Raw genomic sequence first — 57,671 nt, 5'->3', positions numbered from 1 at the left:
AACGGGCTTGAGTGATACGTCGGCCGTGCTCATGAGCACGCTGGTTTTTGCCGGCGCTTCACAATTTGCCGCGTTGGATCTGTGGGGCGAACAGGTGCCCGTGGTGCCACTGATCATTACCGTGTTCGCCATCAACGCCCGCCATCTGTTGATGGGCGCGACGCTCTACCCGTGGCTGCGGGAGTTGCCCGTGGCCAAGCGCTACGGCGTGATGCTGGTGGTCTCGGATGCCAACTGGGCCATGGCGATGCAAGCGTTCAACGCTGGCAAGCCGGGGTTCGGGTTGTTGTTCGGGGGCGGTATTGCGCTATGGGCCGCCTGGATCCTGGGCAGTTGGCTGGGCCTGCATTTTGGCAGCGCCATCCAGAATCCCGTCAGTTTCGGGCTCGACATGGTGATGGGGTGTTTCCTGTTGGCGATGGTGGTCGGCGGCAAGAAGAACCCGCGCATGTTCATCATCTGGACCGTCGCGGCCTGCTCTTCGTTGATGGCTTACTGGTACTTACCGGCCAACAGTCATGTCGTCGTGGGGGCTTTGGCGGGAGGGCTGTTGGGCGCGTTGTGGATGGAGGAAAAACAATGAATATCGCAACGGTGGGGCATGGCACGCTGGTCATCATTCTGCTCATGGCGCTCGTGACATTGGTGACTCGCTGGGGCGGGGTTTTCGTGATGTCGTTCGTACCGATCAACTATCGGGTGCAGCAGTTCATCACCGCCATGTCGGGCTCGGTATTGGTGGCGGTGCTAGCACCGATGGCGGTCAAGGGTGATGACGGCGCACGCCTGGCGTTGCTCACCACGGCAGTTGTCATGCTGGTCCTGAAGAAACCGTTGCCGGCGATTGCGGCGGGCATACTGGCAGCGGCGTTGATGAGGCAGTTCTGATATGCAAATCGCCCGCTTGCGGGCGGGCGATAAATCAATGTCATTCAGGTCAGAAGCCCAGGGCTGCGACCTCACCGAATGAGTGTTCCGGTACGCCAGCCATGAAGTGCAGCGGCATCTGTGGTTTTGCCTCAATCGGCGTCATTTCAAGACTGCCGACTACCTGAACGTGAAACTCACTCAGCCGTATCGATTCTTCTTCCTTTGCCTTTGCCATTCTCGCGTGGTTCGCTGCGATTTCATTGAGAGTTGACACGGTACATCTCCGGTGGCTGACCAAGCGTGATTGAGTTGCCGCAGCGTCAGAATGTCGTCGTCCTGGCTGCTACGGCGTTTGCTGCAAACCCCAAGCCAGACGTGGCCGGGCAAGATCGGCCGCGTCCTGCAGGCGACGAATGGAGGTTCGCACGCCAGTGATGGTTCAACCGTGTTTCAACTGACGGTTATCAGCCTCAGCAGCGAGGTACGTGATGTGGAACTAATATCACCCTAGGCGTCCATATGTGCAGGGACATTCCCTTTTTAGTGAGAACCATCATGCTCAAGTCTCGCTCGTTGATAGCAGTGGTTACATGCTTCGCCTTGGTGGCGGGGCCTGAAATCGTCGTCGCGGATCCGGGGAACGGCAAGGGAAACGCTCAGTTCGACCAGGGGCCGGGTCACGGGCAAGGTAAAGGAGGACAAGGCAACAAGGGCGGTCAAGGCAACTATGGTAACCAGGGTGGCAAGGGCAATGCTCACGGCGGTGGCGGTGACTGGCACAACGGCCCGAGTATCGACCGGGGCGGTGTCATTGGTGTGATCGGCGGTTATCGCGACTATTGGAGCCCCGGCCCGGCACTGCCGCCGGGCATCCAGAAAAACCTTGCTCGGGGCAAGCCGATGCCGCCGGGTATCGCCAAGAAGCTGGACGGGCGCCTGTTGGGGCGGTTGCCGCACTACGATGGTTACGAGTGGCGGCAGGTGGGCACTGACCTGATTCTGGTGGCGATTGCCAGTGGCATCATTTACGAAGTGCTGAACGGTGCGTTCGATTGAGGCTTGGTTGAATCCGGTGTAGCAGCCTGTTCGCAGGCTGCTACACCTCAGTTTTCCAGCTGTCGCAGACGTTTGTACAAGGTATTGCGGCTGACCCCGAGCCGACGGGCCAGGTGCGAGATGTTTCCGCCGACCGCCTGCAATTGGCGGTTCAGGTCTTCGGCATCGTTCAAGTCCACCGACAGCGGCTCCGGTGAGTCCACCGGGTCCATCTCCAGGTCCACGAAGAAATCATCCGGCAGGTGTTCCGGGCGGATCGGTTGTTCCTCGGCCATCGCCAAGGCCACTTGCAGCACGCTGCTGACTTGTCGCAGGTTGCCCGGCCACGGATGACGCTCGAACAGTTCCAGCACCTCGCGGCTCAGGCCGGCCCATTGGGTCGGTTCGCGATGATGTTCCCAGAGACGTTTGAACAGCGCCTGTTTGTCGCTGCGTTCGCGCAGGGGTGGCAGTTCCAGGGTCAGGCCGCCGATGCGGTAGTACAGGTCTTCGCGGAAACGGCCCAGTTGCACTTGTTCGCGCAGCGAGCGGTTGGTGGCGGAGATGATGCGGATGTCCACCGGGAACAGCTCGGCGCTGCCCACCGGTTGCACGCAACGCTCCTGCAGTACCCGCAGCAAGCGGGCCTGGGTTGGCAGGGGCATGTCACCGATCTCGTCGAGGAACAGCGTACCGCGGTCGGCCTTGCGGATCAGGCCGATGCTGCCCTTCTGGTTGGCGCCGGTGAAGGCGCCTTTTTCGTAACCGAACAATTCCGATTCCACCAGCTCGGCCGGGATGGCCGCGCAGTTGACCGCAATGAATGGCTGCTTGCACCGGGAGCTGGCCTGGTGCAGAGCCTTGACGAACACTTCCTTGCCGACGCCGGTTTCGCCGTGGATCAACAACGGAATGTCTTTTTCCAGCAGGCGTTCGGCCTGACGCACGGCCTTTTCCACGCGGCTGTCGCCAAAGTGCAGGGTACTGAGGCTGATGACGTGGGAAGCGGGAGCAGGGGCGGGCGAGGGCGCCGGCTCGGTGAAGACGCGTGGCTTGACCGACACCTGGTTCGGGCGCTTGAGCATGCACTGGAAACGATTGCGCCCGGCTGCTTGCAAGGAGAACGGCAGGCCGTCGGGCTGGTTCAGCAGTTCCAGCAGCGAGACCTTGAACAGGCTTTCGATACTGACCCGCGACAGGCTCAGGCCCAACAGGTTGTCGGCCCGGCGGTTGGCGGAGAGTACCTGGCCGCTCTCGTCGAAAATCAGCAGCCCGGCCCATTGGCTGTCGAGGTTGTTCAATCCGGTGTTGAAGATCAGTTGGAAGTGTTCACCGCGGAACAGGTTGAGGATCAGCCGGTTCTCCACGGTCTGACTCATCATCTTGACCATGCCCAGGGTATGGGAGGGCGGCAGGTAGCTGTCGCTGGACACGTCCAGCACGGCGATGACCTTGCGCTCGGCATCGAAGATCGGCGCGGCGGAACCGGTCATGAAGCGGTTGGCCTTGAGGAAGTGTTCATCGTGTTCAATGTGCACCGCCTGCTCGCAGGCCAGTGCGGTGCCGATGGCGTTGGTGCCGGTGCAGCGCTCCATCCAGCTCGCCCCGGCGCTGAAGCCGTGGGCCAGTTTCGGCTCGATGAAACGCTGGGTGCCCCAGGAGGTCAGCACCTGCCCCTGGTTGTCGGCCAGCATGATCAGGCAATTGGAATTGCTGAGGATGTTCTCGTAGTACGGCAGGACTTCCTGGTGGGTGGTCTGCACCAGTGAATGCTGGCTTTCCAGTAATTGGGCAATGCCTTCGGCGGGCAACGGGTCGAAGGTCGGTGCGCTCTGGTGATTCAGGCCGAAGGCACGGCAGCGGGACCAGGAAGCCTGGATGATGGCGTCGTGGGACAAGGCAGGAGCTGGTGCGGCCATGGTGCACTCTCGCAGAAGCTGTTTTTTATTGTTGTGGTGAGTTTCGCACAGACTCCTTGTGCTGGGGCAAGCCCGATTGCCAGGTAGAACGCAAATCCTGTGGGAGCGAGCCTGCTCGCGATAGCGGTCTATCGGCAAAATGGGTGCGGCTGATCCGACGCTATCGCGAGCAGGCTCGCTCCCACAGGAAGACAGTCCAGCTCAAGAAAACGTTCATTCATTGTTGTTCAGAATTGTTCATTGTCAACCGATGAATTGTTCAGTTGTTCAGTCATGTCTGTTCACTTGTGTTCATCAGTGAACGCATTTTTCCTGAAAATATCCGTAAAACCCAATAAATTCAGCTAGATGAAATTTCTGGCACGGCTTTCGCTTTTAACCTTCGGTCGCTTGACTCCAAAAAATAAAAAGGCCGAGCCATGTCATTAACGCTTGAGCACATTTGTCGCACCGTCGAAGGCCAGACCTGGATCGACGATGCCAACCTGAATTTCGAACCCGGATCCTTCAACGTTCTGTTGGGCCGCACATTGTCCGGCAAGACCAGTCTCATGCGCCTGATGGCCGGCCTGGACAAGCCTGACAGCGGTCGCATCCTGATGAACGGCGTTGACGTGACGAATCGTCCGGTGCGGTTGCGTAACGTGTCGATGGTCTATCAGCAATTCATCAATTACCCGACCATGACCGTTTTCGAAAACATCGCCTCGCCCTTGCGCCAGGCCGGTGTGTCCAACGAGGTGATCCAGAGCAAGGTGTTGGAAACCGCGAAGATGCTGCGGATCGAAAAGTTCTTGAAGCGCCATCCACTGGAACTGTCCGGCGGCCAACAGCAGCGGACCGCCATGGCTCGCGCGCTGGTCAAGGATGCCGAGCTGATCCTGTTCGACGAGCCCCTGGTGAACCTGGACTACAAGCTGCGTGAAGAGCTTCGCCAGGAAATGCGCGAACTGTTCCAGGCCCGCCACACCATCGCCGTTTATGCCACCACCGAGCCCAACGAAGCGTTGGCCCTGGGCGGCACCACCACGATTCTGCATGAAGGCCGGGTAATCCAGAGCGGCAAGGCGGCCTCGGTTTATCACCAGCCGCAAACCGTGCTGGCCGCCGAGCTGTTTTCCGAACCGCCCATCAACCTCATGCCGGGGCGCATTGCCGGTAATGAAGTGAGCTTCGCCAATTTCGTGCACTTCCCGCTGAACGTCGACCTGCGCCCGGTGGGCGAGGGCGAATTCCGTTTCGGTGTGCGCCCCAGCCACATCTCGCTGGTGCCGAGCAACGACGACGACCTGGAACTGGCGGTGACCGTCGAGGTGGCCGAGATCAGTGGTTCGGAGACTTTCCTGCACGTGCGCAACGAGCATTTCCTGTTGGTGCTGCACTTGCCCGGCGTGCATGAGTACGACGTGGATGCGCCGATCCGCATCTACATCCCGACCCACAAACTGTTTGTCTTCGACGCCCAGGGCAAGTTGGTTCAGGCCCCGGGCCAGCGTATTGCGAGGGTTGCCTGATGGCTGAAATTCATTTGCAGAACCTCGCCCACAGCTACACCAGCACTCCGGCGGGCCCCGAGGATTACGCGATCCGCGAGATGAACCACGTCTGGGAGCAGGGCGGCGCCTATGCGTTGCTCGGGCCTTCGGGGTGCGGTAAATCCACCTTGCTCAATATCATTTCCGGACTGCTCAGCCCCTCCGAGGGGCAGGTGAAGTTCGACAACAAAGTCGTCAACGACCTGAGCCCGGAGCGGCGCAACATCGCCCAGGTGTTCCAGTTCCCGGTGGTCTACGACACCATGACGGTGTTCGACAACTTGGCGTTCCCGCTGCGCAACCAGGGCATGGCCGAAGCGAAAGTCCACACCAAGGTGCAGGAAATCGCCGAAGTCCTCGACCTGCAGAACCTGTTGGACAAGAAGGCCCGCAACCTCACCGCCGATGAAAAGCAGAAAGTTTCCATGGGCCGTGGGCTGGTGCGCGACGACGTGTCGGCGATCCTGTTCGACGAACCGCTGACGGTGATCGACCCGCACCTGAAATGGAAGCTGCGGCGCAAGCTCAAGCAGATCCACGAGCAGTTCAACATCACCATGGTCTACGTCACCCACGACCAGTTGGAAGCTTCCACCTTCGCCGACAAGATCGCGGTGATGTACGGCGGCCAGATCGTGCAGTTCGGCACGCCCCGGGACTTGTTCGAGCGCCCGAGTCACACCTTTGTCGGCTACTTCATCGGCAGCCCGGGGATGAACCTGATCGAGGTCACCGCGCAACCGGGTGGCGTCGGTTTCGGCTCGACCCATTTGCCGCTCTCCGAAACCCTGCAGAAGCGTGTGGCCGAGGCTGAAGGCAAATCCCTGAAAGTCGGCATTCGCCCTGAGTTCGTCCACGTCTGGGAAGGCCCCTACGACGACGCGATGCGGGCCGAAGTGACCCACGTCGAAGACCTGGGCACTTACAAGATCCTGACCCTCAACCTCGATGGCGCGCCGCTCAAGGTGCGTCTGGCCGAGGACAAACCGGTGCCGGAAGGCACGGCGTATATCAGCTTCCCGGCCCAATGGCTGATGGTGTACGCCGATGAATATCTGTTGGATTCGTCGAGTGAGGTGCAGCCATGAACAAGGTGCAGAACAACAAGGCCTGGTGGCTGGTGTTGCCGGTGTTCCTGCTGGTGGCCTTCAGTGCGGTGATCCCGATGATGACCGTGGTCAACTATTCGGTGCAGGACATCTTCGACCAGTCCAGCCGCTACTTCGTCGGTGCCGACTGGTACAAACAGGTGCTGATGGACCCACGGCTGCATGACTCGCTGCTGCGCCAGTTCATCTATTCGGCCTGCGTGCTGCTGATCGAAATCCCCCTGGGGATCGCCATCGCCCTGACCATGCCGACCAAGGGCAAATGGTCGTCCCTGGTGTTGATCATCCTGGCGATTCCGCTGCTGATCCCGTGGAACGTGGTCGGCACCATCTGGCAGATTTTCGGTCGCGCCGACATCGGCCTGCTCGGATCGACCCTCAACGCCCTGGGCATCAATTACAACTATGCGGCCAACACCATGGACGCCTGGGTGACGGTGCTGGTGATGGACGTCTGGCACTGGACCTCGCTGGTGGCGCTGCTGTGCTACTCCGGGTTGCGGGCGATCCCGGATGTGTATTACCAGGCGGCGCGGATCGACCGGGCCTCCAACTGGGCGGTGTTCCGGCACATCCAGTTGCCGAAGATGAAGAGCGTGCTGCTGATCGCGGTGATGCTGCGCTTCATGGACAGTTTCATGATCTACACCGAACCGTTCGTGCTCACCGGCGGCGGGCCGGGTAACGCCACCACGTTCCTGAGCCAGACGTTGACGCAGATGGCCATCGGTCAATTCGACCTGGGGCCGGCGGCCGCGTTTTCCCTGGTGTACTTCCTGATCATTCTGTTGGTGTCGTGGCTGTTCTATACCGCCATGACTCACTCCGACGCCAACCGTTGAGGCCTGCACGATGAGCAATAAAAAGCTGATCCCGTTGCTGCTCTACATCCTGTTCCTGCTGGTGCCCATCTACTGGCTGCTGAACATGTCGTTCAAGAGCAACACTGAAATCCTCGGCAGCCTGACCTTGTGGCCGCAGAATTTCACCTTCCACAACTACAAAGTGATCTTCACCGACCCGAGCTGGTACACCGGTTACTTGAACTCGCTGTACTACGTGAGCCTGAACACGGTGATTTCCCTGTGCGTGGCGCTGCCGGCGGCTTATGCCTTCTCGCGTTATCGGTTCCTGGGGGACAAGCACCTGTTCTTCTGGCTGCTGACCAACCGCATGGCGCCACCGGCGGTGTTCCTGTTGCCGTTCTTCCAGCTGTATTCGTCCATCGGGCTGTTCGACACCCATATCGCCGTGGCCCTGGCCCACTGCCTGTTCAACGTGCCGTTGGCGGTGTGGATCCTCGAAGGCTTCATGTCCGGGGTGCCGAAAGAAATTGACGAGACCGCCTACATTGACGGCTACAGTTTCCCCAAGTTCTTCGCCAAGATCTTCATCCCGTTGATCGGCTCCGGCATCGGCGTGACGGCGTTCTTCTGCTTCATGTTTTCCTGGGTCGAACTGTTGCTGGCCCGCACGCTCACTTCGGTGAATGCCAAGCCGATCGCGGCGGTCATGACCCGTACCGTGTCGGCCTCGGGTATCGACTGGGGCGTGCTGGCGGCGGCGGGGGTGTTGACCATCCTGCCGGGCATGCTGGTGATCTGGTTCGTTCGTAACCACGTGGCCAAGGGCTTTGCCCTGGGTCGAGTCTGAGGAGTCGATGATGGAATGGATGAACTGGACCGCCCCCACCGCAGTATTTTTTGGGGTTATCGCCTTGTTCCTGGCGGGCATGACCACTTGGGAGTTGCGTTCGCCGAGCATCCCTCGGCGTGGTTTCCTGCCGATTACCACGACCCGTGGCGATCGGTTGTTTATCGGTCTTCTCGGTAGCGCCTACCTGCATCTGCTGGTAATCGGCGCCACCGACTGGAGCATCTGGATAGCGTTCGCGTTGTCTTGGGTGTGGCTGTTGGCAGTGATGCGGTGGGGCTAGTCGCGCATATTCGACGATCAGGCTCTTAAACCCAAACAGGAGGTCTCTATGTTCAATAAAAACAATAAGCTGCGACATAGCGTTTCATTGGCAGCCGCACTGGCACTCAGCGGGTTGAGCGCTGTGGCCTGGGCTGACGCCTATGAAGACGCCGCTAAAAAATGGATCGGCAGTGAATTCAAGCCGTCAACCCTGACCGCCGAGCAGCAGCTCGAAGAGCTCAAGTGGTTCATCAAGGCCGCCGAGCCGTTTCGTGGCATGAAGATCAACGTGGTGTCGGAAACCCTCACCACCCACGAATACGAGTCCAAGGTACTGGCCAAGGCCTTCACCGAAATCACCGGGATCCAGTTGACCCACGACCTGCTGCAAGAAGGCGACGTGGTGGAGAAGATGCAGACGGTGATGCAGTCGGACAAGAATATCTATGACGGCTGGGTCAACGACTCGGACCTGATCGGTACGCACTTTCGCTACGGCAAGACCGAATCGATCACTGACCTGATGGCCAATGAAGGCAAGAACTTCACTTCGCCGACCCTGGACATCAAGGACTTCATCGGTACGTCGTTCACCACCGCGCCGGACGGCAAGCTCTATCAACTGCCCGACCAGCAATTCGCCAACCTCTACTGGTTCCGCGCCGACTGGTTCGAACGTCCGGACCTGAAGGCCAAGTTCAAGGAGAAGTACGGCTACGAGCTGGGCGTACCGGTGAACTGGTCGGCCTATGAAGACATCGCCAAGTTCTTCTCCGAAGACGTCAAGGAGATCGACGGCAAGCGCGTCTACGGCCACATGGACTATGGCAAGAAAGACCCGTCCCTGGGCTGGCGCTTCACCGATGCCTGGTTCTCCATGGCCGGTGGCGGCGACAAAGGCTTGCCTAACGGTTTGCCGGTGGACGAGTGGGGTATCCGCGTCGAGGACTGCCATCCGGTCGGTTCCAGCGTCACCCGTGGCGGCGATACCAACGGTCCGGCAGCCGTGTTCGCCACCACCAAATACGTGGATTGGCTGAAGAAGTACGCGCCACCGGAAGCGGCGGGCATGACCTTCTCCGAATCCGGCCCGGTACCGTCCCAGGGCAACATCGCCCAGCAGATTTTCTGGTACACCGCGTTCACCGCCGACATGACCAAACCGGGCCTGCCCGTGGTCAACGCGGACGGCACGCCGAAATGGCGCATGGCACCGTCGCCGCGCGGTCCGTACTGGGAAGAGGGCATGAAGCTGGGGTATCAGGACGTGGGTTCCTGGACCTTCATGAAGTCCACGCCTGAGAAGCAGAAACTCGCGGCCTGGCTGTATGCGCAGTTCGTGACGTCGAAAACCGTGTCGCTGAAGAAAACCATCGTCGGCCTGACGCCGATTCGCGAGTCGGACATCAACTCGCAGGCGATGACCGACCTGGCGCCGAAGCTGGGTGGCCTGGTGGAGTTCTATCGTAGCCCGGCCCGTGTGCAATGGACCCCGACCGGGACCAACGTACCGGACTATCCGCGTCTGGCGCAGCTGTGGTGGAGCCACATCGCCGAAGCGGCCAGCGGCGAGAAGACTCCGCAACAGGCGCTCGACGGCCTGGCGAAGGATCAGGACGCGATCATGACCCGTCTGGAACGCTCCAAGGCCCAGGCCACCTGCGCGCCGAAGATGAACCCGGAACGCGATGCGCAATACTGGTTCGACCAACCGGGCGCACCGAAGCCGAAACTGGCAAACGAGAAGCCTAAAGGCGAAACCGTGAGCTACGCCGAACTGCTGAAATCGTGGGAAGCAGCCCGCAAGTAAGCATCCTGCAATAAATGAACGGCACCGAAAGGTGCCGTTTTTTTTGATCCCTGGAAACACCACCGAACCCTGTGGGAGCGAGCCTGCTCGCGATGGCGTCGGCTCATGCGACATCGATACCAACAGATTCACCACCCTGCCACTGTCAGGGTTACAGCAATGTCATCAGCCTGCCTTGACCTTGCTGGTCTGGGGACCTCCGGCCATAGGGGTGGGGGTGGCTTTCATCAGTGTATCCAGCGCCTGCCGATAGTTCTTGCCGGCCAGGCTCATGCTGTTGTTATGCGTTCCTCCAGGCACCAGCAACAGGTGCTTCGGCTCATGGGCCGCCTTGAACAGTTGCTCGCTGAAACGCGGCGGAACGTAATTGTCCGCCGCGCCATGCACCACCAGCAGCGGCATGTTGATTTCGGGGATCTTGTCGATGGAGTCGAATTTCTGCGACAGCAACCAGCGCACAGGCAGGGGGGTATCCGCCATGGCGGTCGCCACGTCGCCCAGCGAGGTGAACGTGGATTCGATGATCAGGCCTCGGGCCGGCACTGCGCTGCCGTCTTTCGCAGCCTTCTGGCCGAGTTCGGCGGCGAGGTCCACCGCGACGGCGCCGCCCAGGGAGTGACCGTAGATCAGCCGCAGGGCCGGGTCCGGCTGCAACACTTCAAGCCGTTCCCAGGCGATCCGCGCATCCTCGTAGACGCTGGCCTCGGACGGCAGGTCGCCATGGCTCTTGCCGAAACCACGGTAATCGATCGCCAGCACCGAAAAGCCCAGGGCGCGTAATTGCTGGATGCGAAACAACTGGCCCGTCAGGTTCCAGCGCACCCCGTGCAAATACAAGATCGCCGGTGCGTTCTTGTGTTCGGCGGGCCACCACCAGCCGTGGATATTTTCCCCGGCCTTGAAGCTTTTCGGCTTGAGGTCGAATTCCTGCACGCTGCTCGGAAGGCCGCTGAACCAGCTCGCCGTTCCCGGCTCGATGCGAAACACCAGCTCCCGCTCCTTGTGCTGCAACACCGCGCAGCCCACCGGCAAACCGACCACCAGCGCGGCCATGCACAAATAGGCGAGCCAACGGCGCCGACGGCGAGGGAGTAAAGATGAAGGCATCGAGGCGACTCGCTACTCAAGACAGAAAGATGCGTTTTAACAGATCCTCTCGCAAGATGGAGGATTTTGCATGGCTGTCAGCTTCTGACGCGTGGCCGGTGTGGTCGATTTGAGTACAGGAATCAGCCACACAGGCCACTTAGCCACGCACATCCTCAAGCCCAGTCAACACCAATCGCTGTCTCGCTCCGCCATAGGGCACCTTGGGCACCCCCTCCAGGCGCTTGCGCAACACCTCGGTCAATGAACACCCGGCTTCCAGGCTGTCGTCGCCAAAGTCCCCTTCGAGGTGCATCGGATGCACGATCACTTCGAGCACGCCATGGTCCGGTGGTGCTGCGTGTTGCAGGTCGGCCGGCGTGCAGACGTAGTCGGCGGTGGCGCCGCTGAGGGTGCGCAAGCGCCGGTTGAACAAGGTCTTGAAAATGCGCTTGGGCAGGTTCAGATTCGCCCCCAGGTTGCGTGCCAGGCGTATGGGCACGCCTTGTCGGGCGGCGAAGCGGGCCACGACTTCGCCGATGGGCCAGATGTTGTGCACATGGTTGTGGGAATCGAGGTGGCTGGGTCGCACGCCGTAGTCCAGGCAACGTTGCCACTGGGCCTGGAGTTCCTCCAGCACCGCGGCCAGGTCCTTCGCGCCCAGACGCAGGGCAAGACGCGACAGGCTCAGGTCGAATTCACCGTTTGCGTCGCAAAATGTGCGGCGCGATGCGATCGACGGGCTCAGCGGCGAGCCATGAGTAATATTGAAGTGCAAGCCAATACGCCCGCGGAGCATAGGGTGCCGGGCCATCTTGCAGGCCTGTTCGAAACCTGGGGTATTGACCATCAGGGTGGCGGAACTGATGACCCCTGCCTTGAAGGCCGATTGAATGATTGCGTTGTCGCCGAGGCTGAGTCCGAAGTCGTCAGCGTTGATTATGACCTCGCTAGGCATGATCGCTCTCCTTGCTTTTTGGATTGGGTGAAGAAACAGTCGTTGTGTTTTGTCGGCGCGGGCGCTTGCCGAGCCACGGCTTGAGGCTCTTCCATAGCCGTAGCGCCAGGCCCAGAACCAGGCCACCGGGTTGCCATGAATAGAAGCTCCAGCGCCAGTGTTCGAGTTGTCCGGTCATGCGCTCATGCAATTGATGACTGGAGTTTTCCAGGCTGACCCGGGATGCATCGATCCAGTGCCAGTTGTCATCCAACCCCCAGCGAATCCACTCTTCGAGCAGTACCCGGCCGCTGCCCAGGTCGGCATGCTCCGGCAGGAACGCCAGGTTGTAGTCGTACAAGCGTCCCTGCTCCAGCAGGCCGAGGCGATAGCTGATGCAGTGCCCATCCAGTTCCAGCATCACCACCCGCACCAGGCCTTCGGCGGCGAGGGCTGTGAAGGCGTGGTTCATCCATTGTCGGCGCATGGGATCGGAGAAGATGCCGACACCTTCTTCGCCTTTCCAACTGGCCGCCTCGACTTCGGCGAGGGTTCGCAGCAACGGCCCCATGCCGATGGCGTCCGGTGTCACCCGTTGGATGCGAGCACCGCACGCGGCGATCCGCTTACGCGCCCGGCGCAGCTTGTAGCGCGGATCGCCGGAAATTTCCTGATGGTCGCTGTCGCTGATCAGGTGCACCGGCACCCGACAACTCAACCGCCGTTCTCCGGTAGAACTCAATGCCATCCAGGCACTGAGGACGCTTTGCTCGCCGACCGGCTCCACCACTTCATTGAGTTGCAACATCGCATGGGGCACCTCCTGACGGATCTGCATCAGTGCCTGGCCCATGCCTTCGGCGTCCAGGCGCGCCAGCAGGGCGATGCGGTCGGCCAAGGGGTAACCCAAGTGATGCAACACCCGGAACCGCAGTCCGCCGATACGCTCAGGTCCCGAAACCAGGGGCAGGCATAGAGACAAGTCCTGATCCTGCCAACCCAGTAACACATGCAATTGCTGATCAGGCAACAGGGCAAATTCCGCCGCCTGCAGCCAGGCCAGGGTGTTGAACGGCGTCGTATCGGCCACCCGGGTTCGCAGCTGTTCATAAGCTGATGCAGGAAATTCCGTCGCGCCCAGGGAGCGACACCATTGGAAACGGATGGTCATGGACGTCAGGCCGCCGCGGTGGATGGAACCGGCTTGGCCGGTTTTCGAAAAGAGTCCAGGATCGAGCCGGTGTAGAACGTGTCACGGAAGAACCGCCAGCGGCCGAACCAGCAATACATATGGGTGATCTGGCCGCGCTCCTGAAAGTCCATGCGCAGGTGCATCTTGACGGCTGGAATGTTGCGCAGCTCGAGGACGTCGACCACCTTGTTGCAACCTTGCTCGGCCATGGTTTTCCACAGATCCAGCTGGAAATCCACCGATAGCTGGGTGCCCCAGTAATCGCGGTACAGTTCAGCGCCGAACTCGAAGCACTCACCCGGTTTGACCGGGAACCAGCAGCGAAAGAAATGACGGTCGAAGTAGTCCCGCGTGGTGCCCCAGATGAACGCGACGGTGTCGCCCTTGTCGTCCAGGTACATGAGCCCTGTGTGGCCGTCGGCAGCCAGTTCGCGCATGGTCTCGACGCGGTCGCCAAAGTAGGTGGCGAAGGCATCGGCATTACGGGTGGTAATGATTTCCCGGCGCAACGGTGTATAAGGCCTGAGGTTGTTGGGCCGTATCGGGCTGACCAGGTCGCGTTCCATCCACACCAGTTGTTCATGTAGACACACATAGTGTCTGCACACTTGGTTCAGAACGGCGCGCAGACCTCTTGTCCGAATGCGATCACATAATTTCTGCAGAACGTTCATGGTGCCTCCTGGCGGGGGCGTGTTGGTGAAAGACCCCATCGCGAACTTGCTCGCGATGGGGGTGGATCGCCGTGGACATCAGGCCGGCGCAGTCGATGCCCGCGGTGTGGCCTGTTTACGAATGGCATCCAGTACCGAGCCGCGGTAGAGCGTGTCGCGGAAAAACCGCCAGCGACCGAACAGGCGATACACGTGGGTGATCTTGCCGCGTTCCTGGAAGCCCATGCGCAGGTGCATCTTGATTGCCTGGATGTTTTGCAAATCGCAGACATCGACCATGGTGTTGCAACCGTGGTCTGCCATGACTTTCCACATTTCCAACTGCATGTCCGCCGATATACGGGAACCCCAGTATTCACGGATCGCCTCGCCACCGAACTGAAAATACTCGCCAGGCTTGATCGGAAAATTGCAGCGATAGAAATGGCGGTCGAAATAGTCCCGTGTACTGGCCCAGGCGAAACCCACGGTGTCGCCCTGAGCATCCAGGTACATCAAGCCTATGTAGCCTTCGGCCGCCAGCTCGCGCATGGTTTCGACGCGATCGCCGAAGTGCCGGGCAAAAGCATCGGCATTGCTGACCGTGATGAACTCCAGGCGCATCGGTGGGTAGGGCTTGAGGTTATGCGGGGGGAGTGGGGTCCGCACATCGTGCTCGAGCCACACCAGCCGGGTGTGGAAAAACACGTAGCGCCTGAACAGCTGTTTGAGGACAGCGCGCAGGCCTTTTCTTTGAATGCCATCACGTAACGCTTGCAGAACGCTCATGGTGCCTCCTGACGGGTGGCGGGTTGGGGAAAAGAGAGGGCGGTCCAGCTCAGGGCAAACACGGTTTCTCCTGGCAGGAGAAAACGGATCTGCCCGGCCTCGCAGTCGAACGGTGCGCTGCGGCTTTGGTCGTCGGGGCCGAAGTACACCAGCTCCGCTTGCGCCTGGGGACAGGACGCACCGTCCAGGCTGACCTGTTGCGGGCGCGTGCTTTTGTTCACGCCCAGCAGGCTGCGCTTCGCGTCGGTGGCCATGGCCAGCGCGTCGACTTCGAAGGCGTCGTTATCCAGGCGTAGCACCTGTTTGAGCCAATGCTGTTGGATGAATTGCTGGGCCAGACCCACCGGCTTGAGTTCGAAGCGCTCGTTGTCCAGCACCCGCATCATGCCTTTGGGGTACTCGGGTTCATCGGCGAGCATGAACCAGTTGAGCATGTCCAGCCAGCCGTCGGCCGAGGCATTGATGACCACGGACGTCCACCACAGGGCGGCGTAGTGGGTTTCCTGATCGTAGGGGCTCAGGCTCGAGCCGCTGGACATGTTGGTCTGGTCCAGCAGCAGGGCCTTGCGTGGTCGTCCGTTATTATCCAGGCCCACCAGGCGGGCGGCCTGACGCACGCTGTGGCGGTACACACGGGTGGCGAGCAGGTCGCGGATCATCCATTCATGCCAGGCCAGAGCGTCGATCTGGTCACCGTATCTGGCCAGCAAGCGCCGCGCCCAATCGATCCCGCGCCGATCAACGGCGTTTTCCGCCAAAGGACCGTTGGTGAACCGGGAACTGGGCGGTAGGGTAATGCGCACCCCGACACGGGCATTGGCGGGGGTGGCACGGACCTGATTGGCCATGCTCTCGAACACCTGCTGGTAGCTCGCGAAATCCGGGTAGTTGAGGTTCGGCTCATCGGCGAAACTGAGGTAGTGGATGCCTTTGCCGCCCAAGGCTTGGGTCGCCTTGAGCCAGTTTTGCAAACCTTTGTTGCTGACGCGGTCGGCCTGCAGGTCGGCCTTGCGCGCGCTACCAGCCAGTAGGGTGATGTCCTGGGTAATGCCGAAGCGGTCCTGGTACAGGCGCCGAATCTTATTTTCATAGTCCGGCCTGTCCGCGATGATGTCGACCAGGCTGTAATAACTGGCGGCTTGGGGCTTGAGGGCTTCGATCACCGGATAGGCCGATGGCGGGGGCACGACGTAGGGCAGGTAGGCCCCCAGTTTCGGGGTTGTTCCCAGGACATCGCCATAGAGTTTCAGGCGCGCCTGCCCCGGGTCCTGGCGCAGCGGTTGCAGATGTTCCGGGTCCTGGGCGAACAGGTTCGCCGTGCCATCCAGCCAGAATGCCGCCTTGCCGTTGCCCTGCAATTGCAGGCGCCAGGTTTGCTCGACATTGGCGACGGGCAGGGCGACTTGATCGAACTGCCCATAGGCCGGGTACGGCTTGAGGTTCAACTGAAGCTGTTTGCCATCGGCGACACGTCGGGCTTGCAAGGCTCGCACGCCGCCATGGAACTTGCCCGCCAGCACGGCTTGCTCGCCGGCGGCCACTTTGAAATACAACGTTTCGCCGTCGCGGGTTTCGGCGCTGAAATGCACCTTGGCCGGTGCGAACAGCGCCCGGGTTCGCGCATCATGCTCGACACTGTAGCGACGGAAGCTGTAACCGGGGATTTCCAGGCGATAGCTGGCGGCCCCCGGCAGCAAAGGCCACTGCTGTTCGCCACGCTCCTGGACCTTTTTGATCAAGCGTTTCCCCACCAGGCGTCCCTGGCCGTCGAGCAGGTAGAGGTGTTCCGAATTGGCGTTGGCCTGCCAGGCCGGCACCCAGCGCACGGTCACCCGGTCCGGCTGGTCGGTCTGCAGGTACAGGCTGCCGTCGCGGATGCCGGTCCAGGCCATGGAGGCGCCATGGACCGGAAGTGCCAGGGCCCATAGGCATGCAGCAGCCATCATCCAGCACCGCGCCGACCCCATCGCGAGCAGGCTCGCTCCCACCCTGGATCTGCATCGACCGCGGATACTGTGATCGACACCAGATCCCACAGGGGTTTTGCCGAACCCTGTGGGAGCGAGCCTGCTCGCGATGGCGGACTGGCAGGCGACGAATGACTTCATGCCGATTTCCCCATCAGCATCTGCCGCATCGGCAACAGGTCGCTGGGCAGGATGATCAGTGTCTGCCACAGCGCCACGCCGCTGAGGCGGCAATATATCGCCAGCAGGGCCAGGGTCACCCCCAGGTACGCGATGGAGGAAGAGGCAGCGGCACCGACGATGCCGTAGCGAGGAATCAGCAGCACATTCAACGCCAGGTTCAACAACGCCCCAACGCCCATCAGCAGCGATACCGTGCCGGGCCGGTTCTTGCCCAGCAGGTCCAGGCGCAGGATGCTCGCATAGCACAGCCCGAACAGCCCCGGCAGCAACGCCAGCAAGGCAGGATAAGCCGGTTGGTAGGCCACGCCGAACAGGGTGACGATCAACCATTCGCCGATCAGCGCCATGCCCAGGCAGGCACCGAGCATCACCGTGGCGGTCAGGCGCAGGGCCAGGGGCGTCAGGCGTTGCATGTCGTGGTCCTGTTGCAACAGGCGTTTCATCAGGGGCGTGGTCACGGCCTCCGGAACGATCAGCAGCAGTTCGGCGGCGGCGCTGGCCATGGCGTAATGACCCAGGGCGGCGCTGCCCAGCAGGGCGCCGATGAACAGGTAGTCCGAGCGCAGCATCACTTGCTGGAACAGCAGGTCAGGATGGCTGCGGGCACTGTAGCGCAGCAGCTCGCCCTGGCTGGCGCGGTTCCATTGCAGCGACACGTCGTGATCCCGCCGCAACCAGACCCAGCCGGCCAGCACCACCAGGCTCAGACCGGTCAGCCAGCTGATCAGCGCCGCTTCCAGGGCTGCGTCCTTCCACATCCAGAACAGCGCCAGGAACAGCAGCAGCGGTGTCAGGGATTCCATCAGGCGCAAGGCATTGAAGCCGCCCACGCCGCCTGAGGCATTGTGCAGCGTCAGCAGGCCGCTCTTGAGTACGCTCAACGGCACGGCGAGCAACAGCAGCCAGGCCAGCAGACCCAATTGGGTGGTGATGTCCAGGTCGGCACCGAACACCCGGGCCAGCGCCACGACCAACAGGGTCAACAACCCGGCCAACAGACAACCGAACACCAGCACCTGGCTGAGCAGCAGTCCCATCGAGCGCTGCTGCGCCGCCTGATAACCCACGGCAGAGTTCAGGCCACCGCTGGTGGCGGCGCTGATCAGGTCCGGCAGGGTGCTGAGCAGGGCGAACAACCCGCGTTCGCTGGGACCCAGGATGCGTGCCAGCAACACGTTGCGCAGCAGGCGCAGGCCGATCATCGCCAGGCTTGTGCCCGTGCTCAGCACCAGGTGTTTGAGGTAATGCGCGCGGCTCATGGACGTGTTCCTCGACGAATGCGCCAAGCCAGCAGTTCGGGATGCTGGGCATTGCGTTGACTGACACCGAAGCGCGGCAGGTTCCACGGATCGCCGTCGTTGCGATACAACCCGGCCTCGGTCCCCAGGGCGAACGAAAAACCGTGGGCCGCCACTTGGTGGCGCACGCGCTCGTCATGATCGCCATTGGGGTAGCAATACACCGGCAATGGTTGGGCGCAGGCGTTTTCCATGGCTATCCGGCTGCGACTCAGTTCTTCGTGCAGGCGCTGGTCGTCGAGCCTGGTGAGAATCGCGTGGCTGGCGCCGTGTGGGCCGAAGCGCACCAGGCCCGAATCTTCGAGCATGCGCACCTGGGTCCAGTCCAACGCCTGGGGCTGGGCGCCATGGGGGCAGGTGTCGGTGAGGTCGCTCAGGGTTTGCGGATCGAGGGTCTTGAGGCTTTGCAGATAGTGCAGCAACGACAGGCTACGGCGTTCGTCGTCCAAGTCATCGAGCATCACCGGCAACGGCCGCCCGGCCTGTTGCAAGTGTTCGATCAGCGCCAGCCGCGCCACTTGGCCGTGACTGCCCCACAGGGTTTCGCCGATGCTTTCCCACCAGAAGTGCTGGCGGCTGCCGATGAAATCGGTGGACAGGAAAATACTCGCCGGCACCTGGTATTGGCGCAACAGGGGAAAGGCATTCATGGCGTTATCGCGCCAGCCGTCGTCGAAGGTCAGGGCCACCCGCGGACGGTCCGGAACGGTGGCGGGGTCGGCCAGCAGCAAGGTCATCAGGGGCACGCATTCGAAATGCCGTTGCAGCCAGATCAATAAGTGTTCGAAGGCTTCCGGGCCCACGCACAATTCGTTGCGATGGGGCAGTTCGGCGGCGCGGTCGTTGCTCAGCACCCGGTGCAGCATCAGGATCACGCCGGCCCCCCGCAGCGGGCCGCGGCCCAGGGCCGTGTTCAGATACAACCAGCCGCCGGTGAGCTTGAAGACTTGTTTAATCGACATTCGCCAGCTCCTCAGCGGTTCTGCTCGGGATTCCATTGGCTGTAGCGCCGGCCCCGCAGGAACTGCCACAGGCCGATGCTCATGCCCGCGAGCGTCACCAGCACGAACGCCGCCAGGCGAAAGGGCCGGGGCAAGCGGTGGTGCATGTCCAGCAGGCCAAGCAGTGCCATGGCGTAGCCGAGCACTTGGGCTGCCAGGCTCAGGCGATAGAAGCCCTGATCGCTCCACAACCAGAGGTTGCTGAGCAGCAGCGGCAGCAGCAACACCGGCGCCAGGCGGCGGATCAGCTTGTGGCTGATCAGGCCGATGGCGTACAGGCCATGCCGCAGCGGATTGAGCAGTGCCCGGCGCTGGGCCAGGCTTTGCAAGCCACCGACGGTGACCCGCTGGCGCCGACGAAACTGCTTGTCGGCCTCGTCCACCCCTTGGTCGATCACCCGGGCCTTCGGCACATAGACGATGGATTTGCCGGCGGCCGGTGCGCAGGTGCTGAGGAAGAAATCATCGTTGACCTGGGCCGGGATCGGCTCGAACAGCTCCCGGCGCAGGGCCAGCAGCGCGCCATCGGCCGAAACCATGCAGTCGGTGCGGCTTTCCACCCGCCGCAGCCAGCCCTCGTAGTGCCGATACAGGCTGTCGCCCAGGCTCAGGCCCTTGCCCGGCACGGGGATTTCCATGTGTCCGGCACAGGCGCCGACCTCCGGATCACCCAGCGGGGCGAGCAAATGGCCGAGGGTGTCGTGGCTCCATTGGTTATCGGCGTCGGTAAAGACCAGGATCTCGCCGCTGCTGTGGGCTACGCCGGTATTGAGGGCCGCGGCCTTGCCCTGGCGGGGCAGGTCGAGCACCGTGATGCGCGGGTCGATCACCTTGCGCGCGCAGATCACTGTGTCGTCGCTGGAGCCGTCGCTGGCGAGGATGATCTGCAGCGAGCGCGCCTGATAATCCTGGGCGAGCAAGGTGCGCAGTTTGTCTTCGATGTGTCGTGCTTCGTTGTGGGCGGCGATGACGATGCTGATGTCCATCGGCAGTGCCTTGCCGTAACGCCGGACCGGAAACAGCGGTATCAGCAGGCTCAGTATCAGCGGGTAACCGAGGTAGGCATACACCGGCAGCAACAGGCAGGTCCAATAAATGAATTCAGCCACGGGCAGGTCTCCTGACGTTCCAATGACAGAGGTTGAGCAGCAACGCGGCACCGGTCAGATGCAGACGCACCCCGTGCAAGGCCCACAGTTGCAAGGTCAAGCGCGGGTCGCGGCGGCTCTGGCGCAGGCTGAGGAACAGCGGCGGGAGCGAGGTGATCAGCAACAGCATCAGCGCCAGGCGCAACTGACCCTGGAGCAAGGCGACCAGCGCCAGCAAATCCAACCCCCAGGCCGCGACGGACAGCGCCGGGAAACGCAACAGACGCAAGCTCGGACCGTGGCTGCGCAGCAATTGCAGATGACTGCCCTGGCGCCACAGTTCCTTGCTCATCCACTCGCGCCAACTGCCTTCGTAACCCCAATGCAAGGCCACGCATTCGTTGACCAGCAACAGTTGCGCGTCGATCTGCCGCAGGCGCAAGGAGAAGTCCTTGTCCTCGCCGGTGCGCAGGGTTTCGTCGAAACCGCCGACCCGTTCGAACCACGAGCGACGCATCAACAGGTTGGCGCTGGGCAGCCACTGCACCCGATGCAGGCGATGGGCTCCGGGACGCTGGCTGCGGCGCTGCCAGGCTTCGGCGAACCAAGGTGCCTGGCGGGGCGTGTCGAGGTCCAGGCCCAGTACGTCGCCCTGGTGACCCTCCAGTTCCAGTAGCAGCTTGAGCCAGTTGGCCGGCATCTCGATGTCGGCGTCGATGAACGCCAGCCACTCGCCGTGAGCCACCGCCGCGCCGCGGTTGCGCAGGGCTCCGATGTGCGCCCCGGGCACGAGCAGCACCCGCGCGCCCAGTTCGTTGGCGATGCGCGGGCCGTGGTCGTCGGAGCCGTTGTCCACCACGATCAGTTCGCACTCCAGCTGCGCCTGACGGGCGGCTTCCTGGGCCGCCAGCAAGGTACGGCCGATGTGCCGGGCCTCGTTGTACATCGGGATCACGATGCTGACCCGGTTCATGGGCGCGCCTCCTGGGAAGGGGCCTGTTCGGCCTCGTAGCGCAACACACTGGTCAAGGCGAGCATGATCCACAGCAATTTATGGTTCGGCGCGCTGAGGAACGTCAGGAACAGCATCAGCGAAAGGAAACTCATGCCCAGGTGCGTCAGCAGATCCGCCTGCGCCCAGTCCCGGCGTTCGAGCCAGAGCCGGCGGGCCTGCAGCAGGTTGTACAAACCCAGGCCCAGCATGCCGACAAACATCAGCCCGCCCGGAATGCCGATTTCACTGAAGATTTCCAGGTAGGTGTTATGGGCCCGGCGATACAGATCCCCCAGCTTGCGATTGGCCGAGAACGCCTTGGCGTAGCCGGTGGGCGCATAGTGCAACGGGAAGGTGCCGGGGCCGGTGCCGAGTATCGGGTTTTCGCGGATCATCTGACTGCCCACCACGATGTACGAAGCACGCCGGCCGAGGGATTCATCCTTGTAGGCATTGACGCCGGCGCTGAGGATGCTCAACGACTGGATACGTGCGACGTAGCCGGCTGGCATTACGGCGACTGCCAGGGGAATCAGGAGCGCCAGCCCGAGCATGGCGAACCCCAGGTGCCGTGGACGGACACGCGGCAGTTGCGCGCGATAGTGATAAAGCCCGATCGCCAGGCTGAGCAGGAGCACCACCAGCCCCGAACGCGATTCAGTCTTGGTCATGCCACCCAGCAGCAGCGCCAGACAAGCCATCCAGAACAACCGGTGCAGCAGGTTCGGCCCGCGTACCACCAGCAGCAACGCCAGTGGCATGGTAAAGGCGATCAGCAGGGCGAAGGCGTTCGGGTCTTCCAGCAGGCCCGAGGCGCGGCCCTGGTCCTGGTATTTGGCGGAAAACATCGCCAGCGCGCAGGTGGTGCAGACACTCAGCGTCATCAGGCGGCAGAACAGGTCAAGGTTCAGTTCGCGGCCGATCAACAGGGTGATGACGAACAGGATCAACCCCACGCTCAGTTCGCGAAAATGGGTCATCGACAGTTCCAGGCTGTCCGACAGGTAGAGGCTCAGGCCATACAGCATCATGAAGCCGATCAGCGGCCGCCAGATATTGCTGCGCAGGCGCGTGCCCGGAATCTGGTGCAGGGCCAACTGCAGCATCAGGATCAGCACCAGTGCCAGGCCGAAGAATTTGCTGCCAGAGAGCGGGTTGTCCTTGAACAGCCCTTCGAACGGGACCAGCGCAGCGATGCTCAGCAGGCCCCAGCCGGGTTTGCGATAGAGAAAGGCGACACCCACCAGGCCCAGCACCGCCCCCGGCGCCAGGAACGGATAAGGGCTGGCCAGCAAGGCCAGGCAAACCAGCCCCAGCAGGCTGACGATCGAGAGTGGGACAATCATGGACGAGCCTCCCGTGCCGTACGGATGTAGAGCTGCGACCAGCGTTCGGCCAGCGTGCGCAGGTCGTAGCGGTCCTGTTGGGTGCGTCGTGCGTTATCGGCCAGGATCTGCGCCAGGGGTGGTTCGCTGAACAGCGTTTCGACCTGCCGGGCCAGTTCGACGCTGTCGGCGGGGGCGGCGAGCAAACCGTTATGACGGTCCTGTACCACATCGGGAATACCGCCAACGCCGAATGCCACCACCGGTACCCCGGCTTGCATGGCCTCGAGCAGAATCATCGGCGTGCCTTCGGTGCGTGAACTGATCACCAACGCGTCGAGGCGACTCCACCAGGCATTCATGTCGGTCTGGTACCCGGGCAGCTCGATGCGCGTGGGCAACCCGGCATCGTTGATGCGCTTGAGCAGGGCCTGGCGTTCCGGGCCGTCGCCGAGCATCACCGCGTGCAGCGATGGATGCCGTTGGCACAAGGGGATCATGGCGTCGAGGAACAGGTCCGGGCCTTTCTCGCTGCTCAGGCGGCCGACGTAGCCGACCCGCCAGCGCTGGCCGTCGTCGCGGTGGGCCACTGGTGCCGTGGGCGTCGGCAAACCGTTGGGGATCACGGCGACTTTTTCCGCCCGCACGCTGGCCTGGCGATGCAGCACCGCGATGCTTTCGGCAACGCAGACCACGCGCTTGACCGACGCCGTGCGGCACAGTTGCAGGCTCAGCCAGGTGTAGAAACGCTGCTTCGGACTGCGCGGCGTGAACCCGTGCTGGGTGATGACCAGTGGCAGGCGCAGCAACGTGGCTGCGGCCCAGCCGAACAGCAGCCCCTTGAAGTTGTGGGTGTTGAGCAAAGGTTGCTCGCTGCGCCGTTGGCGCAGGTGCTGCAACAGCTCGGCCCAGCTCCCGCAGTGATGGCAATCGACCCCGGCCTGGCGAAAGCGCGTGATCAAGGTCGGCGGCGCCGCGAGGAACAGCACCTGGTGCTGTCCCGGGGTCGCCAGGCAATGATCGAGCAGCATCCGCTCGGCCCCGTAGAAGCCGCCGCTGTCGAGCAAATGAATGATCGGCAGGGGGCTGCTGCGGTGGGACGGGCCGAACGGCGCGTTCAATTGCGCACCCAATGGACAAGGCTGGGCAGGCTCCAGTTGCGGTGCGGATTGATCTGGTCGGGAGACTGCTCGTTGATCACCAGCAGCACCGGTACGTCCAGTTGCCGGCTGATCTGCGCTGGGTGCTTGAAGCGATGGTCGAAGAACTCACGCACGTAGACCAGGGCAATCGCCAGCAGCAGACCGCTGAACAGGCCGAACGGGATAATCAGCATCGGCTTGGGGAAGGCCGCGGCGGTCGGTTCGAAGGGCGGGCTGAGCACGCGGGCGTTGGACAGGTCGTTGTCCAGCGAACGGGCGGTGCTGGCTTCGGCAAACCGTTGGGCGTAGGTGGAGAACGCCGCATGCAGGGCGTTGATCTCGGTATCCATCTGCTGCAGTTTGCTCTGGGTTTCCTGCAACTGGTGGATGCGCCCCTTGAACGCGGCGATGCGTTGGACCTTCTGATCGATCACCGAGCTGACCACCGCCAGGTCGGTGGTGCGTTCCTGGATCCGGTTGTTCACCACTTTCAGGAATTGCTGGCGGGTGCGCACGATCTGTTCCCGGGCCAGCAGCATCGGTTCACTGCCAGGCTGGAAGATCGCCAGGTCATTCATATAGCGGCTGACCTGGCCGGTCAGTTGCTCACCCAACTGTTTGATCTCCCGGTCTTCGAAGGCGATGTTGTCCACGGTGGTGGTGAAGGTGAAGGGGAAGGTGTAATCGTTGAACCGCGAGCTGTTCGCCGCCGCCAGACTGGTCTTGAGATAGTCGAGCCAGCGTTGGCTTTGCAACAGGCGATCCTGATACAGGTTCAGGGCCTGCTCTTCAGTGTTGATGGCGTTCAGGCGGAAGGTGATTTCTTCCTTGGGATCAGCCGAACCGACGCCTTCAAGCAAGGCCAGCCGGGTACCTTCCAGGCCGTCGAGGCGACTCTGGTATTGGCTTTTCTTCTGCTCATAGAAGGCCTGCGGCAACTCGATCGATTGCAGCTCCTGGCGACCGGAGAGGTAGTTCTGCAGCAGTTGCGCCACGAACCGGGTGCCTTGCTGCGGATCACCGAAGCTGTAGACGATGGAGATGACGTTGGAGCCGGGTAGGGTCTCGATCTTGAGGTTTCCGACGGCTTCGTCAGTCAGCGTATCGAGCACGGTGTCGCGCACCGGATCGACCTCCAGTCCCAGGCCATCGCGCAGCGGGTTGATCACGTACTCACGCAGCGGCGTGGTGACGTAGCGCTTGAACGGTTCGTTCACCCATTTATTGAAGATGCCGGGGCTGGGGTTGTACTCGCCCTGGTCGCGCAGGGTGCTGATGGTCTGCCGGATCAGCGCTGGCGAACGCAGGATATTGCTCTCGGTTTCCATGTCCGCCAGGGTGGGTGGAACGAAGGTGGCGTTTTCCTGGTTCAACGACGTGGTGGCATCGCCTTGGGAGAGTTTTTTCGACTGTACGATCACCTGGGCGGTGATATCGAAACTCTGTTTGAGCATCAATGGCAGCGCCAGGGCAATCACGGCGAAGATCAGGAAGATGCGCTTCACCCACTGCTTGTTGGCGAAGAAGATCCTGAAGAACTCATGCAGGTAGTTTTCCTTGGGACTCATGATCGATCACCTGGCTCAGTTGCTGTTGCTGCTTTTGTTGTCGAGGCGGTAGCCGAAGCTGACCCCCACGCCCTGGAACAGCACCACGTCAGCCAGCTGCCTGGCGAGTTCGCCAGCGCTGGCAAGCTTGGTCTTGGGCACGAAGAGCATGTCTTCCGGCTGCAGGTAGGCAATTTGCGAGGCATCGCCGCTCAGGGCTTTTTCCACGTCGTAGTGACGGGCTTCGACCTGATTGCCGTTGCGACGCATGATCACCACCGAGTCGAGCCGTGCCTTGACGTTCGTGCCTCGGGCCAGGGTCAGTGCCTCGAGCACGGAGATCGGCCGACGGATCGGGTAGGAACCGGGTTGGGCCACTTCGCCGAGGACATAGATTTCATTACCGGCGGTGGACTTGAGTAGCACGTCCACGGTCATGTGGCCGGGCAGTTGGGCGTAGCGCTCGTTGAGGAAGGTCTCCAACTGGGTGACAGTCATCCCTTGCAACGGTACCGAGCCGATTTCCGGGAAGCTGGCGTAGCCATCCCGGCCCACGATGATTTCCCGGCTCATGCCGGTGGCCGGGTGAATCAAGGTGTTGCGCAGGTTCGTCTCGTTGGACAGCGGACTGGTCACCAGCACCGTCAACTGGTTGCGATTGGGCTGGAACAGCATTTTCTGGTCGTAGGCCCGTTGCACCGCCAGGCGCGCTTCGTCGGTGGTCATGCCGGCGACTTTCACCGACGTATTGGCCCCCGGCAGTTCGATGCTGCCGTCGGGCATGACCAGTTGCGTGCCGTTGAGCTGGCTGGCGGCAGTGAAGTTCAGAGCCACCTGGTCGCCCGGCTGCACGCGATAAGCCTGGGGACTGGTGATGCCGATGTGAAAGATCACATCGAGCACATCCTGGGGCCGCAGGGTCTGTTCGACTTTGGGCATGTCGGTGGCCTGGGCGTTGGCCGGTGCGGCCGTGAGGATCTGCACCGGCATCGAGCGGGTATCGCTGGTGCTGGAGCAGCCGGCAAGCGGCAGCAACAGCAGGACAAGCATTTTGGCGTTCATCTCGTCATCCTTCTGCACGCTTACAGGTTGTTGTAGAGCCATTTGGGCATGTAGTACTTGCGCCGGTTGAACACGCTGCCCACCACTTTCGCGCCGGCCTGGGCCAGGCGCTGGCGGGTGGCCTGGGCCACTTCCCAGCGGGTGTCCTCGCCGCGCACCACCAGTACCACGCCATCCACCTGAGCGCTCATGACCAGGGTGTCGGAGGCCGCATACACGGCGTCGGCGTCGATCACCACGAAGCGGTACTGCGCGGCCAGGTGCCTGAACAGATGTCGCAGTTGTTCGGGATTGAGCCGTTCGGCATTGCGCCCCAGGCGGCCGATGGGCAGGACGTCGAAGGGCAGGCTGGAGGTTTGCACCACGCAGTCCTGCAACAGGGGCGGGGTGAGGTGGTTGAACAGCAGGTCGCTGAAGCCGCGCTCTTTCTGCAGCCCCAGTTGCTGGCTGAGGTTGCGCGGTGACTGGCTGGCGTCCACCAGCAAGACACGGCCGCTGCTCATCTGTGCCAGTTGGGCGGCCAGTGCCATGGCACTGGTGCTGGTCCCGGTACCGGTGTTGGCGGACGTCAGAAGCAGGATCCGCAGGGAAGGGTCGAGCACGGTCGAGGTCAGGTTGGTCTCGCTCGGGCTTGCGATCGTCAGGATATTCGTTGAACCGTCCATTTAACTCGCTCCGTGGCCGCTGAAAACTTTGAAGGGGGTAATCATCAGGATCTTCAAATCCAACAGCAGGCTCTGCTCGGCGATGTAGCTGAGGTCCAGTTCCACGCGCTGGTCGAAGTCGATATTGCTACGCCCGGAGATCTGCCACAGGCCGGTCAGGCCGGGGTAGACGCTCAGGCGCACAAGATGGTTGTCCTTGTAGCGATAGGCGTTGAACGAGGTCGGGCGCGGGCCCACCAGGCGCATGTCGCCGGTCACCACATTGATCAGGTTCGGCAGTTCGTCGAGGCTGCTGCGTCGCAGGAACCGGCCGATGGGGGTGATGCGCGGGTCGTTGTCGATCTTGAAGTCGATGGCGTCGGCACCGTGCTTGTTGAGGTGGCGCAGCGACTCCTTGAGGGCCTCGGCATCGGCGACCATGGTGCGGAACTTATACATGCCGAAGACGCGGCCACGGTAGCCGGTGCGCTTCTGCACGAACAGCACCGGGCCGGGGCTGGAGCGCTTGACCAGCACGGCCAGGCCCAGCAGCAGCGGGCAGAGCAGGACCAGAAGGACCAGGGCACCGAGGCAGGCGACCACCCGGTTGGTCCGCGAGACGGTCCAGGGACGACCACCGTCGCGGCCGGTCAGCCAGCCACGACCTTGCCGGTGGATGGCCGCGTCCAGGCGCCTGCGGTGTTCGGGGTCGACACGCTTGTCGCAGGGGGTGTTGAGCGGAAGGGATTGCTCATGACGGGTCATAGACTCCTCCGTTGGGTTTCATCTGCAAGTTCAGCCGCGAGCGGCGGGCGGGCAGCAGGCAGCGCGTAGTAATCGAGGAACCAGTCGATGAAGCGGGCCAGGCCTTCGTCCAATTCGATGCATGGCTGGAAGCCGGTGGCCCGTGCCAGGTCGCTGGCGTCGGCGCAGGTGTTGAGCACATCCCCCGGTTGCAGGGGCAGCAGTTCGATACGGGCGCTCAGCCCCAGGTGTTTTTCCAGCAACGCGACGTAGGTCCGCAGGGCCACCGGGTGCTGCCCGCCGATGTTGTAGATGCGCCAGGGCGCGCGGCTGGTGGACGGGTCCAAGGGTTCCACATCCCGTGCGGCAGTGACGCGAGGCGGACGATCGATCAGCCGGGCGATGCTTTCGACGATGTCGTCGATGTAGGTGAAATCACGCTGGTGCTCGCCATGGTTGAACAATTGCAGCACCCGGCCTTCGGCGATGGCGCGGGCGAACTGGATCGGCGACATGTCCGGCCGGCCCCAAGGGCCGTACACGGTAAAAAAGCGCAGGCCGGTGCAAGGGATGCCGAACAGGTGGCTGTAGCTGTGGGCCATCAGCTCGTTGGCTTTTTTGCTGGCGGCATACAACGACAATGGATGGTCGACGTTGTCCTGTTCGGAGTAAGGCGTGCGTGGGTTGGCGCCATACACCGAGCTGGAGGAGGCGTAGATCAGATGCCTGACCGGATGACGGCGGCAGCTTTCGAGGATGTTCAGGAACCCGGTGAGGTTGCTGTCGACGTAGGCCCGTGGGTTCTCCAGGGAGTAGCGCACTCCCGCCTGTGCGGCGAGGTGGATTACCACGTCCGGGCGGTACGACTGGAACAGTTCATCGATGGCGCAGGCGTCGGTCAGGTCCAGCCGTGCGAGGGGGAACTCACCCGCCTGAGCCTTCACCCAGGCGATGCGGTCATGCTTGAGTTGGGGGTCGTAGTAGTCGTTGAAATTGTCCAACCCGCACACCCGGTGACCGTCGCACAGCAGTCGCCGCACGCAGTGGGCACCGATGAAACCGGCCGCGCCGGTTACCAGGATGTTCACGCTTGCGGCCCCGGTGCCGAGCCGTCCGGCACGGTATGCCGCAGCCCGATGCCGCGATACAGCAGCCCGGCGGCAGCGAGGTGTTCCGGGTTGTACAGGTTGCGACCGTCAATGATGATCCGGGCGCGCAGTTTGCGGGCGAGCAGGTCGAAATCCACCACGCGGAAGTTCTTCCACTCGGTGCAGATCACCAGGGCGTCGGCGTCTTCCAAGGTGTCGTCACGGGTGGCGCACAGGTTCAGGTCCTTGCGGTAGCCGTAGAGCCGCCGGCATTCGGACATGGCTTCCGGGTCGTAGGCCTGGACCCGGGCGCCTTCGCGCCATAGTGCTTCCATCAGGTACCGACTGGGCGCTTCGCGCATGTCGTCGGTGTTGGGTTTGAAGGCCAGGCCCCAGACGGCAATCGATTTACCGGCCAGGCCATCGGGAAACTGCTTGGCGAGTTTCTCGAACAGGATGTGCCGCTGGCGGTCGTTGACGTCGGTGACGCTGCGCAACAGGCTCAGCGGCATGCCGCTCTGTTCGGCGGTGTGCAGCAGGGCCCGCAGGTCCTTGGGAAAGCACGAGCCGCCAAAGCCGCAGCCGGGATAAATGAAGTGATAACCGATGCGCGGGTCCGAGCCGATGCCTTTGCGCACCGCTTCGATGTCGGCGCCCAATCGTTCGGTGAGGTTGGCCAGTTCGTTCATGAAGCTGATGCGGGTGGCGAGCATGGCGTTGGCGGCGTACTTGGTCAGTTCGGCGCTGCGGTTATCCATGAACATCAGCTTTTCGCGGTTGCGGCAGAAGGGGGCGTAGAGCTCGCTCATCTGGTCGCGGGCCACGGTGTCGGCGGTGCCGACGATGATCCGGTCCGGGCGCATGCAATCGGCCAGGGCGCTGCCTTCCTTGAGAAATTCGGGGTTGGACACCACCCGCACGTTCAGCCGTTTCAGGCCCCGTCGGGCCAGCGCCTGGCGGGCGCATTCGGCAACTTTGTCGGCGGTGCCCACTGGCACGGTGGACTTAATGATCAGGGTGCGATCGCTGTCCATGAAGTCGGCAATCTGCCGGGTTACCGCCAGTACATGGCTCAGGTCTGCCGAGCCGTCTTCATCGGCGGGGGTGCCGACGGCGATGAAAATGAGTTCGCCATGGTTGACCGCATCGCTGGCCTGGGAACTGAACGACAGGCGCCCGGCCTTGATGTTGTCTTCGAGCAATCCGGAGAGTCCCGGTTCGCTGATCGGGGGGACCGCTTGCTGCAGCTGCCGGATCTTGTTCGGGTCGATGTCGATGCACAACACGCGGTGTCCGACGTCGGCCAATGCTGCCGCTTGGATGAGCCCCACGTACCCCGTTCCAAATACGCTCACGTCCATTCTGGCGTGCCTCGTAGATCGTTTTTATGTAACTCGGATGAAACTGTTTAGGGGGGTATAGCGCAGCCTCAGAAAAGCGTGTCAGCAAAATGACAGTTGTCACTGTTGGCAAAACTAGAAAGTGTCGGGCCTTTTGATATCAAGTTATTGACAGTCTTGGAAAAGTGCCTGTTTTAAAGGGTTAAATGCGCGTCAAAAAAATCGATGAACGGTATTTACCCATAGATTCTTCATTATTTTTAGGGTGTTTCGTGTCATTTTTGGGCTAACTTTTTTTTGACGCGTATTTGATTCATGACCTTTCTTGCGCTTTGGAACGCCGCTGCTAGTGTCCAGGAACAGAGCCCTTTGCGAACGTCACGATTGCGTCGAGAAAGCCATGGCCCGATACCTCAAGGAACTGCTGCTGGCGCTGTACCTGATCAGGGGATATGACTACTACCTTGACCGTCTGGAGGCGCTGGGTTTTGGCTTTGCGACGGTGTTGTTCGGCGCGATGTTCGTGGCGTTGGTGGTGGCGTTGTGGATGACCGCCTATATCCGCCACGCGCTGGTGCGGCACCTGTTCGCGTTGGCGATGTTTGTGTCGGCGGTGTTCTTCGAGGTGTACACCCGGGTGACCGACAGCTACCTGACCTACAGCCAGTTCGTGTCGCTGGTGTACTCCGGTGGTTTTATCCAGGAGGCGGCCTGGCAGTATCGCGAGGTGATCATCAGCGCGATGGTCGCCGGACTGTTGCTGCTGTTGGGGATTGGTCTCAAGCCCCGCCGGCGGATACCGCTGCCCGGTTATCTCCCCGTTGCCGCGCCGCTGCTGGGCGTACTGATGCTCAGCGGTGTGCTCTTTGTGCGGGCTGGCGAAGGTGCCCGGGGTCTACCGGCGATGTACACGCCGCTGGCCTATTTGAACCTGTTCGTCTATGAGGCCTTGCACAACACGGTCGGTCCGCGGGAGCCGGTGCGCCTGGTGCGGAAAACGTCGCCGATCGGGCATGACATCGTGCTGATCATCGATGAAAGCGTCTCCGGCAACTACCTGGATATCAATACGCCGTCGGGTGTGCACTCCGGGCTCAAGACGCCGCCGTCCGGGGTGGATATTTTCAATTTCGGCTACGCGGCCTCCATTGCCAATTGCAGCGCCGACACCAATGTCACCCTGCGCTATGGGGGTACCCGCGCCGACTACATGCGCATCAACAGCACCCAACCTTCGATCTGGCAGTACGCCAAGGGCGCGGGCTTGCGCACCGTCTACATCGACGCCCAGCGCACGGGGGGCAATCTGCAGAACCTGATGACCGATCTGGAGAAAAAGGACATCGATGTCTTTGTCCAATTCGACCAGACCAGCGTGCGCGACCGCGACATGGCGGCGGCGGACAAGTTGATCGAGTTGCTCGGCGATGACCAGCCGGAGCTGGTGGTCATCAACAAGGTCGGCGCGCATTTCCCGGTGCATGACAAGTACCCCGATGATTTCATGAGCTACCGCCCCGCTTTGCCGCGAGGGCAGTATCAGGACGTGGCCGACACCGGCCGGCGTGACGGTTTCAATGGCCAGAAGGATGACTGGGTGCTCTACCGCAACGCCTACCAGAACACGCTGTTGTGGAATGTCGGCGAGTTTTTCCGGAGGATCTTCAGCCAGGCGGCCTTGGCCAATGCCGTGCTGATCTACACCTCAGACCATGGCCAGGACCTGCATGAACGCGGCAACCCGGGGCTCAACACCCATTGTGGCGGGGACCCGGTGGAAGAGGAGGGATTGGTGCCGTTGGTGGTGATCCAGGGTAGCCGTCTGCACACGCTCGATTGGCGCGAGGCCTGGGCCCAGAACAAGGACCGTTCCAGCCACTACAACATCTTCCCGACGCTGTTGCAGCTGATGGGCTATGACCGTGCGGGGGTGCAAGCTCTGTATGGCAAATCCCTCGACCAACCCACCGCAGACGACTTCACCTTCAACTACCGATTCAACGCACGCCTGGGCGCCAAACCGGCCTGGAAACACATCGACCTGAACAGCATCGTGACCCCGAAACCGGCCCAGGCTGAGATGGCGGTAGGGCACTGAAGGGTGGGTCAGCTTGCATGGATGTTGACTGCGCCGCCGCCATCGCGAGCAGGCTCGCTCCCACCCGGGTCCGGGGTGGACACACCATCCCAGCTCACCGCCAATCCCTTGTGAAGGCCTATCTTGTCGTGGCGATCGTTCCGGGATGGGTGGGGTCGTGGAGAAGCGAGAAGCCCTGGTCGAGCAATGTGCGGCCAATGAAGCGTGACCCCCCATCGTTCAAGTGTGCGTCATCGCGGTAGAGCATTTGTCCGTCGATGATCGGGCTGCACAGCCCCGCCGGGCAGATCACTTGATTAGGATCGATAAAGTGCACCTGGGGCAGCCTTGCGCGTATCCCTGCCCAGTAAGGCGCCGCGATATCCAGCGGTGCCGAACATGGGCGGTCGATGCTGAACATCAAGCGGCGCACGGGGCAGGTCGCGGCTTTGTCGATGGTCTGATTGCTGAGAATCACGATGACTTGCCCCGAGTTGTCCGCCACGCGCTTGATACTGGCTTCGATCATATGGGCGCTCGCCTCGTCCCTGGGCCAGGCCCCAGCCAGCACCACGTCAGCGTACTGGTTCTGCTCGATCAGCTTCTGCACGCGTTTGTTGCGTTCCGTGCAATGGGCGACATACACCGGCGATATCGGCGCGGTGTAACCGAAGATCGGCGGGCAGTCATCCAGGGTGTAATCCATCAAGCTGATGCCGTTGGGTTTGGCCAGGATATCCACCATGCCGGTGAAATGGTTGGCGAACGAGTCACCGACCATGATCCCATCGAGTTGCTCCTTGCGTGCCCCGATACGGCAGTTGGGGTTGGGCTCGGCACTGTATTTCGCGTTGGGCATGTGGCAATCGCTGCGAAGCTTGTTCGGCTCGACCAAGGTCATGGCCTCAAGCGTCGACACCTCTGGCGCAAAGCGCTGTGGAAAACCGTGCAGTTGCAGGGTCAGCGCAGCCAACACGGCGAGCCCAAGGGCCGGTGCCATGAATCGTCGAGTGAATACGTGCGCAAACGGTAATTGTGCTCCGGTCCGTCGAAAGGGGCGTTCGATATAGCGCCAGGAGCACCAGGACAGGGCGATCGACACCCCCAGCAGTGAAATTCCCACGGGAAGGGTAATGGCAATGCCCAGGTAATTCAGATAGGCAATCAGTGGCCAGTGCCATAGATAAAGCGAGTAGGAGATCAGGCCGATGAAGACCATGGGCCGGTTGTTCAATAAGCGAGACTGCACGCCAGCACTGCCGGCCAGAATCAGCAACGCAGCGCCCAGGCAAGGCATCAAGGCATTGATGCCGGGGAAGGGGGCGTCGGGGTTCAGGGTAAACAAGGAAAAGCCGATCAACCCGGCCCCTGCCAACGCGAACCCCAAGGCTGCCCGCTTGCCGAGCGGCCTTGGCCGATACAGATAAATGCCCAGTACCCCACCCACCATCAATTCGAAAAAACGCGTGGGCAGTAGATAGTAGGAGGCGGTGACGAAGACGTTCGTGGCGTACTCCGAAAAAACAGTGGCCACGACAATGCCCACCCCCAGCACGGCCAGCACATAACGCGGCGCCAGCCGATGGATCGCCAGAATGAGCAACGGCCAGATCACATAGAACTGTTCTTCGATACCCAGCGACCAGGTGTGCAGCAACGGGGCCTCGCTGGCGTCCGCCGCGAAGTAATTTCCGTACTTCATCCAGATGTAGACATTCGAGACCCCTAGCAGTGACAGCAGCGCACTGAGGTTGAGCCGGTTCAGGTCGGCCGGAGAAAGGATGAAGGCCCCGGCGACCACGCTCGCCAGCAACACCGTTGCCAACGCAGGCACGATGCGGTTGATGCGTCGTTGATAAAAACGCTTCACTGAAAAGGTGTTGTTCTTGATCTCGGAAAACACCTGGGAGGTGATCAGAAAGCCCGAGATGACGAAGAAAATGTCGACGCCTACGAAGCCACCCGGGAGCAGGTTGGTGCTGAGGTGATGGATGAACACGACGATGACTGCAACGGCGCGAAGCCCGTCGATATCGTGGCGATAGTCGTTGTGAGGCATGTCGGTGACCGTCGTTGAAGGCAGCGTCAAGGGTTGTCATTTTCATGACGGTTTCGCCGGAAGATCGGAAGCGGCGTGTATTACTGATTGATTGATAGCTGAAAATTGACACTGCACAAGAAAGGCGGAGCCAATGTGGTCGCGCACTGACAAACGGTAGGCACCCTTAATGCAGGCTCAGCGATGGGGGCCGGCACTCAACTCCGTTATCCTGAGCCTCACAGTGTCTCATCCGAGCCTTTCCATGCTTGAAGTCCGCGATGTGTTCAAAAGCTACGTCACCCCTCAGGGCCCGTTGCCGGTGTTGCAAGGCGTCGACCTGACGTTGACGCCGGGCAGCAGCCTGGCGCTGATGGGAGAATCCGGCAGTGGTAAAAGTACCTTGCTGCACCTGGTCGCCGGGTTGGACAAGGTCGATCGGGGCAGTATCCGCAGTGGCGAGTACCGGCTCGACGGCATGAGCGAAAGCCAGTTGGCGAGTTGGCGGCGAACGGAAATCGGCCTGGTGTTCCAGCAGTTCAACCTTATCAGCAGCTTGTCGGTCGAAGACAACCTGGCGTTCCAGGCGCGATTGTGTGGTCGCCATGACCCCACCTGGCAGGCCCACCTGATACAACGACTCGGGCTTGGGGACCTGCTGCGACGTTATCCCGAACAGCTTTCCGGCGGCCAGCAGCAACGGGTCGCCCTGGGCCGGGCGCTGGCTTCGCGTCCGCCTTTGCTGCTGGCCGACGAACCCACCGGCAGCCTCGACGAAGCCACCAGTGACGAAGTGCTGCACCTGTTGCTGGAGCTGTTGGATGGCAGCTCCACCAGTCTGCTGATGGTCACCCACAGTCCGCGGGTGGCGGCCCGTCTGGCTGAACGCGTGGTGTTGCACGGCGGGCGGCTGGCGCAGGTGGGTCAGGATTGATGATCTTTCGCCAGACCCTCAAGGCCTTGCTCAGCCATTGGCGCTTGCACCCGGTGCAGTTCTTCAGTGTGTTGACCGGGCTCTGGCTCGCCACCAGCCTGCTGACCGGCGTGCAAGCCTTGAACAGTCAGGCCCGGGACAGCTACGCCCGAGCCAGCCAGCTCATTGGCGGCGAACCCCAGGCCAGCCTCAGTGCCCCCGGTGGTGGTACCTTTCCCCAGCAATGGTTTGTCGATCTGCGTCGCCAGGGTTGGCCGGTGTCGCCGGTGTTGCAGACCAGGGTGACGCTCAAGGGGCATGAAGACCAGCGTCTGCAACTGATGGGCATCGAGCCGGTTTCGCTGCCCGCCGGTGCGGCGCTGGCGGGGCAGACGCGGGAAATGAGCGAGGTGGTGGCGTTTTTCACTGAGCCTGGCCGCACCTGGATCGCCCCGCAAACCCTGCAAGCCTTGGGACTGGGCGAGGGCGACCGGCCCCTGACCTTCGATGGACACGCCTTGCCACCCCTGCACGTCCAGGCGGACATGGCGCCGGGCATGCTGCTGATGGACATCGGCTTCGCTCAACAAGTGCTCGGGCAGCCGGAACGGTTGTCCCGTTTGCTGCTGCCCGCCACGTTCACCGCGGCGTTGCCCGAAACGTTCAACGGTCGGTTGCAATTCAAGCGCGCCGATGAAGAAAACAATCTATCGCGCCTGACCGAAAGCTTTCACCTGAACCTCGACGCCCTGGGTTTCCTGTCGTTTGTGGTGGGGTTGTTCATTGTTCACGCGGCGATCGGCCTGGCCCTGGAGCAACGCCGCAGTTTGCTGCGAACCCTGCGAGCGTGCGGCGTCAGTGCGCGGATGCTGGTCACCAGCCTGGCGGTTGAGCTGGGGGCACTGGCGTTGTTGGGCGGCGTGGCCGGGGTACTGAGCGGCTATTGGCTGGCGAGCCTGCTGTTGCCGGATGTCGCGGCGAGCCTGCGCGGGTTGTACGGTGCCGAAGTGCCCGGGTATTTGAATCTCAGCCCGTGGTGGTGGCTGAGCGGCGTAGGCCTGAGCCTGCTCGGCGCGCTGCTGGCCGGTGCCGACAGTTTGCTGCGGGCGGCGCGTTTGCCGTTGCTGGCGCTGGCCAACCCCCAGGCCTGGCATCAGGCCCATGCACGCTGGCTGCGCCGTCAGGGCTGGGTAGCGACATTGGCGGCATTGATTGCTGTGTTTGCGTTGCTGCGGGGTGACAGTCTGGCCAGCGGTTTTGTCCTGATGACAGCCTTGCTGCTGGGCGCGGCCCTGGCCTTGCCGGTATTGCTCAATCATGCGCTGAACCTGTTGCTGCGCCGCAGCCGTTCAGTGCTCGGACAATGGTTTCTCGCTGACTGCCGGCAACAACTGCCGACGTTGAGCCTGGCGTTGATGGCCTTGTTGCTGGCGTTGGCGGCGAATATCGGTGCTGGCAGCATGACCGCAGGTTTCCGTCAGACGTTCACCCACTGGCTCGAACAGCGCCTGACCGCGGAACTGTACGTCAGCCCGCAGACCCCGGCCCAGGCCGGCGAGCTGCACGCCTGGCTCAAACAGCAGCCGACCGTGACGGCCATATTGCCCAACTGGCAGGTCTCGGTGCCTTTGCAAGGCTGGCCGACGGATGTCTTCGGTGTCATCGATCACCCTCTCTATCGCCAGCATTGGCCACTGTTGGACTCCGCCGACAGAGCCTGGGAGCAACTGGCCGCCGCCGACACGCTGATGCTCAGCGAACAGTTGGCCCGTCGCCTCAAGGTCCGGGTTGGCGATCAACTGACCCTGCCCACTCCGCAGGGGCCATGGACGCCACGTATCGTCGGTATCTACGCCGACTACGGCAATCCCAAGGGCCATGTGCTGGTCAACGTCGACCACCTGCTCGCCCATTGGCCGGAACTGACGCCGTATCGCTTCAACCTGCGGATCGAGCCCTCTGCCATGCCGACGCTGCTGGCGGCGCTGCAAAGTCGATTCGACCTGGACGACAGCCGGATCCTCGATCAGGCCCGGCTCAAGGGCTGGTCGACCCAGGTGTTCGAACGCACCTTTGCCGCCACCGCTGCGCTTAACGGCTTGACGCTGGCCGTGGCTGGGGTGGCGCTGTTCATCAGCCTGCTGACCCAGAGCCAGAGTCGTCTCGGCCAGTTGGCGCCGCTGTGGGCGCTGGGCGTGACACGTCGGCAACTGATGCTGCTCAACCTTGGCCAGACCTGGCTGCTGTCGTTGCTGACCCTGGTGCTGGCCGTGCCGCTGGGTATCGCCCTGGCCTGGTGCCTGGATGCGGTGATCAATGTGCAGGCGTTCGGTTGGCGCTTGCCGTTGCGGGTGTTCCCGGTGCAACTGGTGCAATTGCTGGCGTTGGCGATGTTCGCCACGTTGCTGGCGTCCGCCTGGCCGTTGTACGCCTTGTACCGCACCCAGCCTGCTGATCTGCTCAGGCGCTTTTCCCAGGAGGACCGCTCATGAAAATCCGGATCGGCCTGCTGTTGTTGGCGCTGCTCGGCGGTTGTGACAAACCGGCGGAACCCCCAAAAGGCTTTGCCGGCCTGGGCGGCGAGGCCGTTGCCTTCACACCGGTGGTGCCTGGGCGGGTGTTCGGCTTTCCGGCGGATCACGGCGTTCACCAGGGATATCGCATCGAATGGTGGTATGTCACCGCCAATCTCAAGGATGCCGAGGGGCATGAATTTGGCGTGCAATGGACACTGTTTCGCAGTGCCTTGAGCGCCGGCCCCCAAGCGGATGGCTGGCGCAACCAGACGATCTGGCTCGGTCACGCCGCGGTCACCTCTGCGACAGTCCATCATGCCGCCGAGCGCTATGCGCGGGGCGGGGTGGGGCAGGCCGGGGTGCAGGCGATGCCCTTCGAGGCCTGGATCGACGATTGGCAATTCACCACCCAAGCCAGCGGCCCCGACCCGTTGGCCGACATGCAACTGAAGGCCCGCGATTCACACTTTGGCTATGAGCTGCGGCTCACGTCGGCCCGTCCCCTGGTATTGCAGGGCGACAAGGGTTTCAGCCAGAAATCCCAACAGGGGCAGGCGTCGTACTACTACAGCCAGCCGTTCTTCCAGGCCAGTGGTCAGCTGGAGATCGACGGTCGGCGCTACACGGTCAGTGGCCCGGCCTGGCTTGATCGTGAGTGGAGCAGCCAGCCGCTGACCGCTAACCAGACCGGATGGGACTGGTTCTCCCTGCACCTGGACAGTGGCGAGCACGTGATGCTCTACCGCATGCGCCACAAGGACGGGGCGCCGTATCTCACCGGCACCTGGATCGATGCCCAGGGCCAGGCGCAACCCCTGCACGCCGCCGACATCGAGCTGGTGCCGCTGGACACCGCCCAAGTCGCCGGACGCTCGATGCCGGTTCGCTGGTCCATCAAGATCCCTGGCAAGCAGGTCGAGATCAGCACCCGCGCCCTGAACCCCAACGCCTGGATGGCCCTGCGCATCCCCTATTGGGAAGGCCCGGTGCAGGTGAACGGCAGTCATGGCGGCAGCGGCTATCTGGAAATGACCGGTTATTGAGACTCGTCGGAACTCCCGGGGAGCGGCTCCCTCATACGTTATGAATGCCCGGACAAGGCCTGACAGGAGCCCGTCATGAGCGATGACCTCAAACCCCCGGCGCTGGCCGATTGGCAGCGACTGTTCGACGACAAGGCCTATTGGCAGCAGTCGCCCGATGCTCATTTCACCGAGTTGATGCAGGTGGCCAACGACCTGTTCGGCCAAGGGGCTATCGACCTGGCGCAATGGCAGGAGCTCAAGGCCCGGGCCGAACAGCTCCACCAGCGCTCCCCGGATGCCAACGTTGCCGAAGAAGTCGCCGACCCCGATGCCTGATTTGTGAGCCCGAACACGCCAGGAGTAGCCATGAAGGACAATCCTGATCACACCACGCAGAACCCCGACGAACCGGCGCTGCCCGGCGAAGTGGAGCGCGATAACGATGCCCAGCGCCCGAACGACCCGGCCAAGCGCAAACAGCAGGAGGGTGAGCCTGGAGCGGGCGAGACCGAGGCACAAAAAGCCGGGCGTCATCACGGGAGTCCGTCATCTCGATCCAATAAAAACGGCAACGTATAACTATTGTCAGGGTTATGTAACGCGTTACATGATCGGATGGGTTGTTGTACTGATGTGTTGCATTTATCTAACAGGCTGTACAACTATTAATAGGATCCAACTTCTGCAACTCAGTCAAACGATTAATTGAACGGACGAGTGGGTATTGGCGGCCAATAATTAAAATAAGCCAGAGCTGAATAATTATTTATAAACGTGAGGCGGACATAGCTCGAAAGTTCCACTATGATTGAGCCCGTTCGCCCAGTGTCTGGCTCTTTACCAGTGCATGGAATGCCGAGGCCGTCACACTGGGCGAACACCGTCTGAAACACTTACTCATACTTATCCACATCGACCAGCCGAGCCGGCCGATGCATGAACGGTTGTCCCGGTATTAACCGGCAACCGGCGAGCGCCAATCATCGGAACCCGACGTTCCGCTGACTTCGTGAGTCCAAGTAATCTTGCGATAGGTGAAATGCACGTCTTCCAGATGGGTGAAGTGTGCGTTCGCCGGGTCCTGGCAGTTGAGCATGTAGTCCTTGATATCGACGATGATCGCGTCTTCCAATGTAGTGGTGTAGTAATGCTCCTGAGTGCCGGCAGCAGAAGTGCGATACCACTGGATTTCAACCTTGGTCAGGCGTTCACCGCAGGTCAGGGCCGCCAGCAGCAGTGGCGAAGCCTTGTCGAAGACCTTGGTGATGACCAGCGGTTTATGCACGCGTTGACCGGTTGGTTGGCCCGATTGTGGATCGCGCGGGATGATGACCTGATGCTGGAAGCCCTGCACCATGACCTGGTCTTCATGACCTTCCTGATAGGTGTTGCCCACCGAGTCGGCGGTAAACGCGCCGGCAGTGATCAGACCTTGTTTGGTGCCTTCGATGGACATGTATGCGGGGGTAGCCAATGGATGCTCTCCTTGCTGGATAACTAAAGGACCTGGGAAGGAATCGTCCCGAGGTGCCGGAGGAGTTATCAAGAGCTATGCCATTTCTATAAAAGTCCTTTTATTTCAAATATTTATTCAACTTTATGAGCTGCCTTCGAGTATTTCTTCGACCATTTGGACGCGATCTGCGCAACAGCCTGCGCAGCGCCATGCAATTTCTTGCGCAACGGTTGCGAGCCCGTGGGAACAGGCAGAACGACGCGAATGATGGGCTCATGGCGAAAGCGGTGGGGCATTTTTTGCCAAACCTGATCTTGTAGCCGAGATGCTTACTGTGGCGAGGGAGCTTGCTCCCGCTGGGCTGCGCAGCGGCCCCTTTTTTGTGAGTGCTCCGCACTCAAGCGGGAGCAAGCTCCCTCGCCACAATCAGCCTCTTCAGAACACAGTCATTTCAGGCATTCAAAGGAGCCGCGCGCCTACAAACCCAACACCGCCCTGCACTCATCAATGGAGCGCTGCTGTGTCTCGGCGTACAGCCCCAGCTCATCGATCGTCGTTCGTCCCAACGCTTGTTCAAAGGCCTGGCGATTGGACTGCCCGGCGTAACGGCTCTGGGCGTCATCGCCGAGGTTCGACTGGAAAATACCCGCGGCGCTGACCGGCAGGAAATCTTCATACACCAGCGGTTCGGCGCGCAGGTATCGCTGTTCAACCAAGTGTTCCAGCGACGTCGACGGCTCGAGTGTGCCTTTGGCGGCCAGGCCCTTTTGTGTCACGAAATAACGGAAGTACGCCAATGCCTGCCGGCGCAACTCATCGTGACTGTCCGGGAACGGCGTAAAGTGTTCGGCCATCAGCGCATTGTAGCGTGCGGCATTGGCCTCATTGGGAAATTCCCCCAAGGCATCCCGAGCCGCGTTCAGCAACTGATCGTAGAGCGCACGGCCCTTGGGCGTGAGGGCGGCGCCCCGTTGTTCGATTTCACCGAAGCGGGCGCTGTGGCTGCCTTGGGCATGGGGCTGGTCGGTGAAGGCGACGGGTTCGTCCAGCGCCTTGAAACTGGTCTGGCGCAACAGGATCGGGCACTGGCGGCGGGGCGGGCCTTCGATCACCGCCTTGGGGGTGATGCCATGCACGGGCATTTGCTCCTGGACCCTGTCGATGTCCAGGGTGCGTGGTGTCAGATGATTGATGTGCGGGCCCTTGAAGGCCACCACGTCAGCGATCAGGCGGTGCTGGGCACTGAGTTGACGGTACTGTTCGGCGGTGACGGTAGCGCTGTGGTGCCAGCGAAACGTTTCCAGGGCCTGTAGGACGAAGTCGTCGGCCTGGGCTTGCGTCAGGCCGCCCTGGCGTTCAGCGAGGTCGATGAGCGCAAGGGCCTGGGGCGTAAAGATCTGCCGCTTGCCCAGCACCGACTCGGCAAATGCCCGAAGCTCGGCGTTGTCGATCAGTTCCAGGCGCAACAACGAGGTAAACACCCGGAACGGACTGACCTGCAAGGCCGTTTCATGCACAGCGCGAAAGGCTGTGGAATGCACCGGTACCCCGGCAGGCGTGAGGTCGTAATAGCCCACCGGCTGCATGCCCATGACCGCGAACAACCGGCTCAGGGTCGCCAGCTCCGCAGCGGTGCCGACGCGGATCGCGCCGTGGCGTTCGAGGTCCAGGCGCTCGCGTTCGCCGGTGCTGTTCAGGTGTTCGGCCAGTTGCGGATCGTTGACCAGCACCCGGGCATTGGTCTGTTCCACCAGGTTCATCAACGTGCCGTACAGGGGCACTTCGTCGCGGTACATGTCGGACATCGCCCTGGAGAAGCGTTGGCGGATCAGGTCGGGACTGACGAAACTCATGGTGGGAATTCCTGGTTCGGACTGTGGGAATTGGGAATGAAAGTGGAACGAAAGATCGCAGCCTTCTCCAGCCCCCGCAAACGAAGAATCTTCAGGACTTCATTCTGTCAGGGACTGATCCCCAAGGTCGTGCGCCGTCACTGTCCCAACCCCTTGAGAAACCCCCGATACAGCGCCGCCGTCCGTTCCGGTTTTTCAATGGGGGGCAGGTGACCGAGCCCGTCCCAGATTTCCACCCGCAGATCCGCGATGCCCTTGCTCCACACCGGCACGCAACTGGCGTCGATCATTCGGTCCTGGTGACCCCAGAGCAGCAGCGACGGCGCGCGGATATCGGCCAGGCGCGGCTCCATCGGCGGGCTGGCGTTGAAGTCCGTGTAGATCTCCGCCAGTTCTTCCCGACACCTGACGTATTTATCGGCCACCGCCGCCAACACCACCTTGGGCACCCAGGGCGGTGAGTCCATGGTCATCGCATAGAACGGTGGGAAATCACTGCGCGAGCGCATCAGCGATGGGTTCCGGCCGGCGGCCACCTGGCGGTCCATGTCGCTGGGCTGGGGCGACGTCACGCCGGCCGGATTGAGCAGCGCCAGGGTCAGCACGCGTTCAGGCGAAGTGGCCGCCAGCCAGGCGGCCAGGTAACCGCCCATGGAATTGCCGATCACATGGACCTTGTCCAGGCCGCAGGCGTCGAGCAACTCGATCACCCGCCGGGCCTGGGTTGGAATGTCATAGCCGCCGCCGGCCTTGAAGCCGGTTTCACCATGGCCGGGCAGGTCGGGAATCAGCACCCGATAGTCACGGACGAAGGGCCGGGCGAACCGCAGCCAGAGGTTCTTGTCGGCACTGTAGCCATGCAGCATCAGGATGCAGCCGGACGCTTCGTAAGGTCCGCCTTGCAGGGTCGACACCGTCATTTCGCTGATGGGCACGATGATCTTGTGCAACCGGGAAAGACGCGTCTCCACGGCCATGCTCAGGTCGAACAGCACTTGGCCGATGCTCGGATAGGTTAGCCAGCTCCAGACAATGAATACAGCGAGGATCACCCACAACAGCATGCCTTCTCTCCATGAACGACGACGGAATGTGTTTGGCCAGCCTGGGCCGATGGGGCAGACGGTGCTTGTTTACTGCTACCCCCTGTCATGTATAGCCAAAATCTGAAGAGGACTACAGGAATAAAATCCCCTGCCTTCGGGTAGCGGCTACCCATTGGCTCGGGTAGGGTGCCCGTGCAATCTTTCTTTACGGAACAAGGATGAAATCATGATGATTACCCCTCTGCGCTCCCGTCTGGCCGTGAGCCTCGGCCTGAGCCTGGCACTCGGCGCCTTGGCTCCCGCCGCTTTCGCACAGCCCAACCAACAGGTCCTCGCCGATGCCGAACAGTACAAGGGCGAGGCGCTGAAGTTGCTCGAAAAACTGGTGAACATCGACTCCGGCTCCGGGTATGTGCCGGGGCTGACCCAGGTCGGCGACATTGCCATCGATGAGTTGAAGAAGCTGGGCGCCAGCATTGAAAAGGTGCCGAATTCCGATGGTAGCCAGCACATCCTGGCGACCCTCAAGGGCACCGGCAAGGCCAAGATCCTGCTGATGGCCCATATGGACACGGTGTTCAAGGAGGGCTCGGCTGCCGAGCGTCCGTTCCACATCAAGGACGGCCGCGCCTACGGGCCTGGCGTGATGGATGACAAGGGGGGCATCGTCGCTGGCATCTATGCGTTGAAGGTGCTCAAGAACCTGGACTTCAAGAACTATGCGCAGATCACGTTCCTGCTCGACGCCAGCGAAGAAACCGGCTCGGACGTCGCCACCGACCTGATCAAGAAAACCGCCAAGGCCCATGACGTGACCCTCAACCTGGAACCGGGACGCCCGGCCGACGGCCTGGTGGTGTGGCGCAAGGGCAGTGCCACGGCGCTGGTGGAGGTCAAGGGCAAGGCGTCCCACGCCGGTGTGGCGCCGGAACTGGGGCGCAATGCGGCGATGGAAGCGGCGCACCAGATTCTCCAGCTCGGCAAGCTCGGCGACGCGGACAAGAAAACCACCATCAACTTCACGGTGCTCAACGCGGGCGACCGCACCAACGTGATTCCCGACAAAGCCACCGCCAAGGCCGACGTGCGGGCCGCGGTGCCGGAGGAATTCGACCGTATCGAAAAAGACCTGGCCCGTGTGTCTCAGGACAAACTGATCGCCGACACTGAGGTCACCACCAGCCTGAAACGCGGCCTGCCGCCGATGCCGCAGACGGCGGAATCGGATCGCCTGATGGCCATGGCCCAGGGCATCTACGGCGAGCTGGGGCGCAAGCTCACCGAAGAAGGCAGCGGCGGCGCAGCGGACGCCAGCCTGTCGGCCGGAGTCGGCACGCCGACGCTGGATGGTTTCGGCATCGTCGGCGGCAACATCCATACGCCCGAGGAATACGCGGAAGTGGAAAGCGTCGTGCCGCGGGTTTATCTGCTGTCGCGGATGATCATGGAGTTGGCGGGACGGTAACCATCAGGCTCAGTGCAAAATCCTGTGTAGGGGCGACCCCTGTGGGTTAGGGCATACCCCCTGTGGCGAGGAATCTTGTGGGAGCAAGGCTTGCCCGCGATGAAGTTCACACGATTTACCTTGGAACCTAGTGGTCTGTATCGCGGGCAAGCCTTGCTCCCACAAAGTCCCCTCGCCACAAGGGGAACTGGCTAGCGCGGTTCGACGTTATCCAGCGCCCGGTTCGCCAGCAACCCACCCAGCTCGATCAATTGCTGGATACCCAGCGCCACATGCCGCCGCGAGCCATCCAGCTCGAACGCCAGGTCGCTGACCATGGCATTGGCCGAGGACAGGGTTTCGCTGAGGTTGGCGAGCAAGCACTCGGTGTCGACGCCGTTGACCACGGTGAAGAGTTGGCCTGGATCAGTCTTGGCTTCGGTCGGATGGGGCTTGAGATAGAAATCGAGGGCGCGCGTGGCGGCTTTGTCGAGTTCTGATGCGTTGGGGGCGGTGTGTGGTGGGTTGGGGGTTACTTTGAACATGGTTGAAGCTCCAGGTAATGAAATTGGAGCCATCACTCTCTCGCTACCAAACGAAGGGTGGCGGCCATACGAAGGTTGGTAGACCGGTTACCTGGCACCCGGCGCGTCCGAGGACGCCCTACGCATGACCACCATCAAATAGAAGACAAAAACGTCCCCTGCATCCGGTTGCACAATGCGCCAGGAAAACCGGGCTACCAAACCCGATCGCTGATTCGTCAGCGACCGGAAAACGATAAAGCCAGGCCCCAAGGCGCACAAGCCGGCGGATTCTGGCGTAGTTGTAGGCAATGGCGCAAGGCGATGTAGTTGGGGCCTACACCGAAGCGAACCCAGTAAACACCGGGTCCCTGGAGCGAGGAATTTTTTGTGGGAGCAAGGCTTGCCCGCGATGAAGTTCACGCGATTTGCCTTGGAACCTAGTGGCCTGTATCGCGGGCAAGCCTTGCTCCCACAAAGTCCTCTCGCCACAGGGGGCGGTCGGAAGATTTCAGTACACCCAAACCTCCACCCGCCGATTCCTGATCCGGCCCTCATCCTCGCTATTAGCCGCCACCGGCATCAGCGCGCCGAACCCGCGAACCTCCCGCAGGGTCACGCCGTTCCTGACCAGCTCACGTCGCACCGCCATGGCCCGCAACTTGGACAGCAGGTCCGCTCGCGCCGGGTCGTCCTTGGCGTCACCGAACCCCACCAGCGTGACGTGCCGTTCGGTTTTGCCGTGTTGCCGGAGGTAGTCGAGTACGCGGCTCAGGTCCTGGCGGGCCTTGTTGTCGAGGCTGGCGCTGCCTTCGGCGAAGCGGAAATTGACGGTCAGGCGCTGGGCGTGGCGGCTCAAGGTCTGGTAGCCCTCTGGCATCAACGCATTGGGCGTGACGGCCATGGCCCGAACGGTCTGGGCAATGAATCCGCTCGCCGCGACGATGGCCTGGCCCTTGTCGCTTTGGGTAAACGCCACCAACGCCTCGGCCCAGGGGGTGCTCGCCTGGGGCGGGAGGTAGAAAAACAACCGCCGGGATAGCGGGTAATCCTCGGTGGCAATCAGGTTGTTCAGCGGCAACATGGGTTGGGAATTGCCATCGGCAATCGCCAGCGCCTTGGCCTGGCGCACGTAGGGCAAGCCGATGAAACCGATGCCTTGGGGATCCTGGCTCACGGCATCGGATAACTGTTCGCTGGATTCGAAGCGCAGGGTGGCAGGGTCCAGTCGCTTGCCCTGGCGGTTGAGCACCAGTTCCTTGAAGGTGTCGTAAGTGCCGGACTGATCATCCCGGGCGTAGAGCCGTATCGGTCCGCCGACGCTACCCACCGACTCCCAGGTTTTCGCTTCGCCGCTGAAGATCTTTGCCAGTTGCACCGTGTTCAACTGACGCAGCGGGTTTTGTGGGTGAAGGATAATCGCCAGGCCATCAATGGCGATGACCTGTTCGGCCGTAGGACTTTTCAGATCCCCCAGGGGCAGCAGATCCTTCAGTTCGTCGTCCTTGATCGGCCGGGAAGAGGCGGCCAGATCGGCGCTGGCCTGTTTGAGGGCGGCGAATCCGGTGCTGGAGCCATGGGCGGCGATGTCGATCTCCACCCGCCGGCCGCCGGCGGTCTGGCCGACGATGCGTTGCTCGTTGTCATGACCGGTGATTTCAGTGCTGATCTTGAGCAGGCCCTGGTCTGTCATCAGTCCCTTGACCAGTGCCGGACCGAGTGTCGCGCCAATGGTGTTCGAACCATGTATACGCAAGGCAGGACCCTGCTCGGGAACGGGCAGATCGGTGGCCCAGGCCACGAGCGGCAGCCACAGCACCACGAAACAACCCACCCAAAGCTGCATCTCGGCACCTTCTGAACCCAGAGAAATGCCGGAAGATTAAGTCAGTCAGGTTGCTGCAAAATGACAGGGTAGCTAATGTCCAGACCCGATCAAATGCGAGCGCGCTTTGTGGGAGCAAAGCTTGCTCGCGACGAAGGCGACTCGGTTCCAGTTCAAACCGCGTCCAACGCTATCGCGGGCAAGCCGTGCTCCCACAGGGGGGGCCACAGGGGCAGGTCTTGGATCAGCTCAATTGCAGCCAGATCGGCGCATGGTCCGAAGGTTTTTCCATGCCCCGCAGTTCATAATCCACACCGGCATCCTTGACCCGTGGCAGCAGGCCGTGGGAGGTCAGGATCAGGTCGATGCGCAGGCCACGCTTGGGTTCGTCCTCGAAACCGCGGCTGCGGTAGTCGAACCAGCTGAAGCGGTCGGTGACGTCCGGGTTCAGGTGACGGAAGCTGTCCACCAGGCCCCAGTTCTTCAGGCGGGCCATCCATTCGCGTTCTTCCGGCAGGAAGCTGCATTTTCCGGTTTTCAGCCAGCGCTTCATGTTGTCCGGGCCGATGCCGATGTCGCAGTCTTCCGGGGAGATATTCACATCGCCCATCACCACCACGGGCTGGTCGTTGCTGAAGCGGGTTTCAAGCAGGTGCTGCAAATCGCTGTAGAAACGTTCCTTGGCCGGGAATTTGGTCGGATGATCGCGGCTTTCACCTTGTGGGAAATAGCCGTTCATGATGGTGACCGGCACGCCATTGGCATCGGCGAAGGTGCCCCAGATAAAGCGCCGCTGGGCGTCTTCATCGTCGCTTTCGAAGCCTTTGTACAGACTCAGCGGCGCCTGGCGGGAGAGCAGGGCGACGCCGTAATGGCCTTTTTGCCCGTGGTAATGCACGTGGTAACCCAGGGCTTGCACTTCGGCCAGGGGGAATTGTTCGTCGTGGACCTTGGTTTCCTGCAGGCCGATCACGTCCGGCTGATGCTTCTCGATCAGCGCCGCCAACTGATGGGGGCGGGCGCGCAGCCCGTTGATGTTGAAGGAGACGATCTTCATGGTCGGCTGTCCTGGCAAAACTGCGATGCTAGCTGACATGTCGGAGAGGAGCCAGCGTGGCAGTAGGACAAATGCACTGCTAATGTCCTGTGGCGAGGGTTCTATAGGCGCAGATTGTGGGAGCAAGGCTTGCCCGCGATAAAATTGACGCGATCCTTCAGACATCGCGGCGCTTTCATCGCGGGCAAGCCTTGCTCCCACAAAGCCCCCGCCCAGGCCTCACCAAGCCCGCCCAGGAGATCTCCCACCATGCCTGAAACCGCTACCGCCATCGCTGATATCCACATGCTCGACAGCGGCTATTCCCGCGAAGCCCGTTCATTGCTGTACCAGGCCTATCGCCATGAGCCGACGTTCAGCTACCTGTTCGAGTCCGAGCGCCCGGGTTATGAGCAGCGGGTGAGGGCGACGGTGCGGGAGTTGGTCAAGCAGCATTTTCTCCAGGAGTTGCCCGCCATCGGCTTGTTGGTCAACGACCGGCTGATCGGCATCGCCCTGATCGCTCCCCCCCAACGACGCCTGGGCATCACCGAAAGCTGGGCCTGGCGCCTGCGCATGGTGTTGAGTACCGGTTTTCGCTGCACCCGGCGCTACCTGGAATACCACGCGGCGGTGACGGGCTGCCTGCCGTCGGACGCGGTCCATGTGCTGCCGCTGCTGGGGGTGCATCCACAATTCCAAGGCAAACACTTTGGCGAGCAGTTGCTCGAGGCGGTGCACAACTGGTGCGCGGTGGATGAACACTCCCGAGGCGTGGTACTGGATACCGGTAACCCGCGCTACCTGGAGTTCTATAAGCGCCAGGGGTATGAGGAAATCGGTGAGATTGCGGTAGGACCGATCCGCGAGCACGTGTTCTTCCACCCTAATCCCCAGGTTTTGCAAAGCGCAACGGCCTGAACCTGCTCCTGGCTTGCGAACTTTTGAGACATGTCCGGTTCTATCAGGCTCCCAAGCCCGTGTTAGCATCCGCGCCATGAAACTCCCAGGACGAATAACCAGTGGCGCGCTCCTGCTGTCCCTCAGCTGCGCGGCACTGGCACAAAGTGAATTGGATGTACGGGTCAAACCGTCCAATGATGCACTCAAGGCCAACGTCGAAGGCTACATCGGTGGCCTGGGCGATCGTGACGAAGAGGCCCTGCTGCGCTTCAGTCGTGGCGCCGAGGAGCAGGCGCGCAAAGCCGCCCAGGCACTGGGCTACTATCAGCCGCGGATCGACAGCGAGGTCAAGGGTGGCAAGCAGCCTCGCCTGATCCTGACCATCGACCCCGGTGAGCCGGTGCATTTGCGCAACGTCACCGTGCGCATCGACGGCCCGGCAGCCTCGCTCAAGGCCTTTCGCGTACCCGACAACGCCGCCCTCAAGCCGGGCGCGGTGCTCAATCATGGCCGCTATGAAGACGCCAAGCGGACGATCCAGAACCAGGCTTCGCGCTATGGTTTTTTCAGCGGGCGATTCGTCAGCCAGAAACTGCTGGTAGACCCCCAGGCCGGCGTCGCCGATATCGAGCTGATCTACGACAGTGGGCCACGCTACACCCTGGGAGCGGTGAGTTTCGAGGGCGATACACCGTTCGACGAAGACCTGCTGCGACGCATGGTGCCCTTCAAGGCCGGTACGGCCTACGACTCCGAGTTGATCGCCGAACTGAACCAGGCCCTGCAATCGAGCGGGTATTTCGAAGGCGTGCGCGTGGATGCGGCGCCCACCGCCGCGACGGACAACGTGATCCCGGTCGCCGTCAAGCTCGATACCCGCAAGCCACGCACCATGGGCCTGGGCCTGGGGTTCTCCACCGACGTCGGCCCGCGGGCCAAGGCCAACTGGACGCGCCACTGGGTCAATCCCCAGGGCCACAGTTACGGTTGGGAAACGGAGGTGTCGGCGCCTCGCCAGAACGTCGGCCTGTGGTACGACGTGCCGCTGGACCCGCCGCTGACCGACAAGCTGCGCTACGCCGGCGGTTATCAGTATGAAGAGCTGGCCGATACCGACAGCCTCAGCAAACTGCTGACCGTCGGGCCCGAATGGCACAGCAAGTTGCCCAGTGGCTGGCAGCGGGTGATATCGCTCAAGTGGCAGCGCGAGGAGTATCGCCTGGGTGACGATTCGGGCCTGAGCACGCTGCTGATGCCGGGCGTCAGCTATTCGTACCTGCGCAGCGATAACCGCATCGATCCGCACAACGGTTATCGCTTGCAGTTCGACACCAAGGTTGCCAAGGAGGGGCTGGGGTCGGACAACAACGTGGTCTACGGCACGGCCATGGTCAAGGGCCTGACCACGGTGTTCGACAAGCATCGCCTGCTGGCCCGGGCCCAGGTGGGGGGCAGTGCCACCAATGGCTACAAATCCATTCCGCCGTCACTGCGCTTTTTCGCCGGCGGCGACCAGAGCGTGCGCGGCTACGATTATCAGAGCCTGTCGCCGGAAAACAACGAAGGCGATCGCATCGGTGGTCGCTACATGGTCGCCGGCAGCCTCGAATACCAGTATTCGATCGCGGAAAAATGGCGGGTCGCGACCTTCATCGATCAGGGGAACGCCTTCAACAGCCTTGAGCTGCCGAGCCTCAAGACCGGCGTGGGCGTTGGCGTGCGCTGGGTGTCGCCGGTCGGCCCGATCCGCCTCGACCTGGCCCATGCGCTGGACGACGAGGGCGGCATCCGATTGCACTTTTCCATGGGGCCCGAGTTGTGAGTCGTGGTTTGAAGAGAACACTGCTGGCGCTCGCTGCGTTGCTGGCGTTGGTCGTGCTGACACTGGGCACCCTGTTGGGCACGCAGCCGGGTAGCCGTTGGATGCTGGGCCTGGTGCCGGGGCTGAGCGTGGAAAACTTCCAGGGGCGGTTGGGCGGACAGTGGAGCGCCGACCATCTCTTGTGGCAGCAGGACAGCCGCCGCGTGGAGCTCGATGGGCTGATATTCGCGTGGTCGCCGCTGTGCCTGACGCGCATGACCTTGTGCATCGAACAGCTCAAGGTCGATAAGGCCAGTCTGCAACTGCCACCCTCGGTCGACGCGCCGAGTAGTGGTCCGCTGAGCTTGCCGGACCTGGACCTGCCGGTCGCCATCGAGCTGGGAGAGGTGCAGGTCGGCAGCCTGGCGTTCAACGGCAGCGAGCAACTCAAGGGCTTGCAACTGGTTGCCCATTGGACCGCGGCGGGCCTGCAGATCGATTCGGTGCAATTGCAGCGCGATGAGCTGAGCCTGAAGCTTTCCGGGTTGTTGAAACCCGCAGGCAACTGGCCGTTGAAAGCCCAGGGGCGGTTGACTTTGCCAGCACCCGGCGACACGCCGTGGGCGCTGGACGTGACCGTCGACGGCGATCTGCTCAAGACCCTCAACCTCAACGCCGACAGCAGCGGCTACCTGCAAGGTCGGCTGGCCGGCGAGCTGCAGCCGTTGGCGGACAACCTGCCGGCCAAGGTGCGCGTCACCGCCGACGGCTTCAAGGCCAGTGCCGATCTGCCGGACACGCTGTTGCTCAATCAACTGGAACTGACCGGTGAAGGCGATCTGAAGAGCGGTTATCAACTGCTCGGCAAGGCCACGCTGCCCGCCGAGCAGGGGCCGGTGGCGTTGTCGTTGCAAGGCAAGGTGGACGCCGGTGGTGCACAGATCGCTGGCGTGGAGCTGAACGCCGGCGGTCAGCAAAGCGTGAGCGTGACCGGGCAGGTGGACTGGCGCGAAGGCCTGAGTGCCGACGCGAAAATCGCCTGGTTGGATTTCCCCTGGCATCGTCTCTATCCGCTGATTGACGAGCCGCAGGTGACGTTGCGCAGTTTCAATGGTGAAGTCTCCTATACCAACGGCAATTACCTGGGGAATTTCCAGGCCGCGCTGGACGGCCCCGCGGGGGCCTTCAGCCTGGGCAGCCCGTTCAGTGGCGATCTGACGCAGATCCATTTGCCGCAGCTCCAGCTCGCGGCGGGGCAAGGCAAGGCTGAAGGACACCTGGACCTGCAGTTTGCCGAGGGCATTGTCTGGGATACGGCGCTGGACCTGTCGGCCATCAACCCGGCCTACTGGCTCGGCGAACTGCCCGGCACCCTGGCCGGACCACTGCGCAGCAAGGGGTCGCTGAAAAACGACACCCTCGAGCTCGACGCGGACCTGGACCTCAAGGGCAAGTTGCGCGGCCAGCCGGCGCTGTTCCAGGCCAAGGCCAGCGGCAGCGGTGAGCAGTGGCACCTTGGTGCACTGGACATCCGCCTGGGGGATAACCGCATCAACGGCACCGCCAGCCTGCAACAGAAACTGATCGGCCAGATCGACATCAAACTCGCGCGACTGGCTCAGCTCTGGCCACAACTGCGCGGTCAGCTCAACGGCCGAATCGATGTGGCCGGAACCCTCAAGGCCCCCCAAGGCAAGCTCGGCCTGCAAGGTACACAGCTCGCCTTCCAGAACAATCGCCTGCAAAGCCTGAACCTGGACGCCACCCTCGACAGCGCGCAGCGGGGCAAGGTCGACCTCAAGGCCAGCGACATCCGCGTCGGCGACACTGCATTGGGCGTGCTGACCGTCAGCGGCCAGGGGGATATCCGGCAGCAAAAGCTCAACCTGGATCTGCAAGGGCCGCAACTGAAGACTGCCCTGGGGTTCGATGGCGCGCTGGATCAAGGCAACTGGCGCGGACGCCTGAACAACGGCGACCTGCAGGTCGGTGGTCAGGACTGGCGCCTGCAAGCCCCCGCAAAGCTGGAGCGCCTGGCCAACGGCACGCTCAGTTTCGGCGCCCACTGCTGGCGTTCCGGCCAGGCCAGCCTGTGTGGCGAAGACCAGCGCCTGATGCCGGAACCAAAATTGCGCTATCACCTCCAGCAGTTCCCTATTGAAAGTCTCGCCCAGTGGATGCCCAAGGACTTTGCCTGGCAGGGCCGGCTCAATGCCGATCTGCAATTGGACCTGCCGGCCAGCGGTCCGAACGGGCGGATTCTGGTGGATGCCAGCGGCGGCACGCTGCGGATTCGAGACAAGGCACAGTGGCTGGACTTTCCCTACCAGACCCTGAAGCTGGACAGCCGCCTGACCCCCAAGCGCATCGACACTGAGCTGAATTTTGTCGGCGCCCGGCTTGGCGAACTGATGGTCCAGGCACAGATCAACCCATTGCCCGCCAGCAAACCCCTCAGCGGCTCGTTCCGCCTGACCGGCCTGGACCTGTCCGTGGCCCGGCCGTTCGTGCCGATGGTGGAAACCCTCACCGGGCACCTCAACGGCAGCGGCACGCTGTCCGGCGGGTTGCTGGCGCCTCAGGTGAACGGCAATCTCGTGCTCAGCGATGGCGAGGTGTCCGGGCCGGAACTGCCGGTCAGCCTCGAAGCCTTGCAGATGCGGGCGATGATCGCCGGCGAAACGGTACGCCTCGACGGTAGCTGGAAAAGTGGCAAGGGCGGGCAGGGCAGCCTGAGCGGCAACCTGGGCTGGGGCGAGGCGTTGAGCATGAACCTGGCGCTCAAGGGTTCGCAATTGCCGGTCACCGTGGAACCCTATGCGGTGCTGGAGATGGCGCCGGATCTCAATATCACGCTGCACGGCGAGCGGTTGTCGATTGCCGGCAAGGTGCTGGTGCCCAAGGGCGAGATCACCGTCCGCGAATTGCCGCCCTCCACCGTCAAGGTCTCGGACGACACGGTGATCGTTGGCCACCAGACTGAAGAGGGCAAGGCACCGATGGCCATGGCGATGGACATCGATGTGATCGTGGGCCAGGAGAAACTCGCGTTTTCCGGCTTCGGCCTGACGGCCAACGTCCAGGGCCAGGTGCACATCGGCGACAACATGGACACCCGTGGCGAACTCTGGCTCAACGACGGCCGTTACCGGGCTTACGGGCAGCGGCTGACGGTGCGTCGGGCGCGGCTGCTGTTCGCCGGGCCCATCGACCAGCCCTACCTGGACATCGAGGCGATTCGCCAGACCGATGACGTGATCGCCGGCATCCGCTTGAGCGGGAGCGCCGAGCAGCCGGTCACGCAAATCTTCTCGGAACCGGCCATGAGCCAGGAGCAGGCGCTGTCCTACCTGGTGCTGGGGCGACCGCTCAGCACCACCGGCGAGGACAACAACATGCTTGCCCAGGCAGCACTGGGCTTGGGTTTGATGGGCAGTTCGGGGGTAACTACCAGCCTGGCCAGTGATCTGGGCATCCAGGATTTCCAGCTCGACACCCAGGGCAGTGGCAACACCACCAGTGTGGTCGCCAGCGGCAACCTGTCGGAAAAACTCAGCCTGCGCTATGGCGTAGGGGTATTCGAACCGGCCAACACCATCGCCCTGCGCTACAAACTCAGCAAAAAGGTCTACCTCGAAGCCGCCAGCGGCGTCGCCAGCTCGCTGGATATCTTCTACAAGCGCGATTTCTAACCCCCCATATCCCCTGTGGGAGCGAGCCTGCTCGCGATAGCGGTGTATCAGTCAACTCCTCACTGACTGGCACGCCGCCATCGCGAGCAGGCTCGCTCCCACAGGTTTTTCAGCGTTCGTCGGACTTGTATGTAGCCTGCTAACGATTTGTTTGACATTTGCTGCCTAAGCAGTAATATCTCGACATACATTCACTGCCTAGGCAGCAAACGGTGTCCTGATGAAGCATTTCACTCCAGACGAATTCCACAACTGTCACCTCGGCATGCTGCTCGGACGGGCCGCGTTGCTCAAAGACCGGATCATCGATACCCACATGGAACCGGTCGGCATCACGGCCGCACAGTTCAAGGTGTTGATCATCATGGCCCAGCACGGCATCGATACGCCGGCCGAACTGTGCCGGTACCTGTCCCTGGACAGTGGCTCGATGACACGGATGCTCGATCGCCTGGAGCAGAAGGGCTTCCTGGTTCGCCAGCGTTCGGCCGAGGACCGCAGGCAGGTGCGATTGGTCCTGACCGAAGCCGGCCAGGGGCTCGCCGATCGCCTGCCCTACATCGGCGCCGATGCCATGAATCAACTCGCTGGCGCCATCAGCCGCGAGGAGTTGCAGACTCTCGAACAGATCCTCAAGAAAATATTGCTCGCTGCCGGTGATCCCATCACCGTGTTGCGACTGGGGGACAAATGAAGCGTAAAACCTTGCGTACCCGGTTGAGCCTGGTGCTGCTGGCCATGAGCCTCGCGGGCTGTGCCAGCTACAGCGGCCTGAAGACCGAAGGCGTCAGCCTCCAGGCCGAGAACCTCAAGGCCGGACAATCCCTCAATGGCGTCAAGCTGTCGCCGGCTTCGTGGCCGAAAAGCGACTGGTGGTCCAGCCTGGGCGACCCGCAACTCGACGGCCTGATCCGTGAAGCCCTGCGCGACAGCCCGGACATGCAGATCGCCGGCGCTCGGGTGCATCAGGCCAGTGCCGCCGCCTATGCCGCCAACGCGGCGCGCTTGCCGACCCTGGATGCCAGCGGCAGCGTCAGCCGTTCGCGACTGGCCCGTGACCAGGACCCGGCGGGGCAGGGCGGCGCGTACAGCACCCTGCGTTCACTGAGTGTGGATTTCAATTACAACTTCGACCTCTGGGGCGGCCAGCGGGCGGCCTGGGAGGCTGCATTGGGCCAGGCTCGCGCGGCGGAAATCGACCGCCAGGCGGCGCAGTTGACCCTGGCCGCCGACGTGGCCCGGGCCTACAGCGACCTGGGGCAAGCCCACATCATTCATGACCTGGCCGCTGAAGACCTCAAGCGCACCCGGCAAATGCTGGACCTGAGCAAGCGTCGTCTCACTGCCGGGATCGACAGCGAATACCAGTTCCAACAGACCGAAAGCCTGGAAGCCAGTGCGAGCGCGACCCTGATCGACACGGAAAAACGCCTGCAAAGCGCCAAGATCGCCTTGGCGGTGCTGCTGGGCAAGGGCCCTGACCGTGGTAATGAAATTGCCCGGCCGAACGTGCTGCAAGCCAGTGCTGTCGCGTTGCCGTCGAACCTGCCGGCCGAGTTGCTGGGGCGTCGCCCGGACCTGGTGGCGGCACGTTGGCGGGTCGAGGCGGCGAGCAAGAGCATCGAAGCCGGCAAGACCAACTTCTACCCCAACCTCAACCTGAGTGCGGCGGCGGGGGTGCAGTCCTTGTTGGGTGACGCGATGTTCGGTTCGGCCAGCCGCTTCTTCAACGTGGCGCCGACGGTGTCGCTGCCGATTTTCGACGGCGGACGCCTGCGGGCGGACCTGGATGCCCGGGATGCCGACTATGACCTGGCGGTGGCGCAGTACAACAAGAGCCTGGTCACGGCCCTTGGGGACGTCAGCGACACCATCAACCAGTTGCGCGATATCTCCCGGCAGATCGGTGCCCAGCAACACGCCACCGATATTGCCCAGAGTTCCTACGACACCGTGGTCCAGCGCTACGGCTCGGGCATTGGCAATTATCTGGACGTGCTGAGCATCGAGCAGCAGTTGCTCCAGGCCCAGCGCCAACTGGCGACTCTGAACGCCGAGCAGATCGATTTGTCGATCCAATTGATGCAGGCCCTGGGTGGCGGTTTCGAGACCGACACCCTGGCCTCGGCCACGGCGGTCTCCGCCACGCCGCATAACTGATTCGAGGTATTTGTCATGGCCACCGCAGAAAATACTCAAGCGTCCGAAAACCAACAGGACAACAACCCACGCAAGCGCAAGGTGATGCTGCTGGCGCTGGCGGTGATCGTCATTCTCGCCGGCCTGGGTGTCTGGGCCTGGCATGAACTGTACGGTCGCTGGAGCGAAAGCACTGACGATGCCTATGTGAACGGCAACGTGGTGGAAATCACGCCACAGGTCAACGGCACGGTGGTGAGCATCGGTGCCGACGATGGCGACCTGGTGCGCGAAGGCCAGGTGCTGGTGCAATTCGACCCGAACGACGCCGAGGTCGGCCTGCAAAGTGCCCAGGCCAATCTGGCCCGCACGGTCCGCCAGGTGCGTGGGTTGTACAGCAATGTCGACGGCATGCGTGCGCAGGTCAATGCGCAGGAGGCCGAGGTGCAGAAGGCCCAGGAGAACTACAATCGACGCCGCAACCTGGCGGCCGGCGGGGCGATCTCCCAGGAAGAACTGTCCCACGCTCGGGATGACCTGACCTCGGCGCAGAACGCCCTGGCCAATGCCCGGCAACAACTCAAGACCACCAGTGCGCTGGTGGATGACACCGTGGTGTCGTCCCATCCCGACGTGCAGGCCGCCGCCGCACAGTTGCGCCAGGCCTACCTGGCCGATGCCCGCAGCACGTTGATTGCGCCGGTCACCGGTTATGTCGCCAAGCGCACCGTACAACTGGGGCAACGAGTGCAGCCGGGCACGGCGCTGATGGCCGTGATTCCACTGGATCAGTTGTGGATCGACGCCAACTTCAAGGAAACCCAGCTGCGTGAAATGCGCATCGGCCAGCCGGTAGAGATCGAAACCGACCTCTACGGCAGCGATGTGAAGTTCAGCGGCACCGTCGACAGCCTCGGCGCGGGAACGGGCAGTGCGTTTGCCTTGCTGCCGGCGCAGAACGCCACCGGTAACTGGATCAAGATCGTCCAGCGGGTGCCGGTGCGCATCCATGTTAACGCCCAGGAGCTGGCCAAGCATCCGTTGCGGGTCGGGCTGTCCACCGAGGTCAGCGTCAACCTCCGCGATCAAAGCGGCCCGGTCCTGGCCC

Annotated in this window: 49 protein-coding genes (2 of these 49 cut by a window edge); 22 read left to right on the top strand and 27 right to left on the bottom strand. The window is 62.1% G+C overall.

The window, feature by feature from the left end:
• On the top strand, positions 1-583 hold the 3' portion of the coding sequence (locus CGA22_RS16775; protein WP_041023717.1) for an AzlC family ABC transporter permease. 128 nt of this gene lie to the left of the window's left edge; only the last 583 of its 711 coding nucleotides appear in the window; its start codon lies off the left edge, out of view; it ends in the stop codon at positions 581-583.
• Positions 580-888: an AzlD family protein gene (locus CGA22_RS16770; RefSeq protein WP_041023716.1), complete on the top strand. Its 309-nt coding sequence runs from the start codon at positions 580-582 to the stop codon at positions 886-888. The genes CGA22_RS16775 and CGA22_RS16770 overlap by 4 nt, the downstream gene beginning before the upstream one ends.
• A gap of 49 nt (positions 889-937) precedes the next feature.
• Here the strand turns inward: CGA22_RS16770 and CGA22_RS16765 are convergent, their stop codons facing one another.
• A complete protein-coding gene (locus CGA22_RS16765) occupies positions 938-1,144 on the bottom strand; it encodes a hypothetical protein (protein WP_041023715.1) in 207 nt (68 codons plus the stop codon).
• Between the two features lie 281 nt (positions 1,145-1,425).
• On the opposite strand from CGA22_RS16765, the gene CGA22_RS16760 reads away from it, so the two are divergent.
• Positions 1,426-1,926, top strand: a complete 501-nt coding sequence (locus tag CGA22_RS16760) for an anti-virulence regulator CigR family protein (protein WP_041023714.1) — start codon at positions 1,426-1,428, stop codon at positions 1,924-1,926.
• Positions 1,927-1,973: 47 nt separating this feature from the next.
• Here the strand turns inward: CGA22_RS16760 and CGA22_RS16755 are convergent, their stop codons facing one another.
• A complete protein-coding gene (locus tag CGA22_RS16755) occupies positions 1,974-3,824 on the bottom strand; it encodes a sigma-54-dependent Fis family transcriptional regulator (RefSeq protein ID WP_041023713.1) in 1,851 nt (616 codons plus the stop codon).
• Between the two features lie 419 nt (positions 3,825-4,243).
• Between CGA22_RS16755 and CGA22_RS16750 the strand changes: the two genes are divergently transcribed.
• From CGA22_RS16750 to CGA22_RS16725, 6 genes are read left to right on the top strand one after another with little or no spacing between them, the layout of a single operon-like run.
• On the top strand, positions 4,244-5,338 hold the full coding sequence (locus CGA22_RS16750; protein WP_041023712.1) for an ABC transporter ATP-binding protein: 1,095 nt from the start codon (positions 4,244-4,246) through the stop codon (positions 5,336-5,338).
• Positions 5,338-6,447 (top strand): ABC transporter ATP-binding protein, encoded by a 1,110-nt coding sequence (locus CGA22_RS16745; RefSeq protein WP_041023711.1) that lies wholly within the window; start codon positions 5,338-5,340, stop codon positions 6,445-6,447. Before CGA22_RS16750 ends, CGA22_RS16745 begins: the two co-directional genes overlap by 1 nt.
• Complete coding sequence (locus CGA22_RS16740; RefSeq protein WP_041023710.1) at positions 6,444-7,310, top strand: carbohydrate ABC transporter permease; 867 nt, start codon at positions 6,444-6,446, stop codon at positions 7,308-7,310. The genes CGA22_RS16745 and CGA22_RS16740 overlap by 4 nt, the downstream gene beginning before the upstream one ends.
• 10 nt (positions 7,311-7,320) lie before the next feature.
• Positions 7,321-8,121: a carbohydrate ABC transporter permease gene (locus CGA22_RS16735; protein ID WP_041023709.1), complete on the top strand. Its 801-nt coding sequence runs from the start codon at positions 7,321-7,323 to the stop codon at positions 8,119-8,121.
• A 10-nt stretch (positions 8,122-8,131) separates the two neighbouring features.
• Positions 8,132-8,404, top strand: a complete 273-nt coding sequence (locus CGA22_RS16730) for a DUF2160 domain-containing protein (RefSeq protein WP_041023708.1) — start codon at positions 8,132-8,134, stop codon at positions 8,402-8,404.
• 48 nt (positions 8,405-8,452) lie between these two features.
• A complete protein-coding gene (locus tag CGA22_RS16725; RefSeq protein ID WP_041023707.1) occupies positions 8,453-10,195 on the top strand; it encodes an ABC transporter substrate-binding protein in 1,743 nt (580 codons plus the stop codon).
• A gap of 165 nt (positions 10,196-10,360) precedes the next feature.
• Here the strand turns inward: CGA22_RS16725 and CGA22_RS16720 are convergent, their stop codons facing one another.
• From CGA22_RS16720 to CGA22_RS16635, 18 genes are all read right to left on the bottom strand, one after another.
• Positions 10,361-11,302, bottom strand: a complete 942-nt coding sequence (locus tag CGA22_RS16720) for an alpha/beta hydrolase (RefSeq protein ID WP_041023489.1) — start codon at positions 11,300-11,302, stop codon at positions 10,361-10,363.
• Between the two features lie 139 nt (positions 11,303-11,441).
• Positions 11,442-12,239, bottom strand: coding sequence for a ChbG/HpnK family deacetylase (locus tag CGA22_RS16715; protein ID WP_041023488.1), 798 nt, complete (start codon positions 12,237-12,239; stop codon positions 11,442-11,444).
• On the bottom strand, positions 12,232-13,389 hold the full coding sequence (locus CGA22_RS16710) for a GNAT family N-acetyltransferase (protein WP_041023487.1): 1,158 nt from the start codon (positions 13,387-13,389) through the stop codon (positions 12,232-12,234). The genes CGA22_RS16715 and CGA22_RS16710 overlap by 8 nt, the downstream gene beginning before the upstream one ends.
• 5 nt (positions 13,390-13,394) lie before the next feature.
• Positions 13,395-14,084: a hypothetical protein gene (locus tag CGA22_RS16705; protein WP_041023486.1), complete on the bottom strand. Its 690-nt coding sequence runs from the start codon at positions 14,082-14,084 to the stop codon at positions 13,395-13,397.
• A gap of 78 nt (positions 14,085-14,162) precedes the next feature.
• Positions 14,163-14,852 carry a hypothetical protein gene (locus CGA22_RS16700; protein WP_041023485.1) on the bottom strand — a complete coding sequence of 230 codons (690 nt, stop codon included), beginning with the start codon at positions 14,850-14,852 and terminating at the stop codon, positions 14,163-14,165.
• Entirely contained in the window at positions 14,849-16,798 is a 1,950-nt protein-coding gene (locus tag CGA22_RS16695; protein ID WP_052435156.1) for a hypothetical protein, read from the bottom strand. Before CGA22_RS16695 ends, CGA22_RS16700 begins: the two co-directional genes overlap by 4 nt.
• A 158-nt stretch (positions 16,799-16,956) precedes the next feature.
• Positions 16,957-18,261: a lipopolysaccharide biosynthesis protein gene (locus tag CGA22_RS16690; RefSeq protein ID WP_041023483.1), complete on the bottom strand. Its 1,305-nt coding sequence runs from the start codon at positions 18,259-18,261 to the stop codon at positions 16,957-16,959.
• A complete protein-coding gene (locus tag CGA22_RS16685; RefSeq protein WP_041023482.1) occupies positions 18,258-19,262 on the bottom strand; it encodes a polysaccharide deacetylase family protein in 1,005 nt (334 codons plus the stop codon). Before CGA22_RS16685 ends, CGA22_RS16690 begins: the two co-directional genes overlap by 4 nt.
• An 11-nt stretch (positions 19,263-19,273) precedes the next feature.
• Positions 19,274-20,410 (bottom strand): glycosyltransferase, encoded by a 1,137-nt coding sequence (locus tag CGA22_RS16680; RefSeq protein WP_041023481.1) that lies wholly within the window; start codon positions 20,408-20,410, stop codon positions 19,274-19,276.
• Positions 20,403-21,362 (bottom strand): glycosyltransferase, encoded by a 960-nt coding sequence (locus CGA22_RS16675; RefSeq protein ID WP_041023480.1) that lies wholly within the window; start codon positions 21,360-21,362, stop codon positions 20,403-20,405. Before CGA22_RS16675 ends, CGA22_RS16680 begins: the two co-directional genes overlap by 8 nt.
• Complete coding sequence (locus tag CGA22_RS16670) at positions 21,359-22,729, bottom strand: O-antigen ligase family protein (protein ID WP_041023479.1); 1,371 nt, start codon at positions 22,727-22,729, stop codon at positions 21,359-21,361. The genes CGA22_RS16675 and CGA22_RS16670 overlap by 4 nt, the downstream gene beginning before the upstream one ends.
• Complete coding sequence (locus tag CGA22_RS16665) at positions 22,726-23,829, bottom strand: glycosyltransferase family 4 protein (RefSeq protein ID WP_041023478.1); 1,104 nt, start codon at positions 23,827-23,829, stop codon at positions 22,726-22,728. Before CGA22_RS16665 ends, CGA22_RS16670 begins: the two co-directional genes overlap by 4 nt.
• Complete coding sequence (locus CGA22_RS16660; RefSeq protein WP_041023477.1) at positions 23,826-25,418, bottom strand: GumC family protein; 1,593 nt, start codon at positions 25,416-25,418, stop codon at positions 23,826-23,828. The genes CGA22_RS16665 and CGA22_RS16660 overlap by 4 nt, the downstream gene beginning before the upstream one ends.
• A 15-nt stretch (positions 25,419-25,433) precedes the next feature.
• Positions 25,434-26,459 carry a polysaccharide biosynthesis/export family protein gene (locus tag CGA22_RS16655; protein WP_041023476.1) on the bottom strand — a complete coding sequence of 342 codons (1,026 nt, stop codon included), beginning with the start codon at positions 26,457-26,459 and terminating at the stop codon, positions 25,434-25,436.
• Positions 26,460-26,479: 20 nt separating this feature from the next.
• Positions 26,480-27,124: a CpsD/CapB family tyrosine-protein kinase gene (locus tag CGA22_RS16650; RefSeq protein ID WP_041023475.1), complete on the bottom strand. Its 645-nt coding sequence runs from the start codon at positions 27,122-27,124 to the stop codon at positions 26,480-26,482.
• A complete protein-coding gene (locus tag CGA22_RS16645) occupies positions 27,125-27,868 on the bottom strand; it encodes a sugar transferase (RefSeq protein ID WP_041023474.1) in 744 nt (247 codons plus the stop codon).
• Complete coding sequence (locus CGA22_RS16640) at positions 27,865-28,935, bottom strand: NAD-dependent epimerase (protein WP_041023473.1); 1,071 nt, start codon at positions 28,933-28,935, stop codon at positions 27,865-27,867. The genes CGA22_RS16645 and CGA22_RS16640 overlap by 4 nt, the downstream gene beginning before the upstream one ends.
• Positions 28,932-30,296, bottom strand: coding sequence for a UDP-glucose dehydrogenase family protein (locus CGA22_RS16635; RefSeq protein WP_041023472.1), 1,365 nt, complete (start codon positions 30,294-30,296; stop codon positions 28,932-28,934). Before CGA22_RS16635 ends, CGA22_RS16640 begins: the two co-directional genes overlap by 4 nt.
• A 379-nt stretch (positions 30,297-30,675) precedes the next feature.
• Here CGA22_RS16635 and CGA22_RS16630 point away from each other — a divergent pair, with 379 nt between their 5' ends.
• Positions 30,676-32,373 carry a sulfatase-like hydrolase/transferase gene (locus CGA22_RS16630; protein WP_188258650.1) on the top strand — a complete coding sequence of 566 codons (1,698 nt, stop codon included), beginning with the start codon at positions 30,676-30,678 and terminating at the stop codon, positions 32,371-32,373.
• A gap of 118 nt (positions 32,374-32,491) precedes the next feature.
• Here CGA22_RS16630 and CGA22_RS16625 read toward each other — a convergent pair whose 3' ends face one another.
• Positions 32,492-34,441, bottom strand: a complete 1,950-nt coding sequence (locus CGA22_RS16625) for an acyltransferase family protein (protein WP_223194797.1) — start codon at positions 34,439-34,441, stop codon at positions 32,492-32,494.
• A 214-nt stretch (positions 34,442-34,655) separates the two neighbouring features.
• On the opposite strand from CGA22_RS16625, the gene CGA22_RS16620 reads away from it, so the two are divergent.
• From CGA22_RS16620 to CGA22_RS16600, 5 genes are all read left to right on the top strand, one after another.
• Positions 34,656-35,324 carry an ABC transporter ATP-binding protein gene (locus CGA22_RS16620; RefSeq protein ID WP_041022079.1) on the top strand — a complete coding sequence of 223 codons (669 nt, stop codon included), beginning with the start codon at positions 34,656-34,658 and terminating at the stop codon, positions 35,322-35,324.
• A complete protein-coding gene (locus CGA22_RS16615; RefSeq protein WP_041022078.1) occupies positions 35,321-37,795 on the top strand; it encodes an ABC transporter permease in 2,475 nt (824 codons plus the stop codon). Before CGA22_RS16620 ends, CGA22_RS16615 begins: the two co-directional genes overlap by 4 nt.
• Positions 37,792-38,862 carry a lipocalin-like domain-containing protein gene (locus tag CGA22_RS16610; protein WP_041022077.1) on the top strand — a complete coding sequence of 357 codons (1,071 nt, stop codon included), beginning with the start codon at positions 37,792-37,794 and terminating at the stop codon, positions 38,860-38,862. The genes CGA22_RS16615 and CGA22_RS16610 overlap by 4 nt, the downstream gene beginning before the upstream one ends.
• 75 nt (positions 38,863-38,937) lie before the next feature.
• On the top strand, positions 38,938-39,180 hold the full coding sequence (locus CGA22_RS16605; protein WP_041022076.1) for a hypothetical protein: 243 nt from the start codon (positions 38,938-38,940) through the stop codon (positions 39,178-39,180).
• Between the two features lie 30 nt (positions 39,181-39,210).
• Positions 39,211-39,423 carry a hypothetical protein gene (locus CGA22_RS16600; RefSeq protein WP_041022075.1) on the top strand — a complete coding sequence of 71 codons (213 nt, stop codon included), beginning with the start codon at positions 39,211-39,213 and terminating at the stop codon, positions 39,421-39,423.
• A gap of 376 nt (positions 39,424-39,799) precedes the next feature.
• On the opposite strand, the gene CGA22_RS16595 is transcribed toward CGA22_RS16600, so the two are convergent.
• The 3 genes from CGA22_RS16595 to CGA22_RS16585 all read right to left on the bottom strand — a co-directional run bounded on the left by CGA22_RS16595 (position 39,800) and on the right by CGA22_RS16585 (position 43,217).
• On the bottom strand, positions 39,800-40,318 hold the full coding sequence (locus tag CGA22_RS16595; RefSeq protein WP_041022074.1) for an Hcp family type VI secretion system effector: 519 nt from the start codon (positions 40,316-40,318) through the stop codon (positions 39,800-39,802).
• 458 nt (positions 40,319-40,776) lie between these two features.
• On the bottom strand, positions 40,777-42,153 hold the full coding sequence (locus CGA22_RS16590) for a VOC family protein (RefSeq protein WP_041022073.1): 1,377 nt from the start codon (positions 42,151-42,153) through the stop codon (positions 40,777-40,779).
• Between the two features lie 137 nt (positions 42,154-42,290).
• Positions 42,291-43,217: an alpha/beta fold hydrolase gene (locus CGA22_RS16585; RefSeq protein ID WP_041022072.1), complete on the bottom strand. Its 927-nt coding sequence runs from the start codon at positions 43,215-43,217 to the stop codon at positions 42,291-42,293.
• Positions 43,218-43,425: 208 nt separating this feature from the next.
• Here CGA22_RS16585 and CGA22_RS16580 point away from each other — a divergent pair, with 208 nt between their 5' ends.
• Entirely contained in the window at positions 43,426-44,664 is a 1,239-nt protein-coding gene (locus CGA22_RS16580) for a M20/M25/M40 family metallo-hydrolase (protein ID WP_041022071.1), read from the top strand.
• A gap of 191 nt (positions 44,665-44,855) precedes the next feature.
• Here the strand turns inward: CGA22_RS16580 and CGA22_RS16575 are convergent, their stop codons facing one another.
• The 3 genes from CGA22_RS16575 to xthA form a co-directional block, all read right to left on the bottom strand.
• Complete coding sequence (locus CGA22_RS16575; RefSeq protein ID WP_041022070.1) at positions 44,856-45,188, bottom strand: DUF6124 family protein; 333 nt, start codon at positions 45,186-45,188, stop codon at positions 44,856-44,858.
• Positions 45,189-45,678: 490 nt separating this feature from the next.
• Entirely contained in the window at positions 45,679-47,013 is a 1,335-nt protein-coding gene (locus tag CGA22_RS16570) for a substrate-binding domain-containing protein (protein WP_041022069.1), read from the bottom strand.
• A 223-nt stretch (positions 47,014-47,236) separates the two neighbouring features.
• Complete coding sequence (xthA, locus tag CGA22_RS16565; protein WP_041022068.1) at positions 47,237-48,049, bottom strand: exodeoxyribonuclease III; 813 nt, start codon at positions 48,047-48,049, stop codon at positions 47,237-47,239.
• 249 nt (positions 48,050-48,298) lie between these two features.
• On the opposite strand from xthA, the gene CGA22_RS16560 reads away from it, so the two are divergent.
• The 6 genes from CGA22_RS16560 to CGA22_RS16535 form a co-directional block, all read left to right on the top strand.
• The gene (locus CGA22_RS16560) at positions 48,299-48,949 is read left to right on the top strand and encodes a GNAT family N-acetyltransferase (protein ID WP_041022067.1); all 651 of its coding nucleotides are present in this window, start codon (positions 48,299-48,301) and stop codon (positions 48,947-48,949) included.
• A gap of 76 nt (positions 48,950-49,025) precedes the next feature.
• A complete protein-coding gene (locus CGA22_RS16555) occupies positions 49,026-50,753 on the top strand; it encodes an autotransporter assembly complex protein TamA (protein WP_188258649.1) in 1,728 nt (575 codons plus the stop codon).
• Entirely contained in the window at positions 50,750-54,424 is a 3,675-nt protein-coding gene (locus tag CGA22_RS16550; RefSeq protein WP_188258648.1) for a translocation/assembly module TamB domain-containing protein, read from the top strand. The genes CGA22_RS16555 and CGA22_RS16550 overlap by 4 nt, the downstream gene beginning before the upstream one ends.
• Positions 54,425-54,644: 220 nt before the next feature.
• Positions 54,645-55,118, top strand: coding sequence for a MarR family winged helix-turn-helix transcriptional regulator (locus CGA22_RS16545; protein WP_041022605.1), 474 nt, complete (start codon positions 54,645-54,647; stop codon positions 55,116-55,118).
• Entirely contained in the window at positions 55,115-56,584 is a 1,470-nt protein-coding gene (locus tag CGA22_RS16540) for an efflux transporter outer membrane subunit (RefSeq protein WP_041022604.1), read from the top strand. The genes CGA22_RS16545 and CGA22_RS16540 overlap by 4 nt, the downstream gene beginning before the upstream one ends.
• Before the next feature lie 15 nt (positions 56,585-56,599).
• Positions 56,600-57,671, top strand: partial view of an efflux RND transporter periplasmic adaptor subunit gene (locus tag CGA22_RS16535; RefSeq protein ID WP_041022603.1) — the 5' portion only. 128 nt of this gene lie beyond the right edge of the window; only the first 1,072 of its 1,200 coding nucleotides appear in the window; its start codon is at positions 56,600-56,602; the stop codon falls past the right edge of the window.

Source organism: Pseudomonas sp. PSB18 (assembly GCF_014596565.1).
Lineage (GTDB): Bacteria > Pseudomonadota > Gammaproteobacteria > Pseudomonadales > Pseudomonadaceae > Aquipseudomonas.
The sequence above is the reverse complement of the archived record's forward strand: the minus strand, read 5'-3'. Positions and strand labels throughout refer to the sequence as shown.

Coding starts and splice junctions, on each gene's coding strand:
- CGA22_RS16660 (WP_041023477.1), bottom strand. CDS start 25,418: ATGAGTCCCAAGGAAAACTACCTGCATGAGTTCTTCAGGATCTTCTTC.
- CGA22_RS16605 (WP_041022076.1), top strand. CDS start 38,938: ATGAGCGATGACCTCAAACCCCCGGCGCTGGCCGATTGGCAGCGACTG.
- CGA22_RS16610 (WP_041022077.1), top strand. CDS start 37,792: ATGAAAATCCGGATCGGCCTGCTGTTGTTGGCGCTGCTCGGCGGTTGT.
- CGA22_RS16755 (WP_041023713.1), bottom strand. CDS start 3,824: ATGGCCGCACCAGCTCCTGCCTTGTCCCACGACGCCATCATCCAGGCT.
- CGA22_RS16585 (WP_041022072.1), bottom strand. CDS start 43,217: ATGCTGTTGTGGGTGATCCTCGCTGTATTCATTGTCTGGAGCTGGCTA.
- CGA22_RS16650 (WP_041023475.1), bottom strand. CDS start 27,124: ATGGACGGTTCAACGAATATCCTGACGATCGCAAGCCCGAGCGAGACC.
- CGA22_RS16630 (WP_188258650.1), top strand. CDS start 30,676: ATGGCCCGATACCTCAAGGAACTGCTGCTGGCGCTGTACCTGATCAGG.
- CGA22_RS16670 (WP_041023479.1), bottom strand. CDS start 22,729: ATGATTGTCCCACTCTCGATCGTCAGCCTGCTGGGGCTGGTTTGCCTG.
- CGA22_RS16720 (WP_041023489.1), bottom strand. CDS start 11,302: ATGCCTTCATCTTTACTCCCTCGCCGTCGGCGCCGTTGGCTCGCCTAT.
- CGA22_RS16770 (WP_041023716.1), top strand. CDS start 580: ATGAATATCGCAACGGTGGGGCATGGCACGCTGGTCATCATTCTGCTC.
- CGA22_RS16760 (WP_041023714.1), top strand. CDS start 1,426: ATGCTCAAGTCTCGCTCGTTGATAGCAGTGGTTACATGCTTCGCCTTG.
- CGA22_RS16575 (WP_041022070.1), bottom strand. CDS start 45,188: ATGTTCAAAGTAACCCCCAACCCACCACACACCGCCCCCAACGCATCA.
- CGA22_RS16705 (WP_041023486.1), bottom strand. CDS start 14,084: ATGAACGTTCTGCAGAAATTATGTGATCGCATTCGGACAAGAGGTCTG.
- CGA22_RS16590 (WP_041022073.1), bottom strand. CDS start 42,153: ATGAGTTTCGTCAGTCCCGACCTGATCCGCCAACGCTTCTCCAGGGCG.
- CGA22_RS16740 (WP_041023710.1), top strand. CDS start 6,444: ATGAACAAGGTGCAGAACAACAAGGCCTGGTGGCTGGTGTTGCCGGTG.
- CGA22_RS16555 (WP_188258649.1), top strand. CDS start 49,026: ATGAAACTCCCAGGACGAATAACCAGTGGCGCGCTCCTGCTGTCCCTC.
- CGA22_RS16695 (WP_052435156.1), bottom strand. CDS start 16,798: ATGATGGCTGCTGCATGCCTATGGGCCCTGGCACTTCCGGTCCATGGC.
- CGA22_RS16725 (WP_041023707.1), top strand. CDS start 8,453: ATGTTCAATAAAAACAATAAGCTGCGACATAGCGTTTCATTGGCAGCC.
- CGA22_RS16655 (WP_041023476.1), bottom strand. CDS start 26,459: ATGAACGCCAAAATGCTTGTCCTGCTGTTGCTGCCGCTTGCCGGCTGC.
- CGA22_RS16580 (WP_041022071.1), top strand. CDS start 43,426: ATGATGATTACCCCTCTGCGCTCCCGTCTGGCCGTGAGCCTCGGCCTG.
- CGA22_RS16675 (WP_041023480.1), bottom strand. CDS start 21,362: ATGAACCGGGTCAGCATCGTGATCCCGATGTACAACGAGGCCCGGCAC.
- CGA22_RS16570 (WP_041022069.1), bottom strand. CDS start 47,013: ATGCAGCTTTGGGTGGGTTGTTTCGTGGTGCTGTGGCTGCCGCTCGTG.
- CGA22_RS16735 (WP_041023709.1), top strand. CDS start 7,321: ATGAGCAATAAAAAGCTGATCCCGTTGCTGCTCTACATCCTGTTCCTG.
- CGA22_RS16540 (WP_041022604.1), top strand. CDS start 55,115: ATGAAGCGTAAAACCTTGCGTACCCGGTTGAGCCTGGTGCTGCTGGCC.
- CGA22_RS16750 (WP_041023712.1), top strand. CDS start 4,244: ATGTCATTAACGCTTGAGCACATTTGTCGCACCGTCGAAGGCCAGACC.
- CGA22_RS16645 (WP_041023474.1), bottom strand. CDS start 27,868: ATGACCCGTCATGAGCAATCCCTTCCGCTCAACACCCCCTGCGACAAG.
- CGA22_RS16685 (WP_041023482.1), bottom strand. CDS start 19,262: ATGTCGATTAAACAAGTCTTCAAGCTCACCGGCGGCTGGTTGTATCTG.
- CGA22_RS16600 (WP_041022075.1), top strand. CDS start 39,211: ATGAAGGACAATCCTGATCACACCACGCAGAACCCCGACGAACCGGCG.
- CGA22_RS16700 (WP_041023485.1), bottom strand. CDS start 14,852: ATGAGCGTTCTGCAAGCGTTACGTGATGGCATTCAAAGAAAAGGCCTG.
- CGA22_RS16690 (WP_041023483.1), bottom strand. CDS start 18,261: ATGAGCCGCGCGCATTACCTCAAACACCTGGTGCTGAGCACGGGCACA.
- CGA22_RS16710 (WP_041023487.1), bottom strand. CDS start 13,389: ATGACCATCCGTTTCCAATGGTGTCGCTCCCTGGGCGCGACGGAATTT.
- xthA (WP_041022068.1), bottom strand. CDS start 48,049: ATGAAGATCGTCTCCTTCAACATCAACGGGCTGCGCGCCCGCCCCCAT.
- CGA22_RS16745 (WP_041023711.1), top strand. CDS start 5,338: ATGGCTGAAATTCATTTGCAGAACCTCGCCCACAGCTACACCAGCACT.
- CGA22_RS16545 (WP_041022605.1), top strand. CDS start 54,645: ATGAAGCATTTCACTCCAGACGAATTCCACAACTGTCACCTCGGCATG.
- CGA22_RS16730 (WP_041023708.1), top strand. CDS start 8,132: ATGGAATGGATGAACTGGACCGCCCCCACCGCAGTATTTTTTGGGGTT.
- CGA22_RS16715 (WP_041023488.1), bottom strand. CDS start 12,239: ATGCCTAGCGAGGTCATAATCAACGCTGACGACTTCGGACTCAGCCTC.
- CGA22_RS16560 (WP_041022067.1), top strand. CDS start 48,299: ATGCCTGAAACCGCTACCGCCATCGCTGATATCCACATGCTCGACAGC.
- CGA22_RS16635 (WP_041023472.1), bottom strand. CDS start 30,296: ATGGACGTGAGCGTATTTGGAACGGGGTACGTGGGGCTCATCCAAGCG.
- CGA22_RS16620 (WP_041022079.1), top strand. CDS start 34,656: ATGCTTGAAGTCCGCGATGTGTTCAAAAGCTACGTCACCCCTCAGGGC.